Genomic DNA, 56,251 nt, shown 5'->3' on the forward strand with positions numbered 1-56,251 from the left:
GGAGCGGCTGGAAGGACATCGGCGGCGCCGAGATCCAGGAAGGCCCGTGCGGAAGATGCCGGGGCTCAGTGGCCCTGTTCGTCGCGGCGGCGCTGCCAGCGCTCCTCGATGCGCCCCATCATGGACCGGCGCTGACGAGGCTGCCGGCGGGCGGCGGCGGGGCCGCCCGAGGCGCCCGCGGCACGCTGCTCGCCCGGTTTCGGCGCCTTGCGCCATCCCGTGACCGCGAGCACCGCGCACCCCAGCATGACGAGGAAGCCCACCACACTGATCCAGATCTGCTGGGCGACCATTCCGGCCATGAGGAGCGCGATACCCACCAGAAAACCCGCGACCGCCTGGTAGACCCGTCGCCGGGTGTACGTGCGCAGGCCGCTGCCCTCAAGCGCTGTGGCGAATTTGGGATCTTCGGCGTACAGCGCTCGCTCCATCTGCTCGAGCATGCGCTGCTCGTGCTCCGAGAGCGGCACGGAGTCCTCCTACTCGTCGGTCGCGGGGGGCGACCGGGGTGCGACCCTTTCAGGATAGGCAGGGAATCGCCCCCGTGATACCCGCCCCTCTGCGCCAATTACCCACCGTTGCCGGTGTGACAATCGAAGCTGTCGGAACGTGCATTCCCCACCCGCCGATCCGCCATGCCGGACGGTGTACCCCGATCATACGGGGCGAAGCGGCTGATCGGGTGGCCTGCGACGGATGGTGTGCGGTCAGCCTCGCTCGGCGAGTACGTGCAGCTGGGTGGCGACGGAGTGGAAGGCCGGGAGCTCGGCGACCGCCGCTTCGAGGCGCAGCAGGGCATCCATCGCGCCGGGCTCGGTGTCGACCAGCACGCCGGGCACCAGATCGGCGAAGACGCGCACGCCGTGTATCGCGCTGACGTCCAGCCCGGCCTCGCCGATCAGCTGGGAGAGCGTCTCGGCGGTGAAGCGGTGCGGCACGGGGTCCCCGTCGCCCCAGCGTCCGGCCGGGTCGGTGAGCGCCTGCCGGGCCTCGGTGAAGTGGCCGGCGAGGGCGCGGGCGAGCACAGCGCCGCCCAGCCCGGCGGCGAGCAGGCTGAGGGTGCCGGCGGGGCGCAGCGCGTCGACGACGTTGCGCAGGTCCTCGGCGGGATCGTCCACGTACTCCAGGACGCCGTGGCACAGGACCGCGTCGTAGCCGCCGCGCTCGACGACGTCGAAGAGGCCGTGGACGTCGCCCTGGACGCCGCGCACGCGATCGGCGACCCCGGCCTCGGCGGCCCGGCGCTCCAGCGCGAAGAGCGCGTTGGGGCTGGGGTCGACGACGGTGACGCGGTGGCCGAGCCGGGCGACCGGCACAGCGAAGTTGCCGGTGCCGCCGCCGGTGTCCAGCACGTCGAGGACGCCCGCCGCGCCGCTCCCGGCGGTCTTGCCCCTGCGGTTCAGGGCGTCTTCGAGTACGTCCCAGACCACGGCGGTGCGGAGGGACGCGCGGGGGCGCTGCGGGTCTGACACGTCGGGTGGCTCCTCGGCGCGGTGTCGTCGCCGCCTCGGCGGCGGCGACGGATAGGACGGATAGACGAATGGACGATCGATGACGTCGGCGTCATCCCCAGCCTATTGCCTACGGCGGGCCCGGCCGGTGCCGCCCCGCGCGCTCCGGCGCGCGCCCTGGACATGGCATCGGGCACGGCACCGGACACGACACCCGACACAGCACCGGACATGGCGCCGGACCCAGATCCGGAGACGGCGCGGCCCCTCATCCCGCCTTGTCCCGCTCGGCGGCCGCCTGCCGCGGCAGGGCGGGCTGGAGCACCAGCATCCGCTCCACCAGGCGCAGGAACATGGCGGCGTCGCGCAGCAGGTCGTCGGCGTCGCGGCAGCTCGCCGCGGAGGGTATGTCCGCCTCCGCGCGGGCCCGGCGCTCGGCGCCCGAGGCGAACAGCGCGCTCCATTCGGCCAGCTCCGGCGCGACTTCGGGCAGCACCTCCCAGGCACTGCGGATCCGGCGCCGGCGCCGCGCCGTGGTCTCGGGCCGGCCGCGGACGGCCAGCACGGCGGCCGCGGTGCGGAGGGCGGCGAGGTGGGCGGTGGCGTAACGCTCGTTGGGGGCTTCGAGGTCGGCGGCCTCAGCCAGTCCCTGGTGGGCCTGGGTCAGCAGGTCGAGCGCGGCGGGCGGGGCCGCGGCGCGGCGCAGCACGGGGTGGACGTCGCTCGCGATACCGGCCATGACGAACCTCCTGTCGTCGTGTGGCGGCCCGTTGGGTAGTCGCATGACCGCCGTATGTGCCCATCGTGGGGCACACCACTGACAATCGGCCCTGACCTGCATGAACACCCCTTGAACCAGCCCCAGTTGACGGAGCAAGATCAGAGTGCGGCATACTTTTTGTACTGACCGGTCAGTTCGAGGGAGGGCCCGTGAACAGCACCTCGCCCGGAAGCGCCCCGTCCAGGAGCGCGCCGCCCACGAGCGCCTCGCCCAGGAGCGCCCCGACCGGGAGCGCCCCCGCCGGGGCGTCGATCACGGCGGAGGGGTTCGGCGCCGAGGGGCCGCGCGGCTGGACGTTCCGCGAGGTGCGCGTCGCCGCGGACCCGGGCTCGCTCGTCGCCGTCGAAGGGCCCTCCGGCTCGGGCCGCACCTGTCTCCTGCTCGCGCTCACCGGACGTATGCGCCCCACCGCGGGCCGTGCGGAGGTCGCCGGTCTGGTGCTCCCCCGCCAGATGCCGGCCGTGCGGCGGATCAGCGCGCTCGCCCATGTGCCGGGGGTCAGCGAGCTCGACCCCGCGCTGACCGTCGCCGAGCACCTGCGGGAACGCGCGCTGCTGCAGCGGCGGTTCGGCGGTTCGCTGCGCGCCCTGCTGCGGCCGCGTGCCGAGCGCGCGGCCGAGGCGCGCGACGGGATCGACGCCGCGCTGCACGGCGCGGGGCTCGACCCGGCCGCGCTGGTGAAGGGCGGGCGTACGGCCGTACGGGACCTGGAGCGGCTGGAGGCGCTGCGGCTGTCCGTGGCGCTCGCGCTGATCTCCCGGCCGCGCCTGCTGGCGGTCGACGACGCCGATCTGAAGCTGTCGGCCGCGGAGCGCGCCGAGGCGTGGGCGCTGCTGCGCTCCATCGCCGAGGGCGGCACGACCGTGCTCACGGTCTGCTCCGAGGCCCCGCCGGACGCGGTCGTCGTATCGACCGCGCCCCGGTCGGAGCGATCGGAGCCGCCGGACCGGTCGGAGCCGGAATCGGAAGGACAGAAAGCAGAGGAAGCAGCCGAGGACGAGGAGGGGGCGGCCGATGCGTTCGCCGAAACTGGCCGCTCTTGAGCTCAAGCGGTTCGGGAGGGGAAGGCTGCCGCGCGCCGCGCTCGCCGCCCTGATGCTGCTGCCGCTGCTGTACGGCGCGCTCTACCTGTGGTCCTTCTGGGACCCGTACGGGCGGCTCGACAAGGTCCCGGTGGCCCTCGTCAACTCCGACAAGGGCGCCACCGTGGACGGCCGCGAGCTGACGGCGGGCGACGATATCGTCAAGGGGCTGCGGCACAGCGACTCGTTCGACTGGCACGAGACGAGCGCCGCCGAGGCCCGCAAGGGCGTCGCGGACGGCACGTACTACCTCTCCCTGACCGTGCCCGGCGACTTCAGCTCGCAGGTCGCCTCCAGCTCCGGGAAGACCCCGGAGACCGGCGCGCTGCGGGTCCGTACCAACGACTCCAACAACTACATCGTCGGGCAGATCTCCCGGACGGTGTTCGCGGAGGTGCGCGCCGCGGCGTCCACCAAGGCGTCCCGGTCGTTCTACGACAAGATCTTCGTCTCGTTCTCCGACCTGCACGGCAAGACGCAGCAGGCCGCGGACGGCGCGGACCGGCTCGGCGACGGCATCGGCCGGGCGAAGCAGGGCGCCGGCGATCTCGCCAAGGGGCTCACCACCGCGCAGCGCGGCAGCGGCGCCCTCAAGGACGGCGTCGCGAAACTGTATTCGGGGGCAGGGGTCCTCGACGCCTCGACCGGCACCCTGCACAAGGGGGCGGGGCAGGTCGCGGACGGCACCCGGCAGCTCGCGGACCGGGCGAACAGACTCGCCGACGACGTAGGGCCCTTCCTCAAGAAGCACGGCGAGGAGATCGGCGACGTCTCGCGGCTGGTGGCCGACGCCTCGCGCACGGCGCGGGACGCGCTGCGGAAGCTGCCGGCGGACGCCGCCGAGGCCGCGGCGGACGCTCGTAAGGCCGCCCGTACGCTCACCGCCGACTACGAGCGGCGCTGCGCGGCCGGCGCGCCCGCGCCCGATCCGTCCTGCCCCGCGCTCAAGGCGTCGGTGGCCGCGGCCGGCACCGCCGCGGACGTGGCGGAGGACGTCGACGCCTTCGTAAAGAAGAACACCGCGGGCCTCAAGGAGCTCGGCGACAGCCTGGACGAGTGGCACGGCAAGGCGGTGTGGCTGGCGGACAACGCGCCGCACCTCGGGGCCGACGTCGACACCGCCGTCTCCAAGATCAACGCCCTCAACAGCGGCGCCCGGAAGGTGTCCGACGGCGCCGGGAAGATCCACGCGGGCACGGGGCGGCTCCACTCGGGGCTGGGCGACGCCAAGGACGGCGCCGCGGACCTCGATACGGGCATCGGGAAGCTGCACAGCGGCGCGGACACCCTGCGCGGCGGGCTGTTCAAGCTCTCGGACGGCTCCACGGAGCTGGCCGACGGGCTGCGCGACGGGGTCGGGAAGATCCCCGACTACGACAAGAAGGACCGGGACGCGCGCAGCGAGGTGATGGCCGATCCGGTGAAGCTGGCGTCCCAGGCGATGCACAAGGCGCCCAACTACGGCACCGGTTTCGCCCCGTACTTCATCCCGCTGTCCCTGTGGGTCGGCGCGATGGTGGCGTACATGCTGATCCAGCCGCTCAACCGGCGGGCGCTCGCCGCGGGCGCCGCCGCCTGGCGGATCGGGCTGGCCGGCTGGCTGCCCGTCGCGGCGATCGGGGTGCTCCAGGTGGGCGCCCTGATGGCGGTGCTGCACTGGGGTCTCGGTCTGGAGATGGTGCGGCCGGCGGGCACGCTCGGCTTCCTGCTGCTGGTCACCGCGTGCTTCTGCGCGGTCGTGCAGTGGCTCAACGCCCAGTTCGGGCCGGCGGGCCGGATTCTCGTACTGGCGCTGCTGATGCTCCAGTTGACGTCGGCGGGCGGCACCTATCCCGTGCAGACCAGTCCGGGGTTCTTCGGCGCGCTCCACCCCTTCCTGCCGATGAGCTATGTCGTCGACGGGCTGCGCCGGCTGATCACCGGCGGCGGGCTGGGTCCGGTCTGGCAGGCGTGCGCCGTGCTGGCGGCCTTCACGGTGGGCGCGTTGGCGCTGACGGCGTGGACGGCCCGCCGCAAACAGGTGTGGTCCGTGCACCGGCTGCACCCGGAGCTGTCCCTGTGATCAGGCACTCCGCGGCGCCAGGCAGAATCAGCACCATGGACAGCAGCGCTGCAGCAATCCGGAGGGTGCGGCCCCGGTCTCCGGGCGACACCCGCCGGCAGGCCACCCGGCAAAGGCTCTTCGAGGCGGCCGTGACCCTCATCGCCGAGCAGGGGTTCTCCTCCACCACGGTGGACGAGATCGCCGAGCGGGCGGGGGTGGCGAAGGGCACGGTCTACTACAACTTCGCCAGCAAGAGCGTGCTGTTCGAGGAGTTGCTGCGGCACGGCATCGAACTGCTCAGCTCCTCGCTCCAGCGGGCCGCCGACGAGACGGCGGCCCGCGGCGGGAGCCGGGTCGCCGCGCTGGACGCCATGATCCGGGCCGGGCTCTGCTTCATCGCCCGCTACCCCTCGCTCACCCAGCTGTACGTGGCCGAGCTGTGGCGCACCAACCGCGCCTGGCAGTCCACCTTGATGCAGGTGCGGCAGAAGGCGATAACCGTGATCGAGTCGGTGCTGCGGGAAGCGGTGGCCGACGGCGAGCTGAGCAAGGAGATCGACATCCCGCTGACGGCGTCGGCGCTGTTCGGGATGGTGCTGGTGGCCGCGCTGGACTGGCAGTCGTTCCAGCCGGAGCGCTCCCTGGAGGATGTGCACGCGGCTCTGTCCCGGCTGCTTCAGGGGCGGATCAGCGGCAGCCCCCGGTAACCGCCCGCTGTTTCAACGCTGTTCCGGCGCGGACCGATCCCCCCTTCGGCCCGCGCCGGAACACGGCGTTCCCCCGTTCCCCCGTGGAACCCCCGTTCCCGGCAGAGCACCGCGATTCCCCCGTGGTGCCCCACCGTTTCCTTCCGGGCCGCCCGCCGGTTCCGCCGCCCCGTGTCGGCGGTCTCGGCGCTGCGTCCCTTCCGTGGTCACTACTTTCCCTTCCGTGCAGGTCGGGGCTCATCCGTGCATCTACTCATCTCATCGTCTGAGTACGTGTACTCAGTCCTGAGTGCTCACCCCCACAGCCGCCGCTCCGAGGGCGCCCGCAGCTGTCTCTGCTGGGCGCAGCACTCCGAGGGCAGAGCGGCGGCGAGGCGGGCCGCAGGGGGCGGCCCGCCCGCGTGACCGGCGTTGTCAGTGGCACCGGATAAAGTCACGGGCATGGCAAGGATTGCGGTGATCGGCGCCGGGATGGGCGCGATGGCGGCCGCTGCCCGGCTGGCCGTGGCGGGCCACCGGGTGGCGGTGTACGAGCGCGGGGACACGTACGGCGGCGGCGTGCGGCGGCTCGCCCGTGACGGGTTCGCCTTCGACACGGGGCCGGGGCTGCTGCACCTGCCGGCGGTCTACCGCGATCTGTTCGTCAAGACCGGCAAGGAGTCGCTGGAGCAGAGCGTCGAGCTGTCCCAGGTCGACCCGGCGAGCCGGCACGTCTTCGCGGACGGCACGGTCCTCTCGCTGCCCAACGCCTCGCGGGCGGGCGTCGTACGGGCGTTGGACGAGGCGACCGGCGGGGGCGCGGGCGAGCGGTGGAGCGACCTGGTCAACCGGGCGCGCGAGGTGTGGGACGCGACGCGCCGGCCGCTGCTGGAGGAGCCGCTGCGCGCGGACTGGCAGGTGCTGGGCCGCGACCCCTACCCCGTGCCCCGCAAGCGCGGGCTGTTCCGGCGGGACGGCGGCCCGGCCACGCTGGCGTCCGTCGCCAAGCGCGAGCTGAGGGACCCGCGCCTCGTCGCCCTCCTGGAGGGCTACGCCCTGGCGTACGGCCTCGATCCCCGCACCGCGCCCGCGAGCGCCACGGCGCTGCCCTATCTGGAGCAGACGTTCGGCAGTTGGTACGTGCGCGGCGGGATGCGGGCGCTGGCCGACGCGCTGTACGAGCGGTGCCGCGCGCGGAAGGTGGAGTTCGCCTTCGGCGCGGAGGTGACGCGGATCGTCGAGAAGGACGGCCGGGCGGCGGGCGTCGAGCTGGCGGACGGGACGGTCGCGGAGGCGGACTCCGTGGTCTGCGGCGTCGATCCGGCACTCCTGCCGCCGATGCTCGGCGAGGCGGGCCCCTGGCAGGACGGGGACGTACGGCCGGCGGACGGCGGCCGGGGCGCCGGGCGGTTCACGGTCTGCCTGGCGGTGCGCGGTGCGCGCCCCGAGTGCGCCGCGCACCGGACGGTGGTCCACTCCCCGGACCGCGCGGCCGAGTTGGCGGGGATCTTCGGAGACGGCGGTCAGGGGGCGCGTACCCCCTGCGAACGGCCGACGGTAACCGTGCTGCGCCCGGACGACCCCACCACCCGTCCGGACGACGGCCACGAGGCCGTCACGCTGACGGCGGCGGTCGCCCCGCACGGCGGGCCGGTGGACTGGCGGGACGCCGAGGCCGTCGAGAGATACGCCGACCGGATCGCGGCGGTCGCCGAGGCGGCGGTTCCGGGGCTGCGGGAGCGGGCGCTGTGGCGCGAGGTCCGTACGCCCGCGGACACCGCCGCCGAGACGGGAGCGGCGGACGGCGCCGTTCCCGGGCCCGTACTGGCCGGTGCGGACGGCGCGTTCCTGCGGCCGGGCAACGCGACGCGGCTACCCGGGCTGTATCTCGCGGGCGGCTGGTCCCACCCGGGCGGCGGACTCGCGCACGCGGGCATGTCGGGCGCGCTGGTGGCCGGACTGATCGTGGACGGGGCCGACTGGCGCGGCTCCCAGTAGCGCGACGGCCGCGGGCGGAGGTCGCCGGACGCGCGCGTACGTACCGCCGGCACGTCCGCTCAACGCCCGTACCCCTCACGCGTCATGAGGCCGCGGCCCGGCCGGTCAGTAGCGGTACCGCTCGTCGTAGCCCGTGCCGTGGCCGCTCTCGTGGCCCGTGCCGGGGCCCGGCTGCTGCTCGTACGGGTAGGGCGCGGGCTGCTGCTGGTCCGGGTGCTGGGGGTCGAGGCCGCGCTGCTGGGGCACCCAGACGCCGCCGGGCGGGGTGTCGGCGTCGTACTGCTGCTGCGGCACGGGGTAGCCGTCGGGCCCGTACGCCTGGGGGGTGTAGCCGCCGGGGTATCCGCCCCCGTCGTGCTGCTGCCCGTAGGGCGCGTACTGGTCGTAGGACGGCTGCTGGGCCGAGCCGATGTACGGGTCGGAGTACGCGGCGTACTGCTGCTGGCCGTAGTCGAACTGCCCGGCGGCGTAGGGGTCTTGAGCCGTTCCGCCGTCCTGGGGGGTGTAGCCGGCGTAGGCGTCGTACGTCCCGTAGCCCGCGGCGGGGTCGGTCGCGTAGCCGTTCTGGTCGTAGCCGCCGTACTGGCCCGCCGGCTCCGGCGCGGGCTCCCGTGCCGGCTCCGCCGGAAAGGCGTCCTCGGCCTGCGCGATGGGCGGCATCTGCGCGGTCTGCTCCACCGGCGGAGCCTCGGCGCCGCCGTCGGCGCTCCTGCCTCCGGCGGCCGGGCCCGCTCCCGCCTCGGCCGGCCCCTCCTCGACATCGCTGACCTGGAGCTTGGGCTCGGCGGCGGGCGGAGCCGACCGGGAGGACTTGCGCCGCCTCCTGGCGGTCGGCTTGCCGCCGATCGCCCACCCCGCGGAGAAGCCGCGGCGGAAGGAGAGCGTCACATAGGTCTGCCCGACCGCGAAGGCGATGGCGCCCACCGCGATCACCGGCACGGACGGCATGATCACTCCGACGACCACGCCGAGGAACCCGAAGAAGGCGAGCAGCCGCCACCGCAGCCGCGCCTTGTGCTGCAGCAGCACCTCGCTCAGCAGCCAGAGAGCAACGGCGCCGAACGCGATGTAGAGGACCGCCCAGCCCATATACGCCCCTCTCGTGCGGCCGCCGCTCGCCGGACAGGCCGTCAGGACCGCTGGTGCAGTCCCAGATTCTCGTAGATTTCCAACGTCGCCGTGGAGTGGTTCAGGGTAATGAAGTGGAGTCCGGGGATGTCCTCAGCCATCAGCCGGGCGCACAGCTCCGTGGCGTACTCGATACCGATTGAGCGTACAGCGGCCGGATCGTCCTTCACCGCGAGGATCCGGTTCGCCAACTCCGTCGGGAACACGGCATTGCTGAGCTGCGCGAACCGCTCGATCTGCCGGACGTTCGTGACCGGCATGATCTCCGGAATGATCGGTGTCGCACAACTCGCGGCCGCGACGCGGTCCCGCAGCCGGAGGTAGTCCTCGGCGTTGAAGAACATCTGTGTGATGGCGAAGTCCGCCCCGGCGCGGCACTTGTCCACGAAATGCCGGATGTCGGTGTCCCAGTCGGTGGAACGCGGATGCATCTCGGGGTAAGCCGCGACGCCCACGCAGAAGTCGCCGGACTCCTTGATGAGCCGCACCAGTTCGGCGGCGTAGGTGACGCCTTCGGGATGCGGGACCCAGTCGCCGAGCGGGTCGCCGGGCGGGTCGCCGCGCAGGGCGAGCATGTTGCGGATGCCCGCGTCCGCGTACTGCCCGATGACGTTGCGCAGCTCCGTCAGCGAGTGGTTGACGGCGGTGAGGTGGGCGACGGGGGTGAGCGTGGTGTCAGTGGCGATCCGCTCGGTGGCCCGCACCGTCCCCTCACGGGACGAGCCGCCCGCTCCGTAGGTCACGGAGACGAACGTCGGCGCGACCGCCTCGACTCGGCGGATGGCGTTCCACAGCGTCCGCTCGCCCTTCTCGGTCTTCGGGGCCATGAACTCGAATGAGTAGGACCGCTCACCGGAGGCGAGCAGGTCACGCACCGTACGGGCGCGGTCTGTCCTGGTGGAAGGTGTGCCAAGGGCCATACGGGCAGGTTAACCGGGGTCCGCCGGACCCCCAACCCTGTCCCGCGCTATGACCGTTTCGGCGAGCTTTCGCCGCGCCTCGGCCGAGCTTCCGCCACGATCGTGTCCACCCCTCGGACACTCGCCGGGTCCACGGGGGCGGCCGCGCACCCCCGCACGCCATTACGCTCCGTATGCGCGGACGCGCTCGGCGAGACGCGCGGCGGCGGCCCCCGGATCGTCGGCCTCCGTGATGGCGCGCACCACGACGACCCGCCGGGCGCCGGCCTCCAGCACCTCGTCCAGGTTCGAGGCGTCGATGCCGCCGATCGCGAACCAGGGCCGTACGGGCGCCAGCGCGGCGGTGTAGCGCACCAGGGCCAGCCCCGGAGCGTGCCGGCCCGGCTTGGTCGGGGTGGGCCAGCAGGGTCCGGTGCAGAAGTAGTCCACGCCCGGCTCGACGGCCGCGGCGGCGGCCTCGGACTCGGCGTGGGTGGAGCGGCCGATCAGCGCGTCCGGGCCGAGGATCGCCCGCGCGGCCGGCACCGGCAGGTCCCCCTGGCCCAGGTGCAGCACGTCGGAGGCGATGGCGTGCGCGACGTCCGCCCGGTCGTTGACGGCGACGAGCTTGCCGTGGCGGCGGGCGGCGGCGGCGAAGACCGCGAGGTGCTCCAGCTCCTCCCCCGCCTCCATGCCCTTGTCCCGCAGCTGGACGATGTCGACGCCCGAGGAGAGCACCGCGTCGAGGAACTCGGGCAGGTCGCCCTGGCGCTTGCGCGCGTCGGTGCACAGATAGAGCCGGGCGCCGGCGAGCCGCTCCCGCGCGCTCGCCCCCGCCCCGGCGGGCGCTGGGGCGGCTGAGCCCGCTGCGCCTCCCGCGAGTCCTGCGGCATCGGTGGCGGCTGTGGCACCTGTGGCGGCCATGCGGCGGTTTCCCCCCGGGTCGGCGGTGTACGGGCCGAGGCTCGGGGCCCCGGCCCGTACACCGGACGGTTGGACATGCGATGGATGTGCGGCTGTGGGCCGATCCGCCCAGGGACGGCGGATCAGCCGGCGAGCGCCGTGCTCGGCGGGATCGGGCGGCGGTCGCCCGGCCCCGGCGTCATCAGACGGCGAGCGCCTGGGCCCGGCGCTTCACCTCCGTGCCGCGATTCTCGCGCAGGGCCTGCGCCGGGGTCCCCGGCAGGGTCGGGTCGGGGGTGAAGAGCCACTCCAGCATCTCCACATCGCTGAAGCCGTCGTCCCGCAGGAGCGTCAGGGTGCCGGCCAGGCCCTTGACGACCTTGGCGTCGCCGATGAAGTCGGCGGGCACCTGGAGCACCCTGTTCTCGCCACGGCGCACCGCGATCACCTGGCCTTCCTTGACCAGCTGCCGGACGCGCGTCACCTCGACGCCGAGCCGTTCGGCGATGTCGGGCAGGTTGAGCCAGGCGGGGACGAGAGCATCGATCTTTGCGTCAATCTCGGTCACGGGACAAGCCTGCCATCTAGGACTGACAGTCGGTAGCCGGGAGGTCTCGGGACGCGCGGCGCCCGTGTCGCGCCCCGGCCCAGCGCACCGCCACGCGCGCGTGCCCGCTGGGGCAGGACACGCGCGCGTACCCCCTGGCAGAGGCCACGCGCGCGTACCGCCCCGAAACGCGGTGCGGTCCCACGGGCGGAACGGCCTCAGACCGTCGCGACCGCAGGACCGGGACGGCCTCAGACCGTCGCGTCCGCGGGACCGGGACGGCCTCAGACCGTCGCGTCCGCAGGACCGGGACGGCCTCAGACCGTCGCGGACTTCAGCGGCACCGACGGGTCGGCGGCCTGCCGCTGGTCCAGCCGGGCGCCGCGCTCGATGAGCTTGCGGCCCTGGGCCAGGTCGCGGGGGCGGCCGACCGCGAGCAGCGCGACCAGGACGCCCTCGCGCAGCCAGCACACCGACCAGGCGGCGGTGCCGGGGTCGCCGCGCCACAGGAGTTCGTCGGCGGCGGCGTGGTGCCCCGCGTACTGCACGAACCGGCCGAACTGCTCGGACCAGAAGTACGGCACCGGGTCGTACAGCGGCCCTTCCGCCTCGCCGCGCGCGATGTTGGCGGCGACGGTGCGCGGCCCCTGGAGCGCGTTGTCCCAGTGGTGCACCAGCAGCCGCTCGGCGTAGCGGGCGGACGGGAAGGAGGCGCAGTCGCCGACCGCGTAGACGTCCGGGAGGCTGGTGCGCAGCCGCTCGTCGGTGACCACGGACCGGTCCGGGGCCAGCTCGATGCCGGTGCCCGCCAGCCAGCCGGTGGCCGGGCGCGCGCCGATGCCGACGACCACCGCGCCGGCCGTCAGCCGGGTGCCGTCGTCCAGCAGCACGCTGCCCTCGGAGAGGGAGACGACGCGGGCGCCGGTGAGCAGTTCGGCGCCGCAGTCCGCGTACCAGCCCGCCATGTGGGCGGCGACCTCGGCGGGGAGGGCGCCCGCGAGCGGCCGGTCCGCGGCCTCCACGACGGTGACCTTGCAGCCCGCCTCACGGGCGGCGGTCGCGAACTCCGCGCCGATCCAGCCCGCCCCGACCACCACGATGTCGTGCTGGTCGGCGAGGACCGGGCGCAGCCGGACCGCGTCGTCCAGGGTGCGCAGCAGGTGGATGCCGGGGATGCCCTCGCTGCCGGGCAGGACGACGGGCTCGGCGCCGGTGGCGATGACGAGCCGGTCGTAGGGCTCGGGGCCGTCGGCGGTGTCCAGGACGCGTTCGGCGGGCCGCAGCCCGGTGACCTCGCGGCCCAGCCGCAGGTCGATGCCGAGGGAGTCGAAGTCCACCTCGAAGGCGGAGCCCTCGGACTTGCCGAGCAGCACGGCCTTGGAGAGCGGCGGTCGGTCGTAGGGCTGATGGGGCTCCGCGCCGAGCAGCGAGATCGCGCCCGTCCAGCCCTGTTCGCGGAGGGCGACGGCGGTCTGTACCCCGGCCACGCCCGCGCCGACGATCACGACGCGACGCCGGTCACTGGTGGTATTCGTCTGATCGCTCACCAGCTCACTGTATGGCTGCGGGCCTGCTGGGCCGGAGCGTCGCGCAGAGAGATCTCCACCACAACCGGGGCCCGCGGCGGCCCGGTTGCGCGCCCGGCCGGGCCCCGGCCCGTATCGGACGCTCCCTTTCGGCCGATTCGGGGCGCGTACTAGGGTGACCGGGGTAGAGCACTCGCGGGAGCCCGGACGGACCGGGCTGAGAGGGAGGCTGGACGGCCTCCGACCGTACGAACCTGATCCGGGTCATGCCGGCGAAGGGAGGGGCTGGACGCCCATGCACGCGTCTTCTTCGAAGCCACCGGGACGGGGAACGGCCTCCTGTGACGTCCTCGTCATCGGCGGCGGCGTCATCGGCCTGGTCACCGCCTGGCGCGCGGCCCAGCGCGGGCTGCGCACCGCCGTCGCGGACCCCGCGCCCGGCGGGGGCGCCGCGCAGGTCGCGGCCGGGATGCTGGCCGCCGTCACCGAACTGCACTACGGCGAGCAGGACCTGCTGGCCATCAATCTGGCCTCCGCGCGCCGCTATCCGGCGTTCGCGGCCGAGCTGACGGAGGCGAGCGGGCAGGAGATCGGCTACCGCGCCTGCGGCACGCTCGCCGTCGCCCTCGACGCCGACGACCGCGCCCACCTGCGGGAACTGCACGAGCTCCAGCAGCGCTCGGGGCTCGACTCGCAGTGGCTGTCGGGGCGCGAGTGCCGCCGTCTGGAGCCGATGCTCGCGCCGGGCGTGCGCGGCGGTGTGCGGGTCGACGGCGACCACCAGGCCGACCCGCGGCGCCTAGCCCGCGCCCTGCTGACGGCCTGCGAGCGCGCCGGAGTGGTCTTCCACCGTGCGGAGGCGCGGCGCCTGACGGTCGAGGCCGACCGGGCGACCGGCGCGGAGCTCTCCGACGGCGTCCGGGTCGCCGCGGACCGGACGGTGCTGGCGGCCGGCAGCCGCAGCGCGCTCCTCGCGGGCGTGCCCGAGCACGTGGTGCCCCCGGTCCGCCCGGTCAAGGGCCAGGTCCTGCGGCTGCGCGTGCCCGGCCCGTACGCGCCGTTCCTCTCCCGGACCGTACGGGCGGTGGTGCGCGGCGGCCCCGTCTACCTGGTGCCGCGCGAGAACGGCGAGCTGGTCCTGGGCGCGACCACCGAGGAGCTGGGCTGGGACACCACCGTCACCGCGGGCGGCGTGTACGAGCTGCTGCGCGACGCCCATGAGCTGGTGCCCGGCATCACGGAGCTGCCGCTCGTCGAGACCCGTGCCGGGCTGCGCCCCGCCTCCCCCGACAACGCCCCGCTGCTCGGGCCGACCGCCCTGCCCGGCCTCCTCACGGCCACCGGCCACTACCGCAACGGCGTCCTGCTGACCCCGTTCACCGGCGATGTGATGGCCGAGGCGCTGGCCGGCGACGGGCTGCCGACGGCGGCCCTGCCCTTCTCCCCGCAGCGTTTCCAGGCCCCCGCACCTCAGGAGCAGTCCGTATGACGCCCTCCCCGCCCGCCTCCGTCCGGCTCTCCCTCAACGGCGAGCCCCGCGAGGTCCCCGCCGATCTGACCCTGGACCGGCTGGTGGCCACGCTCACCACCGCGCACAGCGGCGTCGCCGCCGCCGTCAACGAGAGCGTCGTGCCGCGCGGCCAGTGGCAGGCCACCGCGCTCGGCGACGGCGACCGCGTCGAGGTCCTCACCGCGGTCCAGGGAGGCTGACATGACCGACACCGCGTTCCTCCCAGGGGCCCCCGCGACGGAAGCGGCCGGGGACCCGCTGACCATCGGCGGCGCCGCCTTCGGCTCCCGGCTGATCATGGGTACGGGCGGCGCGCCCAGCCTGGACGTGCTGGAGCGGTCCCTGCTCGCCTCCGGCACCGAGCTGACCACGGTGGCGATGCGCCGCCTGGACGCGACCGTGCGGGGTTCGGTGCTGTCGGTGCTCTCCCGGCTCGGCATCCGGGTGCTGCCGAACACCGCGGGGTGCTTCACCGCGGGCGAGGCCGTCCTCACCGCGCGGCTGGCCCGCGAGGCGCTCGGCACCGACTGGGTCAAGCTCGAAGTGGTCGCCGACGAGCGCACGCTGCTGCCCGATCCGATCGAGCTGCTGGACGCCGCCGAGACCCTCGTCGACGACGGCTTCACCGTGCTGCCGTACACCAACGACGACCCCGTGCTCGCCCGCAAGCTGGAGGACGCGGGGTGCGCCGCGATCATGCCGCTGGGCTCGCCCATCGGCTCCGGCCTGGGCATCCGCAACCCGCACAACTTCCAGCTGATCACCGAGCGCGCGGGCGTCCCGGTGATCCTGGACGCGGGCGCGGGCACCGCCTCCGACGCCGCGCTCGCCATGGAGCTGGGCTGCGCGGCGGTGATGCTCGCCTCGGCGGTGACCCGCGCGCAGGAGCCGGCGCTGATGGCGGCGGCCATGCGGCACGCGGTCGAGGCGGGCCGGCTGGCGTTCCGCGCGGGCCGCATCCCGCGCCGGCACTTCGCGCGGGCGTCCTCGGCGATGGAGGGCCTGGCGGAGCTGGACCCGGAGCGCCCGGCGTTCTGACCGGGCCGCCTGACCGGGCCGGAACGGACGCGTCCCCACGTCGGACCAGGCGCGTCCCCGCGTCCGACCAGGCGCGTCGCCGCGTCCGTACGCGCCCGACCGCTGGCCGTTCGGCTTCAGTTTCGCTTCAGTACGGCCGCGGCGGGCGCGCGGCGTCGGAGCTGTCGGTGACTGCTCGTAGACTCGTCTGCCGTGGATACGACCCTTCAGGACCCTCTCGTCGGGCAGCTGCTCGACGGCCGCTACCGAGTCGAGGCGCGCATCGCCGTCGGTGGCATGGCCACGGTCTACCGGGCCGTCGACACGCGGCTCGACCGCGTGCTCGCGCTCAAGGTGATGCACCCGGCGCTCGCCGCGGACGGCGCCTTCGTCGACCGGTTCATCCGGGAGGCGAAGTCGGTCGCGAGGCTCGCGCACCCCAATGTGGTGGGCGTCTTCGACCAGGGCACCGACGGCACGTACGTCTATCTCGCGATGGAGTACGTGGCCGGGTGCACGCTGCGCGACGTGCTGCGCGAGCGCGGCGCGCTCCAGCCGCGCGCGGCCCTCGACATCCTGGAGCCGATCCTCGCCGCGCTGGGCGCCGCCCACCGGGCGTCCTTCGTGCACCGCGACATGAAGCCCGAGAACGTGCTGATCGGCGACGACGGCCGGGTCAAGGTCGCCGACTTCGGGCTCGTCCGGGCCGTGGACAACAACACCACCGCCTCGACGGGGTCCGTGCTCGGCACGGTGTCGTACCTCGCCCCCGAGCAGATCGAGCACGGCACCGCCGACACCCCGGCCGACGTGTACGCCTGCGGCGTGGTGCTCTACGAGATGCTGACCGGCGCCAAGCCGCACACCGGCGGCACCCCGGCGCAGGTCCTCTACCAGCACCTCCACGACGACGTCGCGCCGCCGTCCGAGGCGGTGCCGGGGCTGCCCGCCGTGCTGGACGATCTGGTGGCGGCCGCCACCGCCCGCGCCCCCGAGGCACGGCCCGCGGACGCGGTGGAGCTGCTGGGCCTGGCCCGCGCGGCGCGCGCCGAGATGAGCGACGCGCAGCTGGACGCGGTGCCGCCGCAGGCTCAGACGGCCGAGCACGACGGTTCCGAGGACCGTACGAGCGTGATCCCGCGCTCCATCGAGGCGCGGGCGGCGCGGGCGGCGGACGACGCCTCGTACGACCGCACCACCCGGCTGGAGCGGCCGCCCTCCCCGCCGGCCGGCACGGGGATTCCCGGCGCGACGGCGGCGTCCGGCCGGCGCGGGCCGCGCCGCTCGGTGCTGGCGCTGCTCGGGGCGGTGCTGGTGATCCTGGTGGGCACGGGCGTCTGGTACATCAATTCCGGACAGTTCTCCACGGTCCCGGCCGTCCTGGACCTCACCCGGGCGCAGGCGGAGCACAAGCTCGACGAGGCCGGGCTCAAGTCGAAGGCCGAACAGGGCTTCAGCGACGTGGTGGAGCGCGGCCATGTCATCGGCACGGACCCCGCGCCGGGCAAGCGCATCCGCAACACCGGCACGGTGACCCTGACCGTCTCGCGGGGCCCCGAGCGCACCAAGGTGCCCAATGTCTCGGGCATCCCGCTCGACCAGGCGAAGAAGCAGATCACGGGCGCGGGGCTGACGGTCGGCAAGGTCCGCCAGGAGTTCAGCGACGAGACGGCCCAGGGCTCGGTGCTCGCCACCGAACCGGGGCCGGGCAGCGAGCGCCGGCCCGACACGGCCGTGGCGCTCACCGTCAGCAAGGGGAAGAAGATCGACATGCCCGGGGTGACGGGCGACTCGGTCGACGACGCGACCAAGGAGCTGAACGAGAAGGGTTTCAAGGTGAAGATCGCCGACGAGCAGGTCTTCTCCGAGGAGGACAAGGGCGACGTCGCCCGGCAGTCCCCGGCCGAGGACAGCCCGGCGGCGAAGGGCGACACCGTGACCCTCACGGTCTCCAAGGGCCAGGAGATGGTCGAGGTCCCGGACGTCACCGGCGACAAGACCGACGTCGCCAAGGAGAAGCTGACCGCCCTCGGCTTCGAGGTCGAGGTGAAGAAGCCGTTCTTCTTCCCGAAGGACACCGTGGACAAGCAGTCCGTCGACGGCGGCGACGAAGCCCCCAAGGGCAGCAAGATCACCATCACGCTCAAGGGACTCTGAGACTCATGCGCAACCCCGTCGGCGGCCACATCCCCGTGGCCGGCGGACTCGCGAAGACCGGCCTGCCGTACGCCGCGGAGATAGGCGCGGAGGCCGTGCAGGTCTTCGTCGCCAACCCGCGCGGCTGGGCGACGCCGCCGGGCGACCCGAAGCAGGACGAGGCGTTCCGGGCGGGCTGCGCGGAGCGGTCCCTGCCCGTGTACGTCCACGCGCCGTATCTGATCAACTTCGGCTCGCACACCGAGGCGACGGCCGAACGGTCCGTGGAGTCGCTGCGCCACTCGCTGCGCCGGGGCCGGGACATCGGGGCGCGCGGCGTCGTGGTCCATACGGGCGCGGCGACGGGCGGCCGGCACCGGAGCGAGGCGCTGGCCCAGGTCCGCGAGCGGCTGCTGCCGCTGCTGGACGAGCTCACCCACGACGACGACCCGTGGCTGCTGCTGGAGGGCACGGCCGGGCAGGGGGCCTCGCTCTGCTCGCTGGTGTGGGAGCTGGGCCCGTACTTCGACGCGCTGGAGCGCCATCCGAAGCTCGGCGTCTGCCTGGACACCTGCCATGTCTTCGCGGCGGGCCACGATCTCGCCGGGCGCGGCGGGATGCGGCAGACGCTCGACGAGCTGGTGTCGACCGTGGGCGAGGGGCGGCTGAAGCTGATCCACGCCAATGACTCCAAGGACGTCGTGGGCGCGCACAAGGACCGGCACGAGAACATCGGATCCGGCCATATCGGGGCCGAGCCGTTCCGGGAGCTGTTCGCGCACCCGGCGACGGAGGGCGTGCCGCTGACGATCGAGACGCCGGGCGGCAAGGAGGGGCACGCCGCCGACGTGGCGCGGCTGAAGGCGCTGCGCGACGGGCGCGACCCGGCGGACGGCCAGGCCCTGGAGAGGGCCTAGAGCTCCGGGCCGTCGCCCGGTTCCTCCTGGTAGGAGTAGCGCTGTTCGCGCCAGGGGTCGCCGATGTTGTGGTAGCCGCGCTCCTCCCAGAAGCCGCGGCGGTCGGCGGTCATGTACTCGATGCCGCGGACCCACTTGGGGCCCTTCCACGCGTAGAGGTGCGGGACCACGAGCCGGGCCGGGAAACCGTGCTCGGCGGTCAGCGGGTCGCCGTCCTTGTGGGTGGCGAAGATGGTCTTCGCGCTGGTCAGGTCGGACAGCCGCAGGTTCGAGCTGAAGCCGTACTCGGCCCAGACCATCACATGGGTGACGTCGCTCGCGGGCGGCGCGAGGTCGATGAGCGAGGTGGCGGGCACGCCGCCCCACTCGGAGCCGAGCATGCTGAACTTCGTGACGCAGTGCAGGTCCGCGGTGACCGTGGCGTACGGCAGCGCCGCGAACTCCTCGTGCGTCCAGCAGTGCTTGTCGCCGTCCGCCGTGGCGCCGAAGACGCGGAACTCCCAGCGGTCCGGCCGGAACTTGGGGACCGGCCCGTAGTGCGTCACCGGCCAGCCGCGCTGCAGCCGCTGCCCCGGGGGCAGCTGGAGGTGGTCTCCCTCACGGCTTTGCGACTGACCCATGACTCCATGGTGTCAGACCTTCGGGTGTGGTCATGACCAGCGCATCCGCTATTGGGGCAACTCGTACTAAGCGTGCACTTACTGGACGGTCCGCGAGGGCGGTGGAAGGATGCGCGCAACTTGCCCGTCCCCCGCTTGGAAGGAGCCTTGGCGATGCAGGGCGATCCCGAGGTCATCGAATTCCTCAACGAGCAGCTGACCGCCGAGCTGACCGCGATCAACCAGTACTTCCTGCACGCGAAGATGCAGGAGAACTTCGGCTGGACCAAGCTCGCGAAGTACACCCGCGCCGAGTCGTTCGACGAGATGAAGCACGCGGAGCTCCTCACCGACCGGATCCTGTTCCTGGAGGGGCTGCCCAACTACCAGCGGCTCTTCCACGTCCGGGTCGGCCAGACCGTCACCGAGATGTTCCAGGCGGACCGGCAGGTGGAGGTCGAGGCCATCGACCGGCTGCGGCGCGGGGTGGAGGTCATGCGGGCCAAGGGCGACATCACCTCGGCCAATATCTTCGAGTCGATCCTGGCCGACGAGGAGCACCACATCGACTACCTCGACACACAGCTGGAGCTGGTCGAGAAGCTCGGCGAGGCCCTCTACATCGCGCAGGTCATCGAGCAGCCGGACAGCTGACGGCGAAGGAGGGCGGACCGGGGCGGCGGTGCGGCCGGGCCCCGGGCGGACGCGGGGGTCAGGCGGCTTCCGCAGTGTACGGCGGCGGCTCGGAGGCATGCGCCGCGGGCTCGGCGGTGAGCGCCGCGGGCTCGCGCTGTTCGAGCAGCTCCCGGCGGGGGCACGCGCCGCGGCCGAGCAGGGCCTGGATGCGCTTGACGCAGCCGCCGCAGTCCGTGCCCGCCTTGCAGGCGGACGCTATCTGGCGCGGCGTGCAGGCCCCGGTGTCCGCGTGGTCGCGAACCTGCTGCTCGGTGATGCCGAAGCAGGAGCAGACGTACACGCGGTTCACCACCCGAGATCATTAAGTGAGGTTACCCTTACCTTACCCGGTCCGGTGGGCCGCTAACAACGCCGTGGGGCGCGGATCACAGGATCCGCGCCCCACTGTCCGTATTCCGGATGCCTACTGGTCCCGGTACATCTCCGCGACCAGGAACGCCAGGTCCAGCGACTGGCTGCGGTTGAGCCGCGGGTCGCAGGCCGTCTCGTAGCGCTGGTGCAGATCGTCGACGAAGATCTCGTCGCCGCCGCCCACGCACTCCGTGACGTCGTCGCCGGTCAGCTCGACGTGGATGCCGCCCGGGTGGGTGCCCAGCCCCTTGTGGACCTCGAAGAAGCCCTTGACCTCGTCCAGCACGTCGTCGAAGCGGCGGGTCTTGTGGCCCGAGGCCGCCTCGAAGGTGTTGCCGTGCATCGGGTCGCAGATCCACGCGACCTGCGCGCCGGACGCCGTGACCTTCTCCACCAGGGTCGGCAGCCGGTCGCGGACCTTGTCCGCCCCCATCCGGGTGATGAAGGTGAGCCGGCCCGGCTCGCGCTCCGGGTCGAGCCGCTCGATGAGCGTCAGCGCCTCTTCCGGGGTGGTCGTCGGGCCGAGCTTGACGCCGATCGGGTTGCGGATCTTGGAGGCGAACTCCAGGTGCGCGCCGTCCAGTTGGCGGGTGCGCTCGCCGATCCACACCATGTGGCCGGAGACGTCGTAGAGGTCGCCGGTCCGCGAGTCGACGCGGGTCAGCGCGGACTCGTAGTCGAGGACGAGCGCCTCGTGCGAGGCGTAGAACTCGACGGTCCGGAACTCCTCCGGGTCCACCCCGCAGGCGTTCATGAAGTTCATCGCCCGGTCGATCTCGCGGGCGAGCGCCTCGTAGCGCTGCCCGGAGGGCGAGGACTTCACGAAGTCCTGGTTCCAGGCGTGCACCTGGCGCAGGTCCGCGTAGCCGCCGGTGGTGAAGGCCCGTACGAGGTTCAGCGTGGCGGCGGAGGCGTGGTACATCCGCTTGAGCCGCTGCGGGTCCGGGATGCGGGCCGCCTCGGTGAACTCGAAGCCGTTGACGGAGTCCCCGCGGTACGTCGGCAGGGTCACCCCGTCGCGGGTCTCGGTCGGCTTCGAGCGGGGCTTGCTGTACTGGCCGGCGATCCGGCCGACCTTGACCACCGGCACCGAGCCGGCGTAGGTCAGCACGGCGCCCATCTGCAGCAGCGTCTTGAGCTTGTTGCGGATCTGGTCGGCTCCGACGGCGTCGAACGCCTCGGCGCAGTCGCCGCCCTGGAGCAGGAACGCCTCGCCACGGGCGACGGCTCCCAGGCGCTGGCGCAGCTGGTCGCACTCGCCCGCGAAGACGAGCGGCGGATAGGACTCGAGCTCCGCGATCACATCGCGCAGAGCCTCTTGGTCCGGCCAGTCAGGCTGCTGCGCCGCGGGCAGGGAGCGCCAGGTGTTGCCACCGGCGTGGATTTCAGCGTTCACGGTCACCCGCCACAGGTTACGTGGTCGGGGCGGTGCGTTACCCCCGCGCCCGGAAGATGAGACGGCGGACACGCCCGTACGCGGCCCCGGAGCCCTCCGCTTTCGGGGCCCCTGTCCGGGGTAGCTCGGACCATGGCCGGTTATGACCGTTCCGTGAAGAAGTTGTGGCCAAGGGGTGACCGCTTCTGCCAGTCTCTCCCCGCCCCGGTCGGGCCACGGCCGGGGCCGCCGTATGCCACCGCATGTCGTATGCCGCCGTGTGCCGCCGTCTTCAGAGGGAGTGCCCGTGAAGATCTTCCGCACCTCCACCGCCATCACCGCCGCCGCGGCCGCCGCCGCGCTGCTGCTGCTCGCCGCCGCGCCCGCCGAGGCCGCGCCGCCCGCCACCCACCCGGGGATGACCTGGGCGCGGATGGCCGACGGGCCCGACGGCAGCGTCCGGGTCGGCGGCCCCGGCGGCACGCAGAGCGACCCGTACAAGGGCGACACCCCGGCCACCGCGCTGCTGCCGGTGCTCTGCCTGAGAGTCGACGGCAGCCCGCTGCCGGACGGGCTGACCCCGGACTTCTACGGGGGCTGGGCGCAGGGCACCGTCGCGGCGAGCCGGCCCGTGAAGGGCTCCCGGCTCAACAGCCGCGCCGCCGCCGACAGCGTGTGCGCGGCGGCCTTCGGCGCGGGCTGGCGGATGGCCGAGTTCCACGACGGCCGCTACGGCCCCGACCTCCAGTACTCGGGCGGCTGGTCCTTCTGGGCCTACGGCGATCTGCCGAAGAACACCCGGTTCTGGACGGCGATCGACGACCAGCCGGCCAACCCCTGGAACTGACGGCCCCGGCAGGGACGGACCGGCCCGCTTCCCCGAACACCGCGTTCCGGGCCGGTCCGTCCGGTAAGGTGCCTGGCATGTTCGCGCACACGGTGCAGACGCACTCGAACCAGGCTTGGTGGTGGACCGCTCACTCGGCGGCCCACTGATCGCGCGTACACCGACTTCGCGAAGGCCGCCCGAGGGGCGGCCTTCCGTGCGTTCCACGGCCGTTCCTCCTCAGACAGAAGGAACTCCGCCATGCACCCCGACACCGCCGCTCTCGTGGACCGGCTGCTCGACGCCGACTGCCCGCCGTTCGCCCTGCTGCACCGCCGCACCCCCGGCCGCGCCGACGACACCGTGGAACTCCTCCTCGGACCGGTCGTCGAGGCCGAGCGGCTGACCGACATCCCCCTGCCGGCCGGGGCGCCCGACGCGGACGGACCGGTGCACGACGCGCTCGCGCTGGTGCCGTTCCGGCAGATCCGCGAGCGCGGCTTCGACGTGCGCGACGACGGGACGCCGCTGTCGGTGCTGCTCCCCCGCGAGTCCCGCGCACTGCCGCTCGCCGACGTCCTCGCCGCGCTGCCCGCGCACGAGGTGCGGGTCGAGGACGGGCGCTTCGACGTGAGCGACGACGCGTACGCGCGGATCGTCGAGCGGGTCGTCGAGGACGAGATCGGTACGGGCGAGGGCGCCAACTTCGTCATCCGGCGGACCTTCGGCGGGCGCGTCGAGGGCTTCTCCGCGGCCGACGCCCTCGCCCTCTTCCGGCGGCTGCTGGCCGGCGAGCGCGGCGCGTACTGGACGTACGTCGTGCACACCCCGGAGCGGACGCTGGTGGGCGCCAGCCCCGAGGTGCATGTGCGGATGTCCGGCGGCACCGTCGTGATGAACCCGATCAGCGGCACCTACCGCTACCCCTCCGAGGGCCCGGACGCCGACGGGCTGCTCGCCTTCCTGCACGACCGCAAGGAGGTGGAGGAGCTGTCGATGGTCGTCGACGAGGAGCTGAAGATGATGTGCACCGTCGGCGACATGGGCGGCGTCGTGGTCGGGCCGCGGCTCAAGGAGATGGCCCACCTCGCGCACACCGAGTACGAGCTGCGGGGGCGGACCTCGCGGGATGTGCGGGACGTGCTGCGGGAGACCATGTTCGCGGCGACCGTCACCGGCTCGCCCGTGCAGAACGCCTGCCGGGTCATCGGGCGGCACGAGCGCCACGGGCGCGGCTACTACGCCGGGGCGCTGGCCCTCATCGGCCGGGACGCGGGCGGCGCGCAGACCCTGGACTCGCCGATCCTGATCCGGACCGCGGACATCGACGGGCACGGCGCGCTCAAGGTGTCGGTCGGCGCCACGCTCGTCCGCCGCTCCGACCCGCGCGCCGAGGTCGCCGAGACGCACGCCAAGGCCGCGGGGGTGCTGGCCGCGCTCGGGGTGCGGCCCGCGCCCGTACGCGACACGGCGGCGCCGGCGGTCCGGCTCTCCGACGATCCGCGGGTACGGGCCGCCCTGGACGCCCGGCGCGGCGACCTCGCGCCGTTCTGGCTGCGGATGCAGACGCCGGAGCTGACGGGCGGGCTGCGCGGGCACGCGCTGGTCGTCGACGCCGAGGACACCTTCACCGCGATGCTCGCGCATCTGCTGCGGTCCGCGGGGCTGGAGGTGACGGTGCGTCGCTACGACGAGCCGGGCGTACGGGCGGCGGCGCTGACGCACGAGGGGCCGGTGGTGCTGGGCCCCGGGCCGGGTGACCCGTCCGACACCGCCGACCCGAAGATGCGCTTCCTGCGCTCCCTCACCGCCGAACTGCTGCGCGCGCACCGCCACGGGCTGCTCGGCGTCTGCCTGGGCCACGAGCTGATCGCCGCGGAACTCGGCCTGGAGATCGCCCGCAAGGCCGTGCCGTACCAGGGCGCCCAGGAGCGCATCGACTTCTTCGGCCGCCCGGAGACCGTCGGCTTCTACAACACCTTCACCGCCCGCTGCACCGACCACGCCGAAGTGGAACTGGCCATGCACCGCGTTGAATTGAGCCGCGACACCGCCACCGGCGACGTCCACGCCCTGCGCGGCACGGGCTTCGCGGGCGTCCAGTTCCACCCGGAGTCGGTACTGACCCTGAACGGCGCGGCCATTGTGGCGGACGTGCTGGCGGCGGTGGCGGTCGGCTGACGACCGCCCGGCCGGCGCGCGGCGGGGGCCGCCGGGCGGGGCGTTCGGGCGCCCCGCCGCGACGGCCCCGGTGCGAGGTGCGGGCGGCCGTCGGCCGGAGAAGCTCTCAGCCGAAGAACACGCCGACCTCGGCGTACAGCTCGGGGGCGACCGTCTTGATCTTCGCGGTCGCCTCGGCGAGCGGTACGCGCACGATGTCCGTGCCGCGCAGGGCGACCATCGAGCCGTACGCCCCGTCCCGCACCGCCTCGATGGCGTGCAGCCCGAACCGCGTGGCGAGCCAGCGGTCGAAGGCGCTGGGCGTACCGCCGCGCTGGACGTGGCCGAGCACGGTCGTACGGGCCTCCTTGCCCGTCCGCCGCTCGACCTCCTTCGCCAGCCACTCCCCCACGCCCGACAGCCGGACATGGCCGAAGGAGTCCTGCGTCTGGTCCTTGAGGACCATGTCGCCGTCCTTCGGCATGGCGCCCTCGGCGACGACGACGATCGGGGCGTAGCTGGACTTGAACCGGGAGGTGACCCAGGAGCAGACCTGGTCGACGTCGAAGCGCTGCTCGGGGATGAGGATGACGTTGGCCCCGCCCGCGAGCCCGGAGTGCAGGGCGATCCAGCCCGCGTGCCGGCCCATCACCTCCACCACCAGGACCCGCATGTGCGACTCGGCGGTGGTGTGCAGCCGGTCGATGGCCTCGGTGGCGATGTTGACGGCGGTGTCGAAGCCGAAGGTGTAGTCCGTCGCGGAGAGGTCGTTGTCGATGGTCTTGGGCACGCCGACGCACGCGACGCCGTACTCGCCCGAGAGCCGGGCGGCGACGCCGAGCGTGTCCTCGCCGCCGATCGCGATGAGGGCGTCGACCTCTTCCTTGACGAGGTTCTCCTTGATCCGGCGGATGCCGTTCTCCACCTTGAGGGGGTTGGTCCGCGACGACCCCAGGACCGTGCCGCCGCGCGGCAGGATGCCGCGGACGGCCGGGATGTCGAGGGGCACCGTGGCGCCTTCGAGCGGCCCGCGCCAGCCGTCCTTGAAGCCGGTGAACTCGTAGCCGTACTCCTGGACGCCCTTGCGGACTACCGCGCGGATGACCGCGTTGAGTCCGGGGCAGTCGCCGCCACCGGTCAGCACTCCGACCCGCATGGAATCTCTCCTTCTCGCACAGGGACCCGACCCCGGTCACGCTAATGGTGATCCAGGCCACAAGGGATGGTGCGATCGGCGAATTCCCCGCCCACGGCGGCGAGTTGACCCAAAGCCTTCACCCGTACGAGCGGACGCGCGACACCTGCGCGGGCTATGTCAGTCCATCAGGGGCGCGGAGAGCCGCAACCGGCCGCGGCCGGTCGTACGTCCCGCGGAACGGAACCCGGACCCGGCGCGCGGCGCTACGCGTCGTCGAGGCCGCGCTCTATCGCGTACCTCACCAGCTCCACCCGGTTGTGCAGCTGCAGCTTCCCCAGGGTGTTCTGCACGTGGTTCTGCACCGTCCGGTGCGAGATGACGAGCCGCTCGGCGATCTGCTTGTACGAGAGCCCCTTGGCCACCAGCCGCAGCACCTCCGTCTCCCGGTCGGTCAGCTGCGGGGCCTTCGGCTCGTCGGGCGCGGCCGGCGCCGGGTCGCTGGCCAGCCGCCGGTACTCGCCGAGGACCAGCCCGGCGAGGCCCGGCGTGAACACCGGATCGCCGACCGCCGTCCGGCGCACCGCGTCCACCAGCTCCTCCGTGCTGGCCGACTTCAGCAGATAGCCGGTCGCGCCGGACTTCACCGCCTCCAGCACGTCGGCGTGCTCGCCGCTCGCGGAGAGCACCAGCACCCGCAGCGCGGGGTTCTCCCCGACCAGCTCGCGGCAGACCCGCACCCCCGGCATCCCCGGCAGGTTGAGGTCCAGGACCAGCACATCGGGCGCGGCGGCCTGCGCCCGGCGCACCGCCTGCGGCCCGTCGCCGGCCGTGGCGACCATGTCGAACCCGGCCGCCGCCAGGTCGCGGGCGACCGCGTCCCGCCACATCGGGTGGTCGTCGACGACCATCACCTTCAGCGGCCGCTCGTCCACCGCCGTGCCCACCGTCTCACTCTCGCTCTCACTCACTGCCGTCCTCCATTCCCCCGCGGAACTCTCAGTTCGACTTCCGTGCCCTGCCCCGGTACGGAGACCAGTTCGGCGCTGCCGCCCAGGTCCCGCAGCCGCCCGCGGATCGACAGCGCGACGCCCATCCGCCCCTCCCGCTCGGCGTCCGCCAGCCGCCCCTCGGCGATGCCCGGCCCGTCGTCCCGTACGGTCACGAGCACTTCTCGCGGCTCGTCCTCCAGCAGAATCCAGGCCCGCGCCTCCTCACCCGCGTGCTGGCGGACATTGTCCAACGCGGCACTGACAGCGGCCGCCAGCTCCACCGCCGCACCCGCCCCGAGCATCACCGGCGTACCCGGTTCCGCGAAGGAGACCCGCGCCCCTGCGTGCACGGCCAGCAGCACCCGTACGTCGCAGGGCCCGCCGTCGCCGCCCTCCGGCGCGGCCGCGAGCTTCCCCGACGCCCGTACGGCCTGGACCAGCTCGGCGTCCTTGGCGTCCTGCTCGGGCGTGCGCTGGGCGGGCACCATGCCGCTGGAGACCAGGGAGCGCAGCGCGATCTCCTGCTCCCCCGCCATCCGGCCCAGCTCGGCCGCCTCGCCGCCGATCTCCGCGCCGCGCCGCTGCACCATGGCCAGCACCTGGAGGACGCTGTCGTGGATGTCGCGGGCCAGCCGCTCGCGCTCGCGGGTCGCCGCCTCGATCTGGAGGGCGCGGGCGAGGGTCCGCTCACTGGCGCGGGCCACCTCGACGATGTAGCCGATGGCGATGGAGGCGACCCAGACCAGCAGCACGTTGTGGACGGTGTCGCGGGCTATGCCGCCGCGCTCGACGAGGTTGGCGATCGCCACCAGGGTGGAGGCGAGGGCGGCCCACCGCCAGCCGCCCTTGATCGCGAAGCCGAGGACCGCGCCGGCCACCCATATGGAGGGCAGGGTGGGCGCCCCGTCGTCTATCCGGGCCCAGGAGTCGACGGCGGAGGTGAGCAGGATGCCGCCCAGCGCGATGGTGAGGTCGCCGACCAGGAACCGCTTGGTGCAGCGCTCCGGGGACGTCGTCCGGCTCCAGGTCAGGGCCATCCAGCCGGTGAGGCCCGCCATGTAGCAGGCGGCGCCCAAGGGGTGCGCGAAGTCGCGGTAGTTGACGATGAAGAGCGCGAGCGCGTAGCCGAGCGTCAGTATGCGGTAGCCGGTCAGCGCCCGCCACAGCGGCAGCTCGACCGACATCCGTATGACGCGCGGCGGTTTCGTCCGCTCCGGCTTCGTCCGCGGCCACCGCCTGTCCTGTGCCATTGCCCCACCCCTCGCCGGGAGCGGCTACGCCCCGGGCTTGCGTGTCTTCGCGGCCTCGGCCCCCTTGGCCTTCGCGGCCTTCTCTTCCTCCGCGGCCTTCTTCGCCTCTTCGGCGATCTGCCGCTTGGCCGCCGTCGCGTAGATGTCCACGTATTCCTGGCCGCCGAGCTTCATGATCTCGTACATGACCTCGTCGGTCACCGAGCGCAGAATGAAGCGGTCGCTTTCCATGCCGTGATAGCGGCTGAAGTCGAGGGGTTCGCCGATCCTGATGCCCGGCCGCATCAGTTTGGGCATCACCTTGCCCGGCGGCTGGATCTTCTCGGTGTCGATCATCGCGACGGGAATGACGGGCGCCCCGCTGGCCAGCGCCACGCGGGCCAGGCCGCCCGGCTTGCCGCGGTAGAGCCGCCCGTCCGGGGACCGGGTGCCCTCCGGATAGATGCCGAACAGCTCGCCGCGCTCCAGCACCTCCAGGCCGCTTTTGATCGCCGCGTCCCCCGCCCCGCGCCCGCCCGAGCGGTCGACCGGGAGCTGTCCCACGCCCTTGAAGAAGGCGGCGGTCAGCTTTCCCTTGACTCCCGGGGAGGTGAAGTACTCCGCCTTCGCGATGAAGGTGACCTTTCGGTGGAGTACGGCCGGAAGGAAGAAGGAGTCGGAGAACGACAGGTGATTGCTGGCGAGAATCGCGGGGCCTTCGTCGGGGATGTTCTCCAGGCCCTCCACCCACGGCCGGAAGGCGACCTTCAACGACCCGCCGATGGACAGCTTCATAGCGCCGTAGAACAACCGAGGACCTCCTGTATGCGACGAGGAGACCTTACCTGCCTACCCGCCGTGCGGCGCTCCGCGTACGCTGAGGTGCAGACCCTCCCGCCCCCATTTACCGATCGGAGACATCGGTGCCGCTCCTCCCCGGAGCCGAGCCGTTCCGCCACGAAGGCGGAGAGGTAGGCGTCCTCGTGTGTCACGGCTTCACCGGCTCCCCTCAGTCCGTACGGCCCTGGGCCGAGTCCCTCGCGCGGCGGGGCCTCACGGTGTCCCTGCCGCTGCTGCCCGGCCATGGCACGCGCTGGCAGGACATGCAGGTCACCGGCTGGCAGGACTGGTACGCGGAGGTGGACCGGGAGCTGCGGGCGCTGCGCGAGCGGTGCGCGAAGGTCTTCGTGTGCGGGCTGTCGATGGGCGGCACGCTGGCGCTGCGGCTGGCCGCCGAGCACGGCGACGGCGTCAGCGGCCTCGTCCTGGTCAACCCCGGCAACAAGATGCACGGGCCGGCCGCCCGGACGCTGCCCGTGACGCGCCATCTGGTGCGTACGGCCAAGGGCATCGCCAGCGACATCGCCAAGCCGGGCTGCCCGGAGATCGGCTACGGCCGGGTGCCGCTGCACGCCGCGCACTCGCTGCGCCGCCTCTTCCAGGTGGTCGACGCCCAACTGCCGCAGGTCACGCAGCCGTTGCTGCTGCTGCACAGCCCCGAGGACCATGTGGTGCCGCCGGTCGACTCGGCGCGCATCCTGGGCCGGGTCTCGTCGCGGGACGTGACGGAGCGGCTGCTGGAGCGCAGCTACCACGTGGCGACGCTCGACTACGACGCGGAGTTCGTCTTCGAGGAGACGTACGCGTTCATCGGCCGGCTCGCTCCGAGCGCCGCCGAGGACGCCGGCAAGGAGGGGACGGCTGCCAGTGGCTGAGCGAAACGCGGATCGCGAGGACGGGCGCGATCCGCTGAGCGGTACGGACGGCGGGAGCGGCGACGGCCGCCCCGCGAAGGGCGCGGACGAGCCGCCCGCCGGGACCCCCGGCGAGCCGCCCGCCGCCCCCGCTGCCGACGCCCCGAAGCCCGCGCCCGAGCCGCTGGACGAGGACGCGGTCTGGGCGGCGCTCGTCGCCGCGTACGGCGAGCAGCCCGATCCGGAGACCGGCCGCTGGCCGGCCACCGGGGGCGACGAGCCGGACGACGAGCGGAAGGGGCCGGTCAAGGAGGCGCCGGAGCCCGCGCTGCCCGAGCAGGACCAGCCGAAGCAGCCGGACCGGCCCGATCCGCTGAACAAAGCGGACGGGCCCGGCCGGTCCGCGGGCAGCTTCATCGTGTACGCGCCCGGCGTCGGCCCCCGCGACCACACCCCGGCCGAGGAGGGCCCCGACGAGGGCCACTTCGTGCCGCCCGAGCCGCCGCCGCTCCCGTCCATGGACGTCACGGCCCGGTTCGCCTGGCTCGCAGTCCTCGGCGGCCCGCTGCTGCTGCTCGTCATGGTCCTGCTCCGCCAGGAGCTGACCTGGTGGATCACCACCCTCGGCGTGGGCGGCTTCCTCGGCGGCTTCGCCACCCTGGTCATACGGATGAAGGACGGCGACGACGAGGAGGACGACGACCCGGGCCGCGGCGCGGTCGTCTGAGCCCGGCTCCGTCGCGTACGAGCGCCCGCCCAGAAGCCGATCCGGGCGGGCGCTCTTCGCCTACGGGCGTACGTTCAGGACTCCGCGGCCGGCACCCGCAGCGCGGCCAGCACGGGCAGGTGGTCCGTGGCGGCCCGCAGATCGCTCTCGGTGACGCCCGGCAGCCCCATGGGGACGCCGCAGCCGAGCACCTCGACGCCGTCGGTCGCGAAGACCGCGTCGATGCGCTGGAGCGGGTCGCCGAGCCGGGTGGTGTGCTCGCGGCCCCAGGGCTTGGCGGCCCAGCCGTCGTGCAACGCGCCCGCCAGCAGGCCGAAGGTGCGGCCGTCGGGGCGGTCGTTGAGGTCGCCGGCGGCCACGGCGTGCGGGACGCCGAGGGCGGCCAGCTCGTCGAGGAGCAGCTTCCCCTGCCCGTACCGCTCCTCGTCGCTCATGCTCAGGTGGCAGCTGAGGACGCCGAGGCGGGCCCGGCCGAAGCGGAGCACGGCGGTGGCGAAGCCGCGCTGGTGCAGGCCCGGCGTGCGGGGCAGCAGGATGTCGCGCGCGTGCTCCACCTGCGGCCGGAGCGTGGAGAGGATCATCGGGCCGGAGGCGGTGGCGCCGCCGCCGACGTAGACCAGGCCGGCGGCGCGGGCGAGCCGGGCGGCGGCCTTGCGCCAGCGGAAGAAGCGCGGCGCCTCCTGGACGCAGACGACGTCGGGGGCGCAGGCCCTGATCACGCGGGCCAGCGCGTCGGTGTCGTCGCGCATGGAGCGGATGTTGTAGCTCAGCACGCGGACCAGCGCCGAGCCGTCGGGTTCGGTACGGGAAGCGGGCAGGTCCGCGAGCATCGCATCGCCCCTGTCTGTGGTTGGCGTCATCGGGAGGGAAGCCGTGCTGTCAGCCCTGGCGCGCCAGGTCCGCGGCGCCCACCAGCCCCGCCTCGCCGCCGAGCCGCGCTGCGAGCACCTGGGCGTGCGGCCGCCACTGGCCGCCGACCAGCCAGCGGCGGAAGGACTTGCGGATCGGGTCGAGGACCAGGTCGCCCTCGTCCGAGACGCCGCCGCCGACGATGAACGCGGACGGGTCGAAGAGCGAGGCCAGGTCGGCGAGGCCGGCGCCGGCCCAGCGGGCGAGCTCGCGGAAGGAGTCGACGGCCACGGGGTCGCCGCGGCGGGCGGCGGCGCTGATGTGTTTGCCCTGGATGCCGTCGACGGTGCCGTCGCCGAGGGAGAGCAGGATCTCGGCGTTCTCGGGGGTGGCGTTGGCGCGCTGGTGCGCGTAGCGGACGAGGGCGCGGCCGGAGGCGTACTGCTCCCAGCAGCCCTGGCTGCCGCAGCCGCACAGCAGCCCGTCGGGCACGACGCGGATGTGGCCGAACTCGCCCGCGACGCCGAACCGGCCGCGGCGCAGCTTGTTGCCGATGATGACGCCGCCGCCGAGGCCGGTGCCCAGCGTGATGCAGATGACGTCCTCGTGGCCCTTGCCCGCGCCGAACTTGTACTCGCCCCAGGCCGCGGCGTTGGCGTCGTTCTCGACGACGACCGGCAGCGAGATCCGCTGCTCGACCTTGTCCTTGAGCGCCTCGTGGCGCCAGTTGATGTTCGGGGCGAACAGCACCGTGGCCCGCTTGTCGTCCACATAGCCCGCGGCGCCGATGCCGACGGCCTCGATGTCGTACCCGGCGCTGACCGTGCGCACCGCTTCCGCGATGGCGTCGATGACCCCCTCGGGGGTCTCGGGGGTCGGCACCTTGCACGTCGCGAGGATCGAGCCTTCTTCGTCGACAACGCCGGCCGCGATCTTCGTGCCGCCGATGTCGACGCCGATGGTGAGTCCCATGTGTCCCTCAGTTTTCCGGTCGAACCCCGCCGGGCCCCACGTTACCGGAGGGGGGACGGCGTCCGGTCCGGACCGGAAGAGCGGACGCGGGCCTACCGTTCGGCGGGCCTCGCCTTCAGCGGGCCCCCGTCGAGCGGCCTCCCGTTCAGTCGAGGTCGATGCGCTCCGTGCCGCCCGTGCCGCCGGTGCCGTCCTCGCCCTTCGAGCCGCCCTCGCCGCTCGCGCCGCCCGCGCCCCTGGTCCAGCGCCGCTCCTGGTTCTCGACGGCGGAGCGGTAGGCGGCGAGCAGCTCCGAGCCGGCCGCGGCCAGGTGGTCGAAGACCTCGGGGTTGCGCTCGATCACCGGCTCCACGGCGTTCTTCGCCTGCGTGATCAGCTGCCGTACGGCCCCTTGGGCGGCCAGCCCGGCGAGCGGCAGCTCGATGCCGGACACCTTGTCCGCCACGGCGTCGACGAGCTTGCGCAGTTCCTCCGCGGCGGAGCCGGGGGGCGGCCCGTACTGCCGGCGGCGGCGCTCCTTCTCCGCGGCGAGGTCCTCGGCGCACGCCTTCTCCCAGGCGTCGGGCTCCGCCCTGTCGTCGACGGGGCGCTCGGTGGCATCGCTCATGGCGGACTCCTGCGACGAGGCTGCTGTTCCCCTCGACGTTACCCGAACGGCGCACAGCGGTGGTCCGCGCCGCCGCGCCGCGCCACGGGTCGCGGCCGTGCTCAGAAGCTCTTCGGCCACAGCGCGGGGTCGGGGGTGAACCGCACCCGCAGCACGCCGTCCCGCAGCCCCGCGCCGGAGACGGAGCAGCGGCGCAGCGCGGAGGGCAGGGGCAGGACGCGGCGGAAGGGGCTGACGCTGACGATGAGTTCGTCGCCGCGCCGTATCAGGTCGAGGCCCTCGCGCCGGGCGCCGGGCAGCGGCAGCAGCCAGACGAGCACGCCGTCGTCGGCGAGCCGGTCCTCGACGGTCCACGGGTCGGCGGCGCGGCCGTGCCGGGTTTCGGGGACGAGGCCGAGCGCCTCGAAGCCGCCCAGCTCCGCCATGTCGTCCGGCCCCTGGATGTCGCGACCCAGGTGGGGCAGTTCACGGACGGCCGTCGCGGCGTTCGCGTACTCCTCGTGGATCTCCTTGAGCGCGGTCTGCTGGCGGCCGGAGAGGGCGGCGAGGAAGGGGTCCGCGGAACCGGTCGGCAGCAGCCGGTTGGCGACGACGGAGTCGACGCGGCAGCCCTGGAGGGCGAGGCCGGCGCGGGCGGCGCGCAGCGCGTCGGCGGCGTGCGCCCCGGGTTCGAGGACGAGGCGCACGGTCGTCGCGGCCGACTCGATGACGCCCTGTACGGCGGCGAGTTCATGCTCCGCGTACTCCGCGTGCTCGTACAGCTTCTGGGCGGGCATCGGCACGCCGACGAGCTGGGCGAGCATGGGCCGCAGCGCGCGGGCGGCCTGCCGTTCGGTGGGCAGCAGGCGGCGCAGATAGCGGCGCAGCTGCTCGGGCAGCGCGAGCAGCCGGACCGTCTCCGGTACGGGCGGGGCGTCGACGACGATCAGGTCCCAGCCGCCGTCGGCGTGCGCGGAGCGCAGGGCGGCGAGCGTCGCGAAGGCCTCGGCGCCGGGCGGCTCGGTCAGCTCCTCGGCGTCGAAGGGCGCCGCGCCGAGCAGGTCGAAGAGGGAGGCGGCGCGCTCCTGGAGGTCCTGGGCGTGGCCGCGGAAGCGGGCGTCGGCGTCGATGCGGGCGGCCCACAGGCCGGGGGCGGCGGGTATCGGCTCGGCGGGCCCGGGCGATTCGGCGGGGAGGGCGGCGGCGAGCACCGCGTCGGGGACGGGGCCGCGGTCGGCGGTGAGCAGCAGCGTCCGGCGGCCCGCGCGGGCGGCGGCGAGCGCCGTGGCGGCGGCGACGGTGGTGCGGCCCGCCCCGCCGGTTCCGGTGACGAGGACCGTACGCACGAGGAGCCTCCGGCGGTGGGGAGCGTGGTTCGAGGGACGGCGCCCGCTACTGGGAGGCGCCGTGATGTGGGGGAGCTTGGTGGGGGGCTTGATGCGGGGGGGCTTGCTGGGAGGGGAGACCGGGGCCGACGCGTCGCCCGGTGGGGGCGCGGTGCGGCGCTACTTCGCGGGCGCGTCAGGGGCGGCGCCGCCCTCGACGCGCTTCTTGAGTCCGGCCAGCGCCCGGTCGATGACGACCTTCTCGGCCTTGCGCTTGATCATCCCGAGCATGGGGATCTTGACGTCGACGGTGAGCTGGTACGTCACCTCGGTGTGCTTGCCGCCGGCGGCCGGGGCCAGGCTGTACGAGCCGTCGAGCTGGCGCAGCATCTGGGACTTGACCAGCGACCAGCTGACCGTGTCCCCGGCGTCGCTCCAGGTGTAGGCGAGGGTGTGGTCGTCCTTGATCGCGCCGGCGTCGAGGACGAGCCGGACCTGTGCGGCGCGGCCCTGGTCGTCCTTGGCCAGCACCTCGGCCTCCTTGACCTCCCCGGTCCACTCCGGGTAGCGGTCGAAGTCGGCGATCACCGCCATGACCTCGTTCGGGGCCGCCTCGACCGTGATGCTTGAGCTGGTGTGTTCCGCCATCTCCGTGGCTCCTCCGTACCGGTCCGCCGCCTGGTGTGCCTGCCGGTGAAGGCTACCGCGCGCCGGTCGAACGGCAGACCGCACCTCGACTCAGCGTGACGGCCGGCGCCCCGCGCCCGCCCGGCCGGACCGCCGGCGACCGCCGCGGGCCCGTGCCTCCACCCTAGGAGTGCCCCGATTCACCACTGGAGTGCCCAAGGGGTGCCGGTGGACGCGAAGTGACCGACATTGACGCATTCTGTCGCCCCGATGCGCATCCTGCGGGCGAGCGGCTGGTGGACGTGGCCGAAGACGGAGTACGCCGGGCGGAGCTCGCGGATGGCGTCGAGGAGGGCCGAGCTGCCGCGCTCGAAGCGGCGCGCGACGGTGTCGTAGCAGAGCTCCGGGACCTCGGGCGGGATGTGCGAGCAGAGCACGTCCACCTCGCCCAGGGCGGCGATCTTCGCGGCGTAGACGTCCTCGTCGACCTCGTACGGGGTGCGCATCGGCGAGGGCAGCCCGCCGCCGACGAAGCCGAAGACCCGGCCGCCGATCTCGACGCGCTCGCCGTCGAGCACGGTGGTGCCGGGGCCCGCGAATTCCGGCCAGAGCCGGGGGATGTCGACATTGCCGTACGTCGCGTAGGTGGGCGTGGGGAGTGCGGCGAACAGCTCCGCGTACTGCTTGCGCACGGCGGTCTCGATGGCGCTCTCGCGGTCGATGCCGTCCCAGAGCCGGCGGCCGAGCTCACGGGCCTCGTCGAAGCGGCGGGCGGTGCGCAGCTCGACGAGCCGGTCGGCGTTGGCCGCGCCGAAGAGGTCCGGGAAGATGCCGCGGGAGTGGTCGGCGTAGTCGAGGAACAGGATGAGATCACCCAGGCAGACCAGGGCGTCGGCGCCGTCGCCCGCTCTGGCGAGATCCGTGCTGTTGCCGTGCACATCGCTGACCACATGGACTCGCATACGGATCACCCTAGGCCGAATGTCGTCGCCTCCGGAAGGTCCCCGACCTGCGGTTACTTCCCGGTCACTGGAAGGAGGGACTAGTCTGCCAGGACCAGTCCCATGGCATGCGGCGCGTCGTGTGACGCAACGAACATCTGGGCGGCACCCCTATCCCATGGCCATACCGGTGGGTAACGTCCGGGCCGTCCGATCCCCTGCCTGACATGGACCGCAGCCGGCGCGACGCCCCCGACGACGTAGCGGCGCCGGCGCCCGACGAGGAGCAGCAGTCTTGCGCGAGTTCAGCCTTCCGGCCCTGTACGAGGTCCCCGCGGACGGCAACCTGACGGACCTGATCCGCCGCAACGCCGCGCAGCGCCCGGAGGTGACGGTCATCGGCCGCAAGGTCGACGGCCGCTGGCAGGACGTGAGCGCCGCCGCCTTCCTCGCCGAGGTCCGCTCCGCCGCGAAGGGGCTGATCGCCTCCGGGGTGCGGCCGGGCGACCGGGTGGGCCTGATGTCCCGCACCCGGTACGAGTGGACGCTGCTGGACTTCGCCGTCTGGAGCGCGGGCGCGGTCACCGTCCCCGTGTACGAGACCAGCTCGCCGGAGCAGATCCAGTGGATCCTCGGCGACTCCGGCGCCGTCGCCTGCCTGGTGGAGTCCCCGGAGCACGAGGCCGCCGTGGAGTCCGTACGGGACCGGCTGCCGGAGCTCAAGGACATCTGGCAGATCGAGCGGGACGCCATCGGGCGGCTGCGCAGCGCCGGGGAGGGGCTGTCCGACGCCGTCGTCGACCAGCGCAGCGCCCTCGCGGTCGCCGACTCCCCCGCCACCATCGTCTACACCTCGGGCACCACCGGCCGCCCCAAGGGCTGCGTGCTGACCCACCGCAGCTTCTTCGCGGAGGTCGGCAATGTGGTGGAGCGGCTGAAGCCGCTGTTCACGACGGGCGAGTCGGCGGTCCTGCTGTTCCTGCCGATCGCGCACGTCTTCGGCCGGCTGGTGCAGCTGGCCGCGGTGATGGCCCCGATCAAGCTGGGGCACGTCAGCGACATCAAGCACCTCACCGACGAGCTGGCGACGTTCCGGCCGACGCTGGTGCTGGGCGTGCCGCGGGTCTTCGAGAAGGTCTACAACGGGGCGCGGGCCAAGGCGCAGGCCGACGGGAAGGGCAGGATCTTCGACCGGGCCGCCGAGACGGCCGTCGCCTACAGCCGCGCCCTCGACACCCCGAAGGGCCCCTCCCTCGGGCTGCGGATCAAGCACAAGATCTTCGACCGGCTGGTCTTCCGCAAACTGCGGGCCGTACTCGGCGGCCGCGCCACGCACGCCATCTCCGGCGGCGCGCCGCTCGGCGAACGGCTCGGCCACTTCTACCGCGGCATCGGCTTCGCCGTCCTGGAGGGGTACGGGCTCACCGAGTCCTGCGCCGCCACCGCCTTCAACCCCTGGGACCGGCAGAAGATCGGCACGGTCGGGCAGCCGCTGCCGGGCTCGGTGGTCCGCATCGCCGACGACGGCGAGGTGCTGCTCCACGGCGAACACCTCTTCACCGGCTACTGGAACAACGAGACGGCGACCGCCGACGCGCTCGCCGACGGCTGGTTCCACACCGGGGACCTGGGCACCGTCGACGAGGACGGCTACCTGTCGATCACCGGCCGGAAGAAGGAGATCATCGTGACCGCGGGCGGCAAGAACGTCGCCCCCGCCGTCCTGGAGGACCGCATCCGCGCCCACGCGCTGGTCGCCGAATGCATGGTGGTCGGCGACGGCCGCCCCTTCGTGGGCGCGCTGATCACCCTCGACGAGGAGTTCCTGCCGCGCTGGCTCGCGGACCACGGCCGCCGAGGCGGGCTGACGCCCGCCGATCTCGCCTCCGATCCCGAACTCCTGGCGGAGGTGCAGAAGGCCGTCGACGACGGGAACGCCGCCGTCTCCAAGGCGGAATCCGTACGCAAGTTCCGGGTGCTCCCGACCCAGTTCACCGAGGAATCCGGCCACGTCACGCCATCGCTGAAGCTCAAGCGAGGCGTAGTCGCCAAGGAATTCGCCGCCGACATCGAATCCCTCTACTCCGCGTAGCCGCACAGACTTCGTCCTCAATCGCCGGACGGGCTGAATGTGCCGTCCTCAATCGCCGGACAGGCTCGAACGAGCCTGTCCGACAACTCCCGCGGCCCGGCCAAATCAAGCCCGTCCGGCGCTTGAGGACACGGATTCAGCCCGTCCGGCGCTTGAGGACACCGAGCCCGCCCGGCGATTGAGGGCGCGGGTCAGAGAAGGCGGGCGAGGCGGCCAGCCAATTGGTCCCAGCGCCACCGCTCCTCCACCCAGGCCCGGCCCCGCTCCCCCATCCGGCGACGCAGATCCGCGTCGCGCAGCAGGTCGATGACACGGTCCGCCGCACTGGTCGGCGACCCGCCCCGCACCACGAACCCCGTCTCCCCGTCGAGCACGGCGTCCGGCGCCCCGCCGGAGTCCCCGGCCACAACCGGCAGTCCGGTGGCCGAAGCCTCCAGATACACGATCCCGAGCCCTTCGACATCGAGCCCGCCCCGCCGCGTACGGCACGGCATCGCGAAGACGTCGCCCGCGCCGTGGTGCGCGGGAAGCGCGGCCCACGGCACCGGGCCGGTGAAGCGGACCGAGTCCGCGACCCCGGTGTCGGCGGCGAGTCTGCGCAGGTCCCGACCGTACGGACCGTCCCCGACGATCAGCAGCACCGCGTCCGGCACCGCGGCCAGGATCCGCGGCATGGCCTGGATCAGCGTGTCCTGCCCCTTGCGCGGTACGAGCCGGGAGACGCAGACGACGACGGGGCGGTCCGTGAGCCCGAGCCGGGCCCGTACCTCGTCGCCGCCGGAACCGGGGTGGAAGGTCTTCTCGTCCACGCCGGGCGGCAGTTGGACCATGCGGGCGGCAGCGGCGGCGGACAGCGCGGGGGCGATCCGCGAGCGCGTGTACTCCCCCAGATAGGTGATCGTGTCCGTGCCTTCGCCGATGCGCCGCAGGAGTTGCCGGGACGCGGGCAGCTGCGCCCAGCCCGCCTCGTGGCCGTGGGTGGTGGCGACCAGCTTCCTGGCGCCGGCCGCACGGAGCGAGGGCGCCATCAGCCCGAGCGGCGCGGCGGCCCCGAACCACACGGACGTGCAGCCGTGTTCGCGCAGCAGCCCGCCCGCCCGCCGCGTCACCCGCGGCGTCGGCAGCAGCATGGTCGTACGGTCCCGCACGACGCGGAACGGCTGCTCGGCGTCGAAGCGCGCCGTGGCCTCGGCGCCCTCCTGGCCGCGCTTCCAGGTGGAGGCGTAGACGACGATCCGCTCGGGGTCGAGCCGGAGCGCCATGTTGTGCAGAAACGCCTGGATGCCGCCGGGGCGCGGCGGAAAGTCGTTGGTGACGATCAAGGTCTTGTCCATCGCCTGTGACAGTACCGGGTGCGATCGGGCGGCAGCCGCGCCGCGCCCCGCCACGTCGGCGCCCCGGGCCGCCGCGGACGGCATCATGCCTTTCTGGCCGAATGCGGAGGAATGGCATGAAACTAAAGATTGCGGGCATCGGCGGCGCGTGGCTCCTCACCCGCACCGTGCTGCTGCTGGGCCTGTGCAAGGTGTGGACGCTGCCCGGCTCGGACGTCACCCTCGACGTCCAGTTCATCTACCAGGGCTGGTACGAGGTCCTGCGGACCGGCACGTTCCCGGTGGCCGACGTGACCTGGCAGTACCCGCCGGCCGCCGCGCTGGCCGTGCTCTCCCCCGGCCTGCTGCCGTTCCTCGGCTACGCCCCGGCGTTCTTCGCGCTGTCCTGCCTGACGGACGCCGTGGTCTGCGCGGCCCTGGTGTACACCGGGCTGCGCGCGGGCCGCAGCGGCGCGGGGGCCTGGCTGTGGGTCGCCGGGCTGCCGCTGCTCGGCCCGATCGTGTACGCGCGCTACGACCTGATGGTCACGGCGGTCGCCGTGGCCGCGCTGCTCGTCGCCGCGCGCCTGCCGCGCGCCGCGGGCGCCCTCGCCGGCTTCGGCGCGCTGCTGAAGGTCTGGCCGGTGCTGCTGCTCATCGGCGTTCCGCGCGGCCCCCGCACCCGCGCGACCTGGGGCGCGGCCGTGGTGACCGCGCTCGGGGCCACCCTGCTCGCCGCGGCGGCGATGCCCGGCGCGCTCTCCTTCCTGACCTCCCAGCGCGACCGCGGCACCGAGGTCGAGTCACTGGGCGCCCTCGTCTTCCATGCGGCGCGCCATTTCGGGTGGGGCGGGCATGTGCGGTACACGTACGGCTCGGTGGAGTTCATCGGCCCGTACGTGCCGCTGGTCAGCCGGATCGCGCTGGCGCTGACCGTGTCCGCCTGCTGCGGGCTGCTGCTGTGGCGGCTGCGGGCGCGGCGGTTCGCGGTGCGCACACCGTTCGACGCGGCCTTCGCGGCCGTGCTGCTGTTCACCACCACGAGCCGGGTCATCAGCCCGCAGTACCTGGTGTGGCTGATCGGCCTCGCCGCCGTCTGCCTGACCACCCGTACGACCCGGCAGCGGCTGCCCGCCCTGCTGGTGCTGCTCGCGGCCCCGCTCACCCAGCTCGAATTCCCCGTCTGGTTCCGGCACGTCTCGCACAGCGACTGGCAGGGCGTGGTGCCGCTGGCTCTGCGCAACGGCCTGCTGGTGGCCGCGACGGTGATCGCCTGCGTGCGGCTGTGGCGGGAGACGGTCTCCGAGCCGCGGGCGGCGGCGACGGCCGCCCGGCCCGACGAGCGGGTGCCCGCGACGCTGTCCTCCTGACGCCCCCTCAGCCCAGTTCGGCCTGTACGTACGCGCGCCAGCGCGCGGTGAACTCCGCGGCGTCCAGGCCGAGTACGTCGCGCAGCCCGGCCTCCAGCGCTCCCGCCCGCCGCCGGCCGTCGCCCACCTCGCGGTAGAACGCGACGAGCTTCGCCTCGCCCCACTTGTCGGCGATCATGCGGCAGGCGAGCCACCCCTCCTCGTACGCGCGGGCCAGCCGCTGGGGCTCGCCCGCGAAGCCGAAGTCGGCGTCGGCCGGCAGCTTCGCGGGCGCCTCGCCGCGCGCGACGGCGCGGGCCAGCTCGGGCGCCGCCTGCCGGGCCGTACGGTCGGTGGCCCGGTACCCGGCCCAGTCCGCGAACCCCTCGGACAGCCACAGCGGCGTGGCCGACGAGGTGTACGGGCGGGTGGCGACGTGCGCGGTCTCGTGGGTGAGCACCACCTGGCGGCCGAGCGTGCCGAGGGTGCCGTACGCCTCGGGGTTGACGATCACCCGGTCGGCGGGGGCCGCGCCCGCGCCGCCGGCCTCACCAGTGGTGACGGCCGCGATGCCGCTGTACGACGCCGGGGACGCGCTGAGCAGTCCGGCCATCCGCTCCAGCGAGGCCGGCAGTTCGACCACCACCCGGTGCGCCCACGAGCCCCGCCAGGCCGCGTCCACGGCGGGCACGGCCCGGTCGGCGACGTCCGCGAGCGCCCGCAGCCCGGCGCGGTCCTGGCCGACGCCCATCACCAGGCTGTGCGCGCCCCGGACGACCGTGACCGGGCCCTGGTCCCAGAGCTGGCTGCCGCCGCTCTCCTCCGCGGCCACGTACCACCGGCCGCCGCGCTCGGCCAGCGTCAGCTTCCGCTCGACGGTGACGGGCGCGGTGTCGTACCCGGCGAGCCGGTAGCGCAGATCGGCCCGTACGGCGAGGCGCTTGCCGCCGCCCGCCGCGGGGGTGAAGCCGCCCGTGCCGCGCACCCGGTACTCCCAGGAGGCCAGCGGCACCTGGGACAGGTTGCCGAACACCTTGCGCTGCCGCGCCCGCAGCGCCGTGGCGTCCCGGTCGACGGTCGCGAGGTACGTGGTCTCGTCCCGCTCCCGCACCGCCGCGGCCCGCCGGTCCAGCATCCGCTGCACGCCCCGCGTGCCGGTGTCCGGGTCCCCGTCCGATCCGCATCCGGCGAGCCCCGGCGCCGCGAGCGCCGCCACCGCCGCGCAGAGCACCACCCACCGCCCGATCCGCCACCTCTGAGCTGCCACTCCCCGATCGTACGGGCGGCCGGGGCTACGGCCGGGTGACCGAGGAGATGGGCATCATGCCGACCGGATCGGAGCGGACCGACGCCCCGGGGTAAGGGGCGTGCACCACCTGCCCGTTGCCGACGTACATGCCCACATGGCTGGCATCGTCGCGGTACACGACGAGGTCGCCGGGGCGCGCCTGGCTCACCGGCACGTGCTGTCCGGCGTCGCGCTGCGCCTGCGAGGTGCGCGGCAGCGAGACCCCGGCCCGCCCGTACGCCCACTGCATCAGGCCGGAGCAGTCGAAGGAGCCGGGGCCGGACGCGCCCCATACGTACGGGGATCCCAGCGCGCCCCGTACGGCCGCGACCGCGGCGGCGGCCCGCCCGGACGCGGCGGCGCCGCCCTTGAGGTCCGGCAGCGTGGTGGGGCGGGCGCCGGAGCGGGAGGCCCGGTCGTACTCCCGGCGCTGGGCGTCGGTCAGCGAGTTGAGCAGCCGGCGCGCGGTGGCGAGCTTCCGCTCGACGTTCCGCTTGTGCTCCCGGACCGCCCTGCGGCTGTCCTCCAGGTCGGCGAGGAGCCGGGACGCCTCGACGCGCTCCTGCCCCAGGGCGCGCTGGGCCCCCTGGAGCGCCCGCAGTTGCCCGGCCTGGCGGCCCGTGACGCGGTCGAGGGCGGCGGCCTTCTCCAGATAGCCGTCCGGGTCGGAGGAGAGCAGCAGGGCGACGCTCGGGTCGATGCCGCCGGAGCGGTACTGGGCGCCGGCGATGGCCCCGAGCGCGGTGCGCATGCGGTTGACGCGCTCCTGGCCGCGGGCCGCGCGGTCCTGGATCCGCGCCACCTGGTCGCGGAGGCGTCCGCTGCGCTCCCCTGCCGCGTTGAACCGCTCGGTGGCCCGTTCGGCCTGCTCGTAGAGCCGGTCCACCTGGGCCTTGACGGTCTTGGTGCTCGCGGTGTGCTCTCTCGGCTCGGCTCCGGCGGGGGTCGCCGCCAGCGCCGCGGCGGCGGTGGCGACGGCCACGGAGACGACGGTGGCCTGAGTGAGCCCGGACTGCGTGGGACGGCGATGGGACGCCACTGGAAGCCGCACTCCCTTCCGCTGCGTGCGGCCCCTGCCGCCCGGGGACGGGCGTACGACATGCCGGGGAACCGCGCGCCAGACAGTAGCCGCGCGATCACCCGGGGTCCACGGAACGCGCCGTGGGCCGGTCGTGGGGCAAACGCGAAACCCCGCCGGAGACGCAGGTCACCGGCGGGGCGCTCAGTCAGCGGCTACTGCCGCGATTCGCCCGAACGGGCGGCGCGGCAGAGGGTTTCAGCCGATGCGGACGCCGAACTGGAATTGCATGTTGTCCATCGACTCGTACCGCACGTTGGCGCCGGTGTGGGGCGCGTGCAGCACCTGGCCGTTGCCCGCGTACAGCCCGATGTGGGTCAGGTCGCCGTTGAACAGCACCAGGTCGCCCGGCTTGAGCTGACTCCGCGTCAGGCGCTGGCCGTCGTTGGCCTGGGCCTGGGAGGTGCGGTCGAGGTGGACGTTGGCCTGCGCGTACGCCCACGAGGTCAGCCCGGAGCAGTCGAAGGAGTTGGGCCCGGTGGCGCCCCACACATAGGGGGTGCCGATCTTGGTCTTCGCGGCGTTCAGCGCGGCGGCGGCGCGGCCCGACTCGGGGACGTCGTGGCCGAGGTCCGCGTGGCTGCCGGAGCCGGACCGGTCGGCGTGGGAGGAGCCCTCGTTCTCCTGCTTCTGCAGCTCCTCCTTCTCCTTGGCGGTCAGGGTGTTGAGGAGATGCTGGGCGTCGGACAGCTTGCCCTGGACCTCTTTCTTCTTCTCCCCCAGCGTCTCGCGGGTCTCCGCGAGGTCGGCGAGCTTGCCGCTCGCCTCCTCGCGCTCCTGCTTGAGCGTCCGCTGCTTCTCGCTGATCTGCTTGAGCGCGTCGGCCTGCTTGGTGGAGAGCTGGTCGAGGGTGGACGCCTTGTCGAGGTAGGAGTCCGGGTCCGAGGAGAGCAGCAGCTGCACGGCGGGGTCGATGCCGCCGGAGCGGTACTGGGCCGTGGCCATGGCACCGAGGCTGTCGCGGAGCTTGTTCAGCTCCTCCTGACCGCGCGCGACCTTGTCCTGCTGGGCGCTGACCTGCTTCTCCAGCTTGTCCTGCTTCTCCTTGGCCCCGTTGAACTTCTCGGTGGCCTGCTCCGCCTGCTCGTAGAGCGCGTCGACCTTCGCCTTGACTTCCTTCTTGTCCGGCTTGGGGTCGGCGTGCGCGGCCTGGGACGTGAGAGCGACAGCTGCGGCGGCGGTCGCGGTGAGTACGGTCACCCGCGTGCGGCTCGCTTGCTTGGGTCGACGGTGGGACGCCACGAAGGCGAGCTCCTTCATCCTCCAACCGCCTACCGGGCCTGATGGGGATGCACCCCGGCTCCGCGTGAACTGCACGGACTCGGCGGGACCTTCACCGTCATCCCGGATGGATGATCGACCGCGCGAAGGTTCGAGGCCCGACCCTAGTGACCTTCTTGTGATCCGTTCAAATCCTCATAGGCAAAATCTGCCTCCTGAGCACATCTTTTACCAACACAACACGCGTGGTGATGATTAGCTGACACTCAGGCGTCACCAATGAGACGACAGTGCGAAGGAAACCGGCCAGGTGCACGCAAGTCACTTGAACGGCACAACCGCTGCCCCACGCGGCGCCCCGCCGGAGACACGGGTCAACGGCGGGGCGCTCGATCGGCGGCCGCTGCCGCGGTCCGCCCGAACAGGCGTCGCGGCAGGGGGTCTCAGGCGATGCGGACGCCGAACTGGAATTGCATGTTGCTCATCGGCTCGTAGCGCACCTTGGTGCCGGGGTAGGGCGCGTGCAGCACCTGACCGTTGCCCGCGTACAGCCCGATGTGGCTCAGGTCGCCGTTGAACAGCACCAGGTCGCCCGGCTTGAGCTGACTCTTCGTCAGGTGCGGGCCGTCGTTGGCCTGGGCCTGGGAGGTGCGGTCGAGGCTGACGCCGGCCTGCTTGTAGGCCCACTGGACCAGCCCGGAGCAGTCGAAGGAGTTGGGGCCTGTCGCCGCCGGCACGTAAGGGGAGCCGATCCTGGTCTGCGCGGCGGCCAGCGCGGCGGCGGCGCGCTGCGAGTCAGGGGCGTCGTGGCCGAGATCGGCGCTGCTGCCGGAGCTGGAGCCGCCGGAACCGGAACCACCGGAACCAGAGCCGCCGGAGCCGCCGGAGCTGGAACCACCGTCATCCGAGCCGGAGGAGACCGTGTTCTGCTCCTTCTGCAGCTCCTCCTTCTCCTTGGCGGTCAGGGTGTTGAGAAGCTCCTGGGCCTCGGCCAGCTTGCCCTGGACCTCCTTCTTCTTCTCCCCCAGCGCCTTGCGGGTGTCCGCGAGGTCGGCGAGCTTGCCGGACGCCTCCTCGCGCTCCTGCTTCAGCGTCCGCTGCTTCTCGCGGATCTGCTTGAGCGCGTCCGCCTGCTTGGTGGAGAGCTGGTCCAGAGTGGACGCCTTGTCGAGGTACGAGTCCGGGTCCGAGGACAGCAGCAGCTGCACAGCCGGGTCGATACCGCCGGAACGGTACTGGGCCGTGGCCATCGAACCGAGGCTCCCGCGGAGCTTGTTCAGCTCCTCCTGGCCCCGCGCGACCTTGTCCTGCTGGGCGCTGACCTGCTTCTCCAGCTTGTCCTGCTTCTCCTTGGCCCCGTTGAACTTCTCGGTGGCCTGCTCCGCCTGCTCGTAGAGAGCGTCGACCTTCGCCTTGACTTCCTTCTTGTCCGGCTTCGGTGCGGCGTTCGCGGCCTGGGACGTGAGAGCGACGGCTGCGGCGGCGGTCGCGGTGATCACGGTCACCCGCGTGCGGCTCGCTTGCTTGGGTCGGCGGTGGGACGCCACGAAGGCGAGCTCCTTCATCCTCCAGCCGCCTACCGGGCCTGGTGGGGGGAGGATGCACCCCGGCTCCGCGTGAACTACGCGGACTCGGCGGGACCTTCACGGACATCCCGGATGGATGATCGACCGCGCGAAGGTTCGAGGCCTGACCCTAGTGATCTTCTTGTGATCCGTTCAAATCCTCATAGGCAAAATCCGCCCCCGGAGCGCATCCTTTACCAACGATGCACACACGGTAGCGAAACACTGACACTCGGACACCGAAAGCCGGGCGGCCGTTCGGATCGAAGCGGTCAGGTGCGCGCAAGTCGCTTGAGCAGCAAGGCCGATGCCACCGGCCGCGCCCCGGCCTTCGCCACGCCGTCGGCCACCTCGCGGTCGGTGGAGACCACCACGACCGGCCGGCCCGGCGGTTCGGCCCGTACGAGCTGTCGGATCAGCTCGTCCGCGGTCACACCCGGCTTGCTGAACAGCACCCGCACCCCGCGCGGCGGCGCGAGCAGCACCGGGGCGACCAGCTCGGCGCCGTCGAAGACGCAGGTCATCTCCGCGCCCGTCTGCGCCGCCAGCACCGCCAGCCCGCCCAGCAGCCGCAGCCGCTGCTTGTCCAGCGGCATCGTCGGATAGCCGGTCTTGGTGACGTTGTAGCCGTCCACCACCAGATGCGCCTGGGGCAGCGCCAGCAACTGGTCGAGCAGCGCCGGATCCATCTCGGAGAGCGCGCGCGTCGCGATGTCCTTCGGCGTCATCTTCCCCGGCTCCACGGCCTCCACCGTGTCCGCCGGGTGCACCGACGCGGGCGGCAGCGCCAGTTCGCGCCGCAGGCCCTGCGCGGCGTCCAGCACGGTGTCCAGCAGCAGCCGCAGCCGCATGTCCTCGACGCTGCGGCCCTCGCGGGTCGCCCGCCGGCTCGCCTCCAGCGCCGACTCGGCCTCGGCGAGCCGCGCCTTGAGCCGCCGCGCCTCGCTGTCCGCCGCCGTCTTCTCGGCCGCCGCCGACGCCCGCAGCGCCTCCAGGGCCGCCTCGGCCTTCCGCGCCGACGCCTCGCCGCGCCGCACGTCGCTCACCGCGCTGCGCAGCTTGCGCTGATAGCCGTCGGCCTCCTTGCGGGCCGCGTCCAGCTCCTGGCGGACCCGGTCCACCTCGGCGCGGGCCGCCCCGCGCGCCTCGGCCAGTTCCTCGCGCAGCCGCCGCAGCTCCCGCTGCGCCTCCTCGCCCGCCCGCTCGGCGTTGGCGCGCTGCGCCTCCTCGCCGGCCGCCGCGACGAGCTTGGCCCAGCCCACGGGCCGCACCACATAGGCCACCGCGGCCACGTCCACGGGGTCGGCGGCGGCGGGCGGCGCCCCGTTGTCCAGCGCCTCGGTCAGCTCCGGCTGACCCTCGCGCAGCCGGGCCGCGATCCGCTGCCGGAAGACGGCATCGGCCTCGATCGCCGCGGCCATCGCGTTGCCCGCGAACTTGGCCCGGCGGTTCGGCGTGAACCGGGCGTACTGCCGCAGCTGCGGCGGGAGTTCGGAGACGGTCAGCCCGCCGAAGGCGTCCGCGACGAGCGCCACGACCCGGCGCCGCACCGCCTCCGGCAGGGGGCGGTCGAGCACCTCAAAGGCGCCGTCGGCGTCACCGGCCGCGCCCTCGTCGCCTGTGTGCTGGGCCACCGCTCATCGCTCCGTTCTCAGGCGCTCGCACCTGGCCGGCCGACCAGCTCGATCTGGTCGACCGCGTTGCACCAGCGGCAGCGCACGGACTCGATGGTCTCACTGACGACCTCGTGCTCCTCGACCGTCGGCTCTCCGGCCAGGTCGAGGTGGACGTAGTCGACGGCCTTGGTGGAACGGGTCACGTCGAAGCGGGTGAGGTTGCCGCACAGGGTGCAGCGCCACCGAGTCTCGGCTGTCGGCTGGGGAACGCCCATCGTGTCGTCCGTCCTCATGTCTGCTCGCGGGTTGTTCTCACGGACCGCGGTGCGCCGTCGAACTGCGGGAGTGCTTTCCGTAACCCTACGGCCTGGCGCCGCCCGGCCGCCCCGGCGAGGCGGTCCGTACAGGTTCCGCCCGGTACGAGATGATCCGTGCATGATCAGGAAGGCGGCGGACGGCAGGTCCGGCACCCCGGCGGGGCCCGTGGTGACCTACGCCCTCATCGGCCTGAGCTGCCTGATCTTCCTGATCGGCCCGGCCTCCGGCTTCAACCGCTCGTACGGCGCGGACGCCGACCTGATCGCCGCTCAGACGGCGTACTTCGAACGCTGGGGCATCGTCCCCGCCGATCTGTGGCGCGGCGCCCCGCTGGAGCCGCTCACCCCGCTCACCGCGCTGTTCGTGCACGGAAACTGGCTGCACCTGCTGGGCAACATGCTCTTCCTCTTCGTCTTCGGCGCGATGACGGAGGAGCGTATGGGCCGGCTGCACTTCGCCGTCTTCTACGTCGCGACCGGCTATCTCGCGCTGCTCGGCTACGCCACCGCGCACGCCGATTCCACCCAGGCCCTGGTCGGGGCGTCCGGAGCGATCTCCGGGGTGCTCGGCGCGTTTCTCTGCCTCTTCCCCACGGCGCGGGTCACGAGTCTCTTTCCGTTCCTCTTCTTCCTGCCGCTGCGCTTCCCCGCCTGGGCCGTGCTCATCTTCTGGTTCGTGCTCCAGTGGCTGGCCGCCGGCGCCGCGGGCTCCCAGCCGGGCGTCGCCTATCTCGCGCACCTGGTGGGGTTCGCGCTCGGCTTCCTCTACGCGTGGGCCCGCTACCGGCGTCCGGCTAGAGTGAAAGGCGCGGCCCCGCCCAGCGAGGGGGCGCGCCCACCCGGGGACCCCGACACCAGCGGCTGACGCCACGGGCCCCCGGACCCGCGAGGAGGAGCCAGCCTTTGATCACGTCGATCGTGCTCATCAAGACGAGCGTGGACCAGATCCCCGAGATCGCCGAGAAGATCGCCGCCCTGGAGGGCGTCAGCGAGGTCTATTCGGTCACCGGCGCCCACGACCTGATCGCGATGGTCCGCGTCGCCCGCCACGACGACCTCGCGGACGTCATCCCCGGCCGCATCAGCAAGGTCCCGGGCGTGGCCTCCACCGAGACCCACATCGCCTTCCGCACGTACTCGCAGCACGACCTGGAGGCGGCCTTCGCGATCGGCCTGGACGCGTAGCGCCCGGCCGACGGGGAGCATCCTGGCCCGCGCGGGCGGCGCCCGGCGTCCCCTCAGGCCGCCGACACCGGCACGCAGCGGCCGCCCTCGGTCCGGTAGGACCACTTGGCACCGGAGGCGACCAGTTCGCGTACGGCCGCCACGAAGCGGTCGATGTGCTCGTCGGGGGTGCCCGCGCCGAAGCTGACGCGGATGGCGTTCAGTGAGCGCTCGCCTGGCGCGGCCTCGGGCGCGCCGCACTCTCCGACCTCGTCGCTCTCCGCGCCCAGCAGCGTCCGCACCAGCGGGTGCGCGCAGAACAGGCCGTCGCGCACCCCGATGCCGTACTCGGCGGAGAGCGCCGCCGCGAAGTGCGAGCTGTTCCAGCCCTCCACCACGAAGGAGAGGACGCCGACCCGGGGGGCGTCGTCGCCGAAGAGCGAGAGCACCTTCACCTCGGGGATCGCGGCGAGCCCCTCGCGGACCCGCGCCAGGAGCCGCTGCTCGCGCTCGACGAGCGCGTCGAAACCGGCCTCGGTCAGCGCCTTGCAGGCGGCGGCGATCGCGTAGACGCCGATCACGTTGGGCGAACCGGCCTCGTGCCGGGCCTCGGTCTCGTGCCACTCGACGTCCACGCCGCCGTCCGCGCGCCGCTCGACCCTGCGGCTCGCGCCGCCGCCCGCGAGGTACGGCTCCGCCGCCAGCAGCCAGTCCCGGCGCCCGGCGAGCACGCCCGAGCCGAACGGCGCGTACAGCTTGTGGCCGGAGAACGCCACCCAGTCCACGTCCGAGGCCGCCACGTCCACCGGGTGGTGCGGCGCGAGCTGCGCGGCGTCGAGGACGATCCGCGCGCCGTGCGCGTGGGCGGCGGCCGCCAGCTCCCGTACGGGCCACACCTCGCCCGTCACATTGGACGCGCCCGTCACACAGACCAGCGCGGGCCCGTACGGCTCCCGGTCGGCGAGCGCCTTCTCCAGCGTCTCGACGGCCTGCGCCGGGGTGCGCGGCGCGTCGAGGTAGCTGACGGTGACATCAGAGGAGGCGGAGGCCGCGCGCCGCTCCCACGGCAGCAGCGAGGCGTGGTGCTCGGTCTCGAAGACGAAGACGCGCGTGCCGCGCGGGAGGGCCGCGGCCAGCAGGTTGAGCGAGTCGGTGGTGGAGCGGGTGAAGATCACCTGGTCGTCGGCGCGGCAGCCGAGGAACTCCGCGACGTCGGCGCGGCTGTTCTCGAAGAGGTCGGTGGAGAGCTGCGAGAGGTACCCCGCGCCGCGGTGCACGCTGCCGTAGTAGGGGGCGTACGCGGCCACGTCGTCCCAGACCCGCTGGAGGGCGGGGGCGCTGGCGGCGTAGTCGAGCGCCGCGTAGACGACCTCGCCGCCGGTGACCAGCGGGACGCTGACGTCCCGGCCGAGCACCGGCAGCGGCTGGGCGGCCGCCGCGGCAACGGCTTCCGAAGGGGTGGCGGTGACGGCGGCGGTGGCGTGTGCGGACATGCTGAACTCTCCCGGCGGTGCAGGCGGAATGTCTTCGAAGGCGCACGGGTTCGGGGACGCGTGCGGAACGCCTCGACGCGCGGCTCGCGCGGCATACGGAGGCATGAAGAGATCTGAGAAGACCTGAGGAACCCTCAGGGGACGTCAGAAAAGGGGCCGTCGGCCCTATCGCATTCGCTTGCTCACGAGACTGCTCCCTCAAGACCAGGACCCCTGGACGAGGGGCCCGCGCTTGCCGAGGACCTTGCTGTCCACGACCTGGTCTTCACCCGGGGCACCCCGCCACGGACGGAGGGTTGCCGGACAGCGGGCCGGGGCCTATGTCGCTGTCACTCATGACCTGTGCAGCATCTTGCCACACGATCTTCGATGCGCAAGGCGCGGTCCGCACTGTGGACTGCGCCCTGCGTCACACGAAGCACCACACCGCGCCCCGCGCCATCGGCGTCAGGCGTTGCTCGCCACGACCCACCGCTGCAACGCGTCCCGCGCCGCCCCCGAGTCGACGGCGTCCGCGGCCCGCGCGATCCCCGCGGAGATCTGCGCGGCGAGCGGCTCGTCCGTCGGCTCCAGCGCCACCAGCGCCGCCGCCGAGTTGAGCAGCACCGCGTCCCGTACGGGCCCGGTCTCCCCCGCCAGCAGCCGGCGGGCGACGTCCGCGTTGTACGAGGCGTCGGCGCCGCGCAGCGCCGAGACCGGCACCAGGTCGATGCCGACGTCCCGCGGGTCGAACGCCTCCTCGCGGACCCGCCCGTCCCGCACGATCCACACCCGCGAGGTCGCGGTCGTGGTCAGCTCGTCCAGCCCGTCGTCGCCGCGGAAGACCAGCGCGCTGGAGCCGCGCTCGGCGAGGACCCCGGCGAGGATCGGCGCCATCCGGGCGTCGGCGACGCCGGTGGCCTGGGCCTTGACCCGCGCGGGGTTGGTCAGCGGGCCCAGCACGTTGAACGTCGTCCGGATGCCCAGCTCCCGCCGGGCGGCGGCCACATGGCGCAGCGAGGGGTGGAACTTCACCGCGAAGCAGAAGGTGATGCCCGCCTCCTCGGCGACCCGCACCACCTGCCGCGGGTGGAGGTCCAGGTTGACGCCGAGCTTCTCCAGCACGTCGGAGGCGCCGCTGGCGGACGACGCGGCGCGGTTGCCGTGCTTGACGACCTTCGCCCCCGTGCCGGCCACCACGATCGAGGACATGGTGGAGATGTTGACGGTCTTGGCCCCGTCGCCGCCGGTGCCGACGATGTCGATGCTGGGGCCGGGCACCTCGATGAGGTTGGCGTGGTCGTACATGGCCCGTACGAGCCCGGAGATCTCGGCGACGGTCTCGCCCTTGGCGCGCAGCGCGACCGCGAAACCGGCGATCTGGGCGTCGGTGGCCTCGCCGCGCATGATGCGGTCCATGGCCCAGGCGGTGTCGTCGGCGCCGAGGTCGCGGTGGTCCAGGAGCGCGTCCAGGATGCCCGGCCAGGTACGGGCCGTCGCGCTGTCGCCGCCTGCCGGGGTCGCAACGTTCATGGTCCACGCTCCTGGTGGTCGTCTGGATTCGCCGGACCAGACTATCGAGACGTACGGACAGCGAAGAGCCCCGTCCATGCGCTGGACGGGGCTCTCGCTGTGGCGGTCAGCGGATGACGCTCTCGGGCGTGGGATCAGTGGTGGCCGTGGCCGCTGGTGATCTCCTCGTACTCCTCGGCGGTGGCCTTGGGGATCTGGGTCCCCTCTCCGTAGAAGCCCTTGGAGAGCTTCGCCCGGAGCTTGGTGGTCCGGCCGACCTTGCGCTCCACGCCGTTCTCGTCGACCTCGGAGCCGATCTCCAGCGGCTTGGGCTGGTCGTGCGCCGTGAGGGTGTGCAGCTGCTCCTGCGAGAGCGGCTCGTGGACCTCGACGAACTCGCCGTGCGGCAGCCGCTTGATGATGCCGGACTCGCGTCCGTGCAGCACCTTGTCGCGGTCGCGCCGCTGGAGCCCGAGGCAGATCCGGCGCGTGGCGATGAAGACCAGCACCGGCACCACGAAGAAGCCGACGCGGACGAACCAGGTGATCGCGTTGATCGAGAGGTGGAAGTGGGTGGCCCAGAGGTCGTTTCCACCGCCGACGAGCAGCACGAAGTACCAGCTGATCCAGGCGGCGCCGAACGCGGTGCGCGTCGGGGCGTTGCGCGGGCGGTCCAGCAGGTGGTGCTCCCGCTTGTCCCCGGTGACCCAGGACTCGATGAACGGGTACACCGCGATGGACACCAGCACGAGCGGGAAGATGATCAGCGGGATGAGCACGCCCAGGACCAGGGTGTGGCCCCAGAGGTTGATCTCCCAGCCAGGCATCACTCGGATCAGGCCCTCGGAGAAGCCCATGTACCAGTCGGGCTGGGCGCCCGTGGACACCTGGTCCGGCCGGTAGGGGCCGATCGCCCAGATCGGGTTGATCGTCGCGATGGCGGCGACGGCCGCGATCACACCGAAGACCAGGAAGAAGAAGCCTCCGGCCTTGGCCATGTAGACCGGCAGCAGCGGCATGCCGACCACGTTCTTGTTCGTCCGGCCGGGGCCGGGGAACTGCGTGTGCTTGTGGTAGAAGACCAGGATCAGGTGCGCCACCAGCAGGCCGAGCATGATGCCCGGCAGCAGCAGGACGTGGATCGAGAAGAACCGCGGCACGAAGTCCGAGCCGGGGAACTCGCCGCCGAACAGGAACATCGAGATGTACGTGCCGATGATCGGCACGGACAGGATCGCGCCCTCCATGAACCGGACGCCGGTGCCGGAGAGCAGGTCGTCCGGCAGGGAGTAGCCGGTGAAGCCGGTGAACATGCCCAGCACGAACAGCAGGAAGCCGAAGAGCCAGTTGATCTCGCGCGGCTTGCGGAACGCGCCCGTGAAGAAGACGCGCATCATGTGCACGAACATCGCCGCGAGGAAGATCAGCGCGCCCCAGTGGTGGATCTGCCGGATCAGCAGACCGCCGCGCACATCGAAGCTGATGTGCATCGTCGACTGGAAGGCGTCGGACATGTGCATGCCCTGCATGGGCACGTACGAGCCGTGGTACGTGACTTCCTGCATGCTCGGGTGGAAGAACAGCGTCAGATACACACCCGTGAGGATGATGATGATGAAGCTGTAGAGGCAGACCTCGCCCAGCATGAAGGACCAGTGGTCCGGGAAGATCTTGCGCATGTTGGCCTTGGCCAGGCTGTAGATGCCGAGCCGGCCATCCGCCCAGTCGGCCACCCGCTCGCCGGCGGGCGCCTTGCGCTTGCTGCTTTCAGTACTCATCCGCGCTCCCAGAAGGCAGGACCGACGGGCTCGGCGAAGTCGCCCAACGCCTCTAGGTAGCCCTTGTCATTGACCTTGATCCGCAGCTGCGGCAGGGCGTGGCCGGCCGGGCCGAAGATCACTCGGCCGCCGTCGGAGAGGTCGAACGTCGACTGGTGGCACGGGCAGAGCACGTGGTGCGTCTGCTGCTCGTACAGGCTGATGGGGCAGCCGACGTGGGTGCAGATCTTCGAGTAGGCGACGATGCCGTCCGCCGACCAGTCCAGTTCCTTCTTGTCCTTGATGTTCTCCGGCTGGATCCGGACGATCATCAGGGCCGCCTTCGCGATCTCCTGCTGGAAATCGTGGTCGTCCTCCTTCATGCCCTCCGGCATGGCGAAGGTCAGCGAGCCCACCGAGATGTCCTCGGGCCGCAGCGGCTGATTGGTGTTCTGGTTGATCAGCAGCTTCCCCGCGGACCAGCGGGTGTGCCGGAGCTTGGTGCCCGGCAGCGGGCCGAGGTCGCGCAGCAGCACCACACCGGAGAGCGGCACCAGGGCCAGCGCGCCGAACATGGTGTTGCGGATCAGCTTGCGGCGGCCGAACGCCGACTCCTCGGCGCCCGCCTTGAAGTCGTCGAGAACCTTGGCCTTGACCTCGGGCTCGGCCGAGATCGCGTGGCGCTCGTCGGCGACCTCCACGTCGGACATCAGGGTGCGGGCCCAGTGGACCGCGCCCGCGCCGATGCAGAACAGCGCCACGCCGAGGGTGAGCCCCAGCGAGAAGTTCAGGGCGCTGACGTGGCCGACCGGGTAGACGTAGATGATCTTGTCGACCGGGAGAGCCACGTACGAGGCGATGAAGCCGACCGTGGCCAGCATGGAGAGCAGGAACAGGAACGCGACCACGCGCTCGGAGCGCTTGGCGGCCCGCTCGTCGATGTCCTGGACGCGGTGCTCGTGCGGCGGCAGGCCCGGGTCGGCGAAGGGGTCGGCGTGGGTGGCCACCGCGCCGTCGTGCGCGTCGCCCTGCTCGCTCGGCAGGTTCTCTTCTGGAATGTCTTGGCTACTCATGACTTCTTGGCCTTTGCGGTCCGGGCGGCGACCCAGATGGCGACGGCGATCAGCGCGCCGAGCCCGAAGATCCAGGCGAACAGACCCTCGCTGACCGGGCCGAGCCCGCCCAGTTCGAGGCCGCCGGGGTTCTCCGACTTGTCGCTGTTGACCGCGCCGAGGTACGCGATGATGTCCTTCTTGTTCTTCTCCGGCATCGTCGTGTCGGGGAAGGAAGGCATGTTCTGCGGGCCGGTCTGCATGGCCTCGTAGATGTGCTTGGGGTCGACGCCCTCAAGCGACGGGGCGAACTTGCCGTTCGAGAGCGCGCCACCCTTGCCGGTGAAATTGTGGCACTGGGCGCAGTTCGTACGGAAGAGCTCCCCGCCCTTGGCGATGTCCGCGCCGTCCGGGTTGTACTGGCCCTTGGTCGGAACCGAGGGGCCCGCGCCGAGCGAGGCGATGTACGCGGCGAGCTGGTCGGTCTCGGCCTGCGAGTAGAGCGCCTTCTTGCTGGGCGCCTGCGCGCCCTGCTGCTGCAGGGGCATGCGGCCGGTGCTGACCTGGAAGTCCACGGCGGCGGCGCCCACGCCCACCAGGGGCGGGCCGTCGGAGCTGCCCTGACCGCCGGTGCCGTGGCAGCTTGCGCAGCCGACGGAGTAGAGCTTCTTGCCCTCCTCGATGGCAAGGGACTGGGCGGTGTCCTCGGCCTTGGCCTTGTCCGCCGGCGCGAACGCGGCGTACAGCCCCCCAGTTACCGCCAGCGCGAAGAGTAGGACGACGACCGCCGCCAGCGGATGGCGTCGTCGTGCGGAGAGCTTTTTCACGGATTACCCCGGTGTCAGGATCTTCTGCGTCGATGCTTCTGGACTGTGGTCCTGTGCGGGACCGATTACTTGATCAAGTAGATCGTGGCAAAGAGCCCGATCCAGACCACGTCGACGAAGTGCCAGTAGTAGGACACGACGATGGCCGCCGTCGCCTGGTGATGAGTGAACCTCTTGGCCGCGTACGTCCTGCCCAGGACCAGCAGGAAGGCGATGAGTCCGCCCGTCACGTGCAGGCCGTGGAAGCCGGTCGTCAGGTAGAACACCGAGCCGTACGGGTCCGAGGAGAGCGAAAGCCCGTCCTTCTTCACCAGGTCGGTGTACTCGAAGATCTGGCCGCCAATGAAGATCGCACCCATCACGAAGGTGACGGAGAACCACGTGCGCAACTTCTTCACGTCGCCCCGCTCGGCGGCGAACACGCCGAGCTGACACGTGAGAGAGGAGAGCACCAGGATCGTGGTGTTCGCCGCTGAGAACGGAACGTTCAGCGACGACGCCATTTCCTTCCAGTGGTCGGCTCCGGTCACCGATCGCAGGGTGAAGTACATCGCGAAGAGGGCCGCGAAGAACATCAGCTCGGAACTCAGCCAGATGATGGTTCCGACGCTGGTGAGGTTCGGCCGGTTGACCGAGGGGTGCGCATGCCCGGTATCTACTGCTGTTGCTGTCGCCACGACCGACATTATGTCGGTCCCTTATCTTGCGCTCACTCCGGGGGGTGCCGTTCGGTGTGTCAAGACGGTATGCCCTGCTCGTACGGCCCATTCCGGAGGTCCCCCGAAGGGGGGAAGCACACCGTGCGCCACCTCCTGCGCACCCTGCGCGCACCCGTCCTGACGGCCCATCGGCCCGATCTTGGTCCCGTCCGAACCCTCCACCGGCGCGGCGCTCGCGGAGTAGCATCCGCGCAACGGTC

The 56,251-nt window shown here is 72.8% G+C and carries 52 protein-coding genes and 2 riboswitches; of the genes, 18 read left to right on the forward strand and 34 right to left on the reverse strand.

Annotated features, from left to right (window positions below):
- Positions 1-65 precede the first annotated feature (65 nt).
- The 3 genes from AB0I49_RS32040 to AB0I49_RS32050 all read right to left on the reverse strand — a co-directional run bounded on the left by AB0I49_RS32040 (position 66) and on the right by AB0I49_RS32050 (position 2,190).
- A complete protein-coding gene (locus tag AB0I49_RS32040; protein WP_363230659.1) occupies positions 66-470 on the reverse strand; it encodes a DUF3040 domain-containing protein in 405 nt (134 codons plus the stop codon).
- Positions 471-707: 237 nt separating this feature from the next.
- Positions 708-1,472: a methyltransferase gene (locus tag AB0I49_RS32045; protein ID WP_363230660.1), complete on the reverse strand. Its 765-nt coding sequence runs from the start codon at positions 1,470-1,472 to the stop codon at positions 708-710.
- A gap of 247 nt (positions 1,473-1,719) precedes the next feature.
- On the reverse strand, positions 1,720-2,190 hold the full coding sequence (locus AB0I49_RS32050) for an SAV_6107 family HEPN domain-containing protein (protein ID WP_363230661.1): 471 nt from the start codon (positions 2,188-2,190) through the stop codon (positions 1,720-1,722).
- 293 nt (positions 2,191-2,483) lie between these two features.
- Here AB0I49_RS32050 and AB0I49_RS32055 point away from each other — a divergent pair, with 293 nt between their 5' ends.
- The 4 genes from AB0I49_RS32055 to AB0I49_RS32070 all read left to right on the forward strand — a co-directional run bounded on the left by AB0I49_RS32055 (position 2,484) and on the right by AB0I49_RS32070 (position 8,042).
- Positions 2,484-3,275, forward strand: a complete 792-nt coding sequence (locus AB0I49_RS32055; protein ID WP_363230740.1) for an ATP-binding cassette domain-containing protein — start codon at positions 2,484-2,486, stop codon at positions 3,273-3,275.
- Positions 3,247-5,376 carry a YhgE/Pip domain-containing protein gene (locus AB0I49_RS32060; protein WP_363230662.1) on the forward strand — a complete coding sequence of 710 codons (2,130 nt, stop codon included), beginning with the start codon at positions 3,247-3,249 and terminating at the stop codon, positions 5,374-5,376. Before AB0I49_RS32055 ends, AB0I49_RS32060 begins: the two co-directional genes overlap by 29 nt.
- A gap of 35 nt (positions 5,377-5,411) precedes the next feature.
- Positions 5,412-6,065: a TetR family transcriptional regulator gene (locus tag AB0I49_RS32065; protein WP_363230663.1), complete on the forward strand. Its 654-nt coding sequence runs from the start codon at positions 5,412-5,414 to the stop codon at positions 6,063-6,065.
- A gap of 441 nt (positions 6,066-6,506) precedes the next feature.
- On the forward strand, positions 6,507-8,042 hold the full coding sequence (locus AB0I49_RS32070; RefSeq protein ID WP_363230664.1) for an NAD(P)/FAD-dependent oxidoreductase: 1,536 nt from the start codon (positions 6,507-6,509) through the stop codon (positions 8,040-8,042).
- A gap of 105 nt (positions 8,043-8,147) precedes the next feature.
- On the opposite strand, the gene AB0I49_RS32075 is transcribed toward AB0I49_RS32070, so the two are convergent.
- The 5 genes from AB0I49_RS32075 to AB0I49_RS32095 all read right to left on the reverse strand — a co-directional run bounded on the left by AB0I49_RS32075 (position 8,148) and on the right by AB0I49_RS32095 (position 13,066).
- On the reverse strand, positions 8,148-9,131 hold the full coding sequence (locus AB0I49_RS32075; RefSeq protein WP_363230665.1) for a hypothetical protein: 984 nt from the start codon (positions 9,129-9,131) through the stop codon (positions 8,148-8,150).
- Between the two features lie 41 nt (positions 9,132-9,172).
- Complete coding sequence (gene metF, locus AB0I49_RS32080; protein ID WP_363230666.1) at positions 9,173-10,090, reverse strand: methylenetetrahydrofolate reductase [NAD(P)H]; 918 nt, start codon at positions 10,088-10,090, stop codon at positions 9,173-9,175.
- A gap of 162 nt (positions 10,091-10,252) precedes the next feature.
- Positions 10,253-10,993: a thiamine phosphate synthase gene (gene thiE / locus AB0I49_RS32085; RefSeq protein WP_363230667.1), complete on the reverse strand. Its 741-nt coding sequence runs from the start codon at positions 10,991-10,993 to the stop codon at positions 10,253-10,255.
- 181 nt (positions 10,994-11,174) lie between these two features.
- On the reverse strand, positions 11,175-11,540 hold the full coding sequence (locus AB0I49_RS32090; protein ID WP_363230668.1) for an Rv2175c family DNA-binding protein: 366 nt from the start codon (positions 11,538-11,540) through the stop codon (positions 11,175-11,177).
- A gap of 296 nt (positions 11,541-11,836) precedes the next feature.
- Positions 11,837-13,066 (reverse strand): FAD-dependent oxidoreductase, encoded by a 1,230-nt coding sequence (locus AB0I49_RS32095; protein ID WP_363230669.1) that lies wholly within the window; start codon positions 13,064-13,066, stop codon positions 11,837-11,839.
- 164 nt (positions 13,067-13,230) lie between these two features.
- Positions 13,231-13,343: riboswitch (TPP riboswitch) on the forward strand.
- On the opposite strand from AB0I49_RS32095, the gene thiO reads away from it, so the two are divergent.
- The 5 genes from thiO (at position 13,341) to AB0I49_RS32120 (ending at position 18,625) form a co-directional block, all read left to right on the forward strand.
- Entirely contained in the window at positions 13,341-14,534 is a 1,194-nt protein-coding gene (gene thiO, locus AB0I49_RS32100; protein ID WP_363230670.1) for a glycine oxidase ThiO, read from the forward strand. (Overlaps the previous riboswitch by 3 nt.)
- Entirely contained in the window at positions 14,531-14,755 is a 225-nt protein-coding gene (gene thiS / locus AB0I49_RS32105) for a sulfur carrier protein ThiS (RefSeq protein ID WP_363230671.1), read from the forward strand. The genes thiO and thiS overlap by 4 nt, the downstream gene beginning before the upstream one ends.
- Before the next feature lies 1 nt (position 14,756).
- On the forward strand, positions 14,757-15,593 hold the full coding sequence (locus AB0I49_RS32110) for a thiazole synthase (RefSeq protein ID WP_363230672.1): 837 nt from the start codon (positions 14,757-14,759) through the stop codon (positions 15,591-15,593).
- Between the two features lie 192 nt (positions 15,594-15,785).
- Entirely contained in the window at positions 15,786-17,729 is a 1,944-nt protein-coding gene (gene pknB / locus AB0I49_RS32115) for a Stk1 family PASTA domain-containing Ser/Thr kinase (protein WP_363230673.1), read from the forward strand.
- A 5-nt stretch (positions 17,730-17,734) separates the two neighbouring features.
- Positions 17,735-18,625, forward strand: coding sequence for a deoxyribonuclease IV (locus AB0I49_RS32120; RefSeq protein ID WP_363230674.1), 891 nt, complete (start codon positions 17,735-17,737; stop codon positions 18,623-18,625).
- On the opposite strand, the gene AB0I49_RS32125 is transcribed toward AB0I49_RS32120, so the two are convergent.
- A complete protein-coding gene (locus AB0I49_RS32125; protein ID WP_363230675.1) occupies positions 18,622-19,245 on the reverse strand; it encodes a sulfite oxidase-like oxidoreductase in 624 nt (207 codons plus the stop codon). The genes AB0I49_RS32120 and AB0I49_RS32125 overlap by 4 nt on opposite strands.
- A gap of 153 nt (positions 19,246-19,398) precedes the next feature.
- Here AB0I49_RS32125 and bfr point away from each other — a divergent pair, with 153 nt between their 5' ends.
- Positions 19,399-19,878 carry a bacterioferritin gene (gene bfr, locus AB0I49_RS32130; protein WP_363230676.1) on the forward strand — a complete coding sequence of 160 codons (480 nt, stop codon included), beginning with the start codon at positions 19,399-19,401 and terminating at the stop codon, positions 19,876-19,878.
- Between the two features lie 58 nt (positions 19,879-19,936).
- Here the strand turns inward: bfr and AB0I49_RS32135 are convergent, their stop codons facing one another.
- Both AB0I49_RS32135 and AB0I49_RS32140 read right to left on the reverse strand, forming a co-directional pair.
- Positions 19,937-20,209 (reverse strand): (2Fe-2S)-binding protein, encoded by a 273-nt coding sequence (locus tag AB0I49_RS32135; protein ID WP_363230741.1) that lies wholly within the window; start codon positions 20,207-20,209, stop codon positions 19,937-19,939.
- Between the two features lie 114 nt (positions 20,210-20,323).
- Positions 20,324-21,673, reverse strand: coding sequence for a class II 3-deoxy-7-phosphoheptulonate synthase (locus AB0I49_RS32140; RefSeq protein ID WP_363230677.1), 1,350 nt, complete (start codon positions 21,671-21,673; stop codon positions 20,324-20,326).
- 280 nt (positions 21,674-21,953) lie between these two features.
- Between AB0I49_RS32140 and AB0I49_RS32145 the strand changes: the two genes are divergently transcribed.
- Together AB0I49_RS32145 and AB0I49_RS32150 are read left to right on the forward strand one after the other, a co-directional pair.
- A complete protein-coding gene (locus AB0I49_RS32145) occupies positions 21,954-22,493 on the forward strand; it encodes a hypothetical protein (RefSeq protein ID WP_363230678.1) in 540 nt (179 codons plus the stop codon).
- 240 nt (positions 22,494-22,733) lie between these two features.
- Positions 22,734-24,653 carry an anthranilate synthase family protein gene (locus AB0I49_RS32150; protein ID WP_363230679.1) on the forward strand — a complete coding sequence of 640 codons (1,920 nt, stop codon included), beginning with the start codon at positions 22,734-22,736 and terminating at the stop codon, positions 24,651-24,653.
- 106 nt (positions 24,654-24,759) lie between these two features.
- On the opposite strand, the gene AB0I49_RS32155 is transcribed toward AB0I49_RS32150, so the two are convergent.
- The 4 genes from AB0I49_RS32155 to AB0I49_RS32170 all read right to left on the reverse strand — a co-directional run bounded on the left by AB0I49_RS32155 (position 24,760) and on the right by AB0I49_RS32170 (position 28,798).
- Entirely contained in the window at positions 24,760-25,788 is a 1,029-nt protein-coding gene (locus AB0I49_RS32155; protein ID WP_363230680.1) for a 6-phosphofructokinase, read from the reverse strand.
- A 245-nt stretch (positions 25,789-26,033) separates the two neighbouring features.
- A complete protein-coding gene (locus AB0I49_RS32160; RefSeq protein WP_363230742.1) occupies positions 26,034-26,678 on the reverse strand; it encodes a response regulator transcription factor in 645 nt (214 codons plus the stop codon).
- A gap of 56 nt (positions 26,679-26,734) precedes the next feature.
- Positions 26,735-28,009 (reverse strand): DUF5931 domain-containing protein, encoded by a 1,275-nt coding sequence (locus tag AB0I49_RS32165; protein WP_363230681.1) that lies wholly within the window; start codon positions 28,007-28,009, stop codon positions 26,735-26,737.
- 24 nt (positions 28,010-28,033) lie between these two features.
- Entirely contained in the window at positions 28,034-28,798 is a 765-nt protein-coding gene (locus AB0I49_RS32170) for a lysophospholipid acyltransferase family protein (protein ID WP_363230682.1), read from the reverse strand.
- Positions 28,799-28,911: 113 nt separating this feature from the next.
- On the opposite strand from AB0I49_RS32170, the gene AB0I49_RS32175 reads away from it, so the two are divergent.
- The gene (locus tag AB0I49_RS32175) at positions 28,912-29,703 is read left to right on the forward strand and encodes an alpha/beta fold hydrolase (protein WP_363230683.1); all 792 of its coding nucleotides are present in this window, start codon (positions 28,912-28,914) and stop codon (positions 29,701-29,703) included.
- Positions 29,704-29,866: 163 nt separating this feature from the next.
- Positions 29,867-30,409, forward strand: a complete 543-nt coding sequence (locus AB0I49_RS32180) for a hypothetical protein (protein WP_363230743.1) — start codon at positions 29,867-29,869, stop codon at positions 30,407-30,409.
- Positions 30,410-30,483: 74 nt separating this feature from the next.
- Here the strand turns inward: AB0I49_RS32180 and AB0I49_RS32185 are convergent, their stop codons facing one another.
- The 6 genes from AB0I49_RS32185 to AB0I49_RS32210 form a co-directional block, all read right to left on the reverse strand.
- Positions 30,484-31,239: an endonuclease/exonuclease/phosphatase family protein gene (locus AB0I49_RS32185; RefSeq protein WP_363230684.1), complete on the reverse strand. Its 756-nt coding sequence runs from the start codon at positions 31,237-31,239 to the stop codon at positions 30,484-30,486.
- A gap of 49 nt (positions 31,240-31,288) precedes the next feature.
- The gene (locus AB0I49_RS32190; RefSeq protein ID WP_363230685.1) at positions 31,289-32,230 is read right to left on the reverse strand and encodes an ROK family glucokinase; all 942 of its coding nucleotides are present in this window, start codon (positions 32,228-32,230) and stop codon (positions 31,289-31,291) included.
- A 145-nt stretch (positions 32,231-32,375) separates the two neighbouring features.
- Positions 32,376-32,837 carry a DUF5304 domain-containing protein gene (locus AB0I49_RS32195; RefSeq protein WP_363230686.1) on the reverse strand — a complete coding sequence of 154 codons (462 nt, stop codon included), beginning with the start codon at positions 32,835-32,837 and terminating at the stop codon, positions 32,376-32,378.
- Between the two features lie 101 nt (positions 32,838-32,938).
- The gene (locus AB0I49_RS32200; RefSeq protein WP_363230687.1) at positions 32,939-34,162 is read right to left on the reverse strand and encodes an ArsA-related P-loop ATPase; all 1,224 of its coding nucleotides are present in this window, start codon (positions 34,160-34,162) and stop codon (positions 32,939-32,941) included.
- 159 nt (positions 34,163-34,321) lie between these two features.
- Entirely contained in the window at positions 34,322-34,789 is a 468-nt protein-coding gene (locus AB0I49_RS32205; RefSeq protein ID WP_363230688.1) for an SRPBCC family protein, read from the reverse strand.
- Positions 34,790-34,968: 179 nt separating this feature from the next.
- Positions 34,969-35,730 (reverse strand): metallophosphoesterase, encoded by a 762-nt coding sequence (locus AB0I49_RS32210; protein WP_363230689.1) that lies wholly within the window; start codon positions 35,728-35,730, stop codon positions 34,969-34,971.
- 274 nt (positions 35,731-36,004) lie between these two features.
- Here AB0I49_RS32210 and AB0I49_RS32215 point away from each other — a divergent pair, with 274 nt between their 5' ends.
- Entirely contained in the window at positions 36,005-37,801 is a 1,797-nt protein-coding gene (locus AB0I49_RS32215; protein ID WP_363230690.1) for an AMP-dependent synthetase/ligase, read from the forward strand.
- Positions 37,802-37,992: 191 nt separating this feature from the next.
- On the opposite strand, the gene AB0I49_RS32220 is transcribed toward AB0I49_RS32215, so the two are convergent.
- The gene (locus AB0I49_RS32220; RefSeq protein WP_363230691.1) at positions 37,993-39,135 is read right to left on the reverse strand and encodes a glycosyltransferase family 4 protein; all 1,143 of its coding nucleotides are present in this window, start codon (positions 39,133-39,135) and stop codon (positions 37,993-37,995) included.
- 116 nt (positions 39,136-39,251) lie between these two features.
- On the opposite strand from AB0I49_RS32220, the gene AB0I49_RS32225 reads away from it, so the two are divergent.
- Positions 39,252-40,484 carry a glycosyltransferase 87 family protein gene (locus AB0I49_RS32225; protein WP_363230692.1) on the forward strand — a complete coding sequence of 411 codons (1,233 nt, stop codon included), beginning with the start codon at positions 39,252-39,254 and terminating at the stop codon, positions 40,482-40,484.
- Positions 40,485-40,491: 7 nt separating this feature from the next.
- Here AB0I49_RS32225 and AB0I49_RS32230 read toward each other — a convergent pair whose 3' ends face one another.
- From AB0I49_RS32230 to AB0I49_RS32255, 6 genes are all read right to left on the reverse strand, one after another.
- Positions 40,492-41,730 carry a hypothetical protein gene (locus tag AB0I49_RS32230; RefSeq protein ID WP_363230694.1) on the reverse strand — a complete coding sequence of 413 codons (1,239 nt, stop codon included), beginning with the start codon at positions 41,728-41,730 and terminating at the stop codon, positions 40,492-40,494.
- Positions 41,731-41,755: 25 nt separating this feature from the next.
- Complete coding sequence (locus AB0I49_RS32235; protein ID WP_363230695.1) at positions 41,756-42,790, reverse strand: NlpC/P60 family protein; 1,035 nt, start codon at positions 42,788-42,790, stop codon at positions 41,756-41,758.
- Between the two features lie 237 nt (positions 42,791-43,027).
- Complete coding sequence (locus AB0I49_RS32240) at positions 43,028-44,071, reverse strand: NlpC/P60 family protein (RefSeq protein ID WP_363230696.1); 1,044 nt, start codon at positions 44,069-44,071, stop codon at positions 43,028-43,030.
- Between the two features lie 422 nt (positions 44,072-44,493).
- Positions 44,494-45,597 carry an NlpC/P60 family protein gene (locus AB0I49_RS32245; protein ID WP_363230744.1) on the reverse strand — a complete coding sequence of 368 codons (1,104 nt, stop codon included), beginning with the start codon at positions 45,595-45,597 and terminating at the stop codon, positions 44,494-44,496.
- A gap of 290 nt (positions 45,598-45,887) precedes the next feature.
- Positions 45,888-47,249 carry an NYN domain-containing protein gene (locus AB0I49_RS32250; RefSeq protein ID WP_363230697.1) on the reverse strand — a complete coding sequence of 454 codons (1,362 nt, stop codon included), beginning with the start codon at positions 47,247-47,249 and terminating at the stop codon, positions 45,888-45,890.
- Between the two features lie 17 nt (positions 47,250-47,266).
- Positions 47,267-47,506 (reverse strand): hypothetical protein, encoded by a 240-nt coding sequence (locus AB0I49_RS32255; protein ID WP_363230745.1) that lies wholly within the window; start codon positions 47,504-47,506, stop codon positions 47,267-47,269.
- A 160-nt stretch (positions 47,507-47,666) separates the two neighbouring features.
- Between AB0I49_RS32255 and AB0I49_RS32260 the strand changes: the two genes are divergently transcribed.
- Together AB0I49_RS32260 and AB0I49_RS32265 are read left to right on the forward strand one after the other, a co-directional pair.
- Entirely contained in the window at positions 47,667-48,413 is a 747-nt protein-coding gene (locus tag AB0I49_RS32260) for a rhomboid family intramembrane serine protease (RefSeq protein ID WP_363230698.1), read from the forward strand.
- A gap of 38 nt (positions 48,414-48,451) precedes the next feature.
- A complete protein-coding gene (locus AB0I49_RS32265) occupies positions 48,452-48,733 on the forward strand; it encodes an Lrp/AsnC ligand binding domain-containing protein (protein WP_363230699.1) in 282 nt (93 codons plus the stop codon).
- 53 nt (positions 48,734-48,786) lie between these two features.
- Here AB0I49_RS32265 and AB0I49_RS32270 read toward each other — a convergent pair whose 3' ends face one another.
- The 6 genes from AB0I49_RS32270 to AB0I49_RS32295 form a co-directional block, all read right to left on the reverse strand.
- Positions 48,787-50,205, reverse strand: a complete 1,419-nt coding sequence (locus tag AB0I49_RS32270; protein WP_363230700.1) for an aminotransferase class V-fold PLP-dependent enzyme — start codon at positions 50,203-50,205, stop codon at positions 48,787-48,789.
- Between the two features lie 223 nt (positions 50,206-50,428).
- Positions 50,429-50,546: riboswitch (SAM riboswitch) on the reverse strand.
- A gap of 106 nt (positions 50,547-50,652) precedes the next feature.
- Positions 50,653-51,717, reverse strand: a complete 1,065-nt coding sequence (gene trpD, locus AB0I49_RS32275) for an anthranilate phosphoribosyltransferase (RefSeq protein ID WP_363230701.1) — start codon at positions 51,715-51,717, stop codon at positions 50,653-50,655.
- Between the two features lie 134 nt (positions 51,718-51,851).
- Positions 51,852-53,474 carry a cytochrome bc complex cytochrome b subunit gene (locus tag AB0I49_RS32280; RefSeq protein WP_363230702.1) on the reverse strand — a complete coding sequence of 541 codons (1,623 nt, stop codon included), beginning with the start codon at positions 53,472-53,474 and terminating at the stop codon, positions 51,852-51,854.
- Complete coding sequence (locus AB0I49_RS32285) at positions 53,471-54,526, reverse strand: Rieske 2Fe-2S domain-containing protein (protein ID WP_363230703.1); 1,056 nt, start codon at positions 54,524-54,526, stop codon at positions 53,471-53,473. Before AB0I49_RS32285 ends, AB0I49_RS32280 begins: the two co-directional genes overlap by 4 nt.
- Positions 54,523-55,332 carry a c-type cytochrome gene (locus AB0I49_RS32290; RefSeq protein ID WP_363230704.1) on the reverse strand — a complete coding sequence of 270 codons (810 nt, stop codon included), beginning with the start codon at positions 55,330-55,332 and terminating at the stop codon, positions 54,523-54,525. Before AB0I49_RS32290 ends, AB0I49_RS32285 begins: the two co-directional genes overlap by 4 nt.
- 65 nt (positions 55,333-55,397) lie before the next feature.
- The gene (locus AB0I49_RS32295; RefSeq protein WP_363230705.1) at positions 55,398-56,018 is read right to left on the reverse strand and encodes a heme-copper oxidase subunit III; all 621 of its coding nucleotides are present in this window, start codon (positions 56,016-56,018) and stop codon (positions 55,398-55,400) included.
- Positions 56,019-56,251 lie beyond the last annotated feature (233 nt).

Origin of the sequence: Streptomyces sp. NPDC050617 (assembly GCF_040654795.1) — a bacterium.
GTDB lineage: Bacteria > Actinomycetota > Actinomycetes > Streptomycetales > Streptomycetaceae > Streptomyces.

Excerpts from the sequence above, each read along its gene's own strand:
- AB0I49_RS32155 (WP_363230680.1), bottom strand. The coding sequence starts at position 25,788 with ATGCGGGTCGGAGTGCTGACCGGTGGCGGCGACTGCCCCGGACTCAAC.
- AB0I49_RS32160 (WP_363230742.1), bottom strand. The coding sequence starts at position 26,678 with ATGGTCGTCGACGACCACCCGATGTGGCGGGACGCGGTCGCCCGCGAC.
- metF (WP_363230666.1), bottom strand. The coding sequence starts at position 10,090 with ATGGCCCTTGGCACACCTTCCACCAGGACAGACCGCGCCCGTACGGTG.
- AB0I49_RS32190 (WP_363230685.1), bottom strand. The coding sequence starts at position 32,230 with ATGGGACTCACCATCGGCGTCGACATCGGCGGCACGAAGATCGCGGCC.
- AB0I49_RS32260 (WP_363230698.1), top strand. The coding sequence starts at position 47,667 with ATGATCAGGAAGGCGGCGGACGGCAGGTCCGGCACCCCGGCGGGGCCC.
- AB0I49_RS32225 (WP_363230692.1), top strand. The coding sequence starts at position 39,252 with ATGAAACTAAAGATTGCGGGCATCGGCGGCGCGTGGCTCCTCACCCGC.
- AB0I49_RS32120 (WP_363230674.1), top strand. The coding sequence starts at position 17,735 with ATGCGCAACCCCGTCGGCGGCCACATCCCCGTGGCCGGCGGACTCGCG.
- AB0I49_RS32150 (WP_363230679.1), top strand. The coding sequence starts at position 22,734 with ATGCACCCCGACACCGCCGCTCTCGTGGACCGGCTGCTCGACGCCGAC.
- AB0I49_RS32065 (WP_363230663.1), top strand. The coding sequence starts at position 5,412 with ATGGACAGCAGCGCTGCAGCAATCCGGAGGGTGCGGCCCCGGTCTCCG.
- AB0I49_RS32285 (WP_363230703.1), bottom strand. The coding sequence starts at position 54,526 with ATGAGTAGCCAAGACATTCCAGAAGAGAACCTGCCGAGCGAGCAGGGC.
- AB0I49_RS32070 (WP_363230664.1), top strand. The coding sequence starts at position 6,507 with ATGGCAAGGATTGCGGTGATCGGCGCCGGGATGGGCGCGATGGCGGCC.
- AB0I49_RS32210 (WP_363230689.1), bottom strand. The coding sequence starts at position 35,730 with ATGCGAGTCCATGTGGTCAGCGATGTGCACGGCAACAGCACGGATCTC.
- bfr (WP_363230676.1), top strand. The coding sequence starts at position 19,399 with ATGCAGGGCGATCCCGAGGTCATCGAATTCCTCAACGAGCAGCTGACC.
- AB0I49_RS32125 (WP_363230675.1), bottom strand. The coding sequence starts at position 19,245 with ATGGGTCAGTCGCAAAGCCGTGAGGGAGACCACCTCCAGCTGCCCCCG.
- thiS (WP_363230671.1), top strand. The coding sequence starts at position 14,531 with ATGACGCCCTCCCCGCCCGCCTCCGTCCGGCTCTCCCTCAACGGCGAG.
- thiO (WP_363230670.1), top strand. The coding sequence starts at position 13,341 with ATGCACGCGTCTTCTTCGAAGCCACCGGGACGGGGAACGGCCTCCTGT.
- AB0I49_RS32270 (WP_363230700.1), bottom strand. The coding sequence starts at position 50,205 with ATGTCCGCACACGCCACCGCCGCCGTCACCGCCACCCCTTCGGAAGCC.
- AB0I49_RS32050 (WP_363230661.1), bottom strand. The coding sequence starts at position 2,190 with ATGGCCGGTATCGCGAGCGACGTCCACCCCGTGCTGCGCCGCGCCGCG.
- AB0I49_RS32195 (WP_363230686.1), bottom strand. The coding sequence starts at position 32,837 with ATGAGCGATGCCACCGAGCGCCCCGTCGACGACAGGGCGGAGCCCGAC.
- AB0I49_RS32280 (WP_363230702.1), bottom strand. The coding sequence starts at position 53,474 with ATGAGTACTGAAAGCAGCAAGCGCAAGGCGCCCGCCGGCGAGCGGGTG.
- AB0I49_RS32295 (WP_363230705.1), bottom strand. The coding sequence starts at position 56,018 with ATGTCGGTCGTGGCGACAGCAACAGCAGTAGATACCGGGCATGCGCAC.
- AB0I49_RS32185 (WP_363230684.1), bottom strand. The coding sequence starts at position 31,239 with ATGCTCGCGGACCTGCCCGCTTCCCGTACCGAACCCGACGGCTCGGCG.
- trpD (WP_363230701.1), bottom strand. The coding sequence starts at position 51,717 with ATGAACGTTGCGACCCCGGCAGGCGGCGACAGCGCGACGGCCCGTACC.
- thiE (WP_363230667.1), bottom strand. The coding sequence starts at position 10,993 with ATGGCCGCCACAGGTGCCACAGCCGCCACCGATGCCGCAGGACTCGCG.
- AB0I49_RS32110 (WP_363230672.1), top strand. The coding sequence starts at position 14,757 with ATGACCGACACCGCGTTCCTCCCAGGGGCCCCCGCGACGGAAGCGGCC.
- AB0I49_RS32255 (WP_363230745.1), bottom strand. The coding sequence starts at position 47,506 with ATGGGCGTTCCCCAGCCGACAGCCGAGACTCGGTGGCGCTGCACCCTG.
- AB0I49_RS32220 (WP_363230691.1), bottom strand. The coding sequence starts at position 39,135 with ATGGACAAGACCTTGATCGTCACCAACGACTTTCCGCCGCGCCCCGGC.
- AB0I49_RS32205 (WP_363230688.1), bottom strand. The coding sequence starts at position 34,789 with ATGGCGGAACACACCAGCTCAAGCATCACGGTCGAGGCGGCCCCGAAC.
- AB0I49_RS32060 (WP_363230662.1), top strand. The coding sequence starts at position 3,247 with ATGCGTTCGCCGAAACTGGCCGCTCTTGAGCTCAAGCGGTTCGGGAGG.
- AB0I49_RS32075 (WP_363230665.1), bottom strand. The coding sequence starts at position 9,131 with ATGGGCTGGGCGGTCCTCTACATCGCGTTCGGCGCCGTTGCTCTCTGG.
- AB0I49_RS32165 (WP_363230681.1), bottom strand. The coding sequence starts at position 28,009 with ATGGCACAGGACAGGCGGTGGCCGCGGACGAAGCCGGAGCGGACGAAA.